Below are 57671 nucleotides of genomic sequence, written 5' to 3'. Positions count from 1 at the left end.
CAAAACCAAGGAACTTGAGGATGCTCTGGTTTACGGATGGATGGAAACGCAGGCCGCCCTTATATGGCCCGATGGCGCTGTTGAACTGTATCCTGTATCCCTTGTTCACCTGGACCGCTCCGTTGTCATCTACCCATGGAACCCTGAAAGAAACAACCCGTTCCGGCTCCGTAAAACGCTCAAGGACACCTTCCCTGCGGTACTTTTCTTCATTGGCATCGATGACCAGCTTTAAGGAATCCAATACTTCCTTGACAGCCTGATGAAACTCCGGCTCACCCGGGTTCTGTGCTACAACTCTCTCGTAAATCTCATCAACGTATGACATTTCAATCGACCTCCTGGATTTTTGTTTGTATAGTGTGGGGATGCTGCGCCGGTAGTGGGTCCGGCACAGACTTTAGAAAAAGTATAGCAAGTTAATATGCTAAAGTCAAGAAGTATGTAAACCGATTTTACCGCGGGTTTACTGGCTGTTTCCTCATTTTCCTCCTTAAAACCTGCCTGAAAAACCCTTGGACTCCCCGGGCCGGATACCGCTTGCTTCAGTTTAATCCTGTACACCTGCCAGCTCAGCCAGCTGCTCCAGCACACCTTTGCCGCCGTTAAGGGATATATTGCCTACCTTGTCGCAGATTCTCTCCAGATACTCCATTTCCTTTAACTTGAACAGGGTATGGTTCTCATCCATCAGCTTCGCGGTGTTCAAAAGACTTCTTGTGGAAGCCACCTCCTCCCTCCGCATGATGACATTGGCCTGGGCCTTTTTCTCTGCCAGCAGGACGGTATTCATAATTTCCCTTATCTCTCCCGGAAGTATAATGTCCTTGATGCCTGCTCCGGTTATCTCCACACAGTACTCCTCCTGATACTCCTTTAACTTATCCAGCACAAACCTTCCGATTTCCTCCTTTTGTTCCAGAAGTTCATCCAGTCTGTACCGTCCCACATATTCCCGCAGCTTCAGCTGGACATATGTATAAAGCTGGGAAGCCACTCCTTCCACGGTCTGGACCAGTTTCTCAGGATTGGTTATCCGGTAATTGCAGATGACATTTAACCGCACAGCCACCTTATCCGCGGTGAGAATTTCCTGACCGGAGATGTCAAGCTGCTGAATCTTCATATTGAAGATTTTGCAGGTAACTTCCCTTCCGTAATTCCAGAAGTAGTATGACCCGGTACCCAGTATCTTTTCATAGCGGTTGTCAAAATACAGAAGGCCTGTCTCACCGTCCTTTATAACTATTTTCTTATAATATTTGGCAGGCATCAGGTCCATGTACATCCTGGGAAGGGTATCCTCCATATATGGCTTGGTTATATCAATGAGCTGGAATTCATTTTTCTCAAATACATTCCAGTATAAAGTCTCAGGCTTTGTAATCACTTCCCTGTAGGCCCTGTTCACAAACCGCAGGGCAATGCACTCGTCCGGCAGTACTGCCTTTACTACCCTGGAGGCAAACTTCTCGTTCTTCATAAGGATTTCCTCGGGTATGCCGCAGGTCCTGACCTCCCCTGTCATAGGAACGGTCTGCACCTCATATCCCAACATGCCCAGGTAAGAATACTTTCCTGCTGTCAGCAGTTCCACGAACCGGCCATCCTTCATCAGATAGCCGCATTCCTGCTCTTTGATTATATATTTCTTTATCATCATATTTGAATCCCTCATAGTTTGAATCCGCGGAGCATTTATCTTACATTCTAGGCCCCGCTACAACGAATCACACAGTTACATTCATTTGTTGGAAAAGGCGGCTGCCTTGCTCCGTCCTGCTGCTGCGGGCTTCTGCTTAAGCACATTCCGGCAGGGCAGGGCATTCTGTCCCTTACCCGGAACAGGTCTGGAATACGCTGTTACACGTTCCTGGCCCGTTCCATCCGGACGGGAAACACGTTATAAGCTGATGTATCCGGTCCGGCCCGTTTTGTGCGGTATCCGCAGTTGCACTGGGCTGCAGAAGGACTGCCTTTCCCCGTAACCACAGGTTCGGCAGGAGCCAAGGCATCCCTTTCCCTTCCTGGAGACATTTGGTTATGTCATCATTTTCAATGATTGCTATACCAACTTAGCTACGTGTTCTCTTACACGGCGGGAGTCGAACCCGCGACACATCATCCTAAAAGGCTGCAGATTGCCGGCATACCACTGAACCAAAGGCCGGGCACCGGGGAGCCCCAGGAAGAAAGCTCCGCCTCTTAAGGCAAACTGCCAGTATTTATGTAGGGCAGGTGTCCCGTCCACCTGACGGGCCCTGCTTGTTTTTCTTTGACCCCATAGCGCCTATGGGGCCTTAACCCTTTACCACGCCTATGGTCTTAAGACGCTTCACAGGCACCACCAGGTCCTGCTGGTTATCCATAACTTCCTCAATATTCTTATAGGCAAACCGGCTCTCCTCCGCCACGTCAGCCTTTCCCTTCTTTCCAAGAATCACACCCTGTTTCTGTAAATCCAGAATGACCTCCTCACAGGAAAATGCTGCCATGGCTCCTTTTCTGGAATACTGCCTCCCGGCTCCATGGGATGAGGAGCAAAAGCTCTCAGGATTTCCTTTTCCCATAACCACATAGCTGTAAGAACCCATGGCCCCCGGAATCACGGCTAACTCGCCGCTCTGGGCGCTGACAGCGCCCTTTCTGTGGACCCATACATCCTTTCCGTAATGGTTTTCTAAGGAAGCGTAGTTGTGATGGCAGTTCAGGTCATGGGAAAATTCCAATGAAAATCCGGTATATTTGCCAATCCACTTCTCCAGAATGGCTTTTACAGCCAGCATCATCTTTTCCCTGTTTTCTTTGGCAAAATCCATGGACAGCTGCATCCAGCTCAGGTACTGTTTCCCCTCCCTGGTATCCACAGGCAGGAAGGCCAGCCTGTATTCATCCGGCACCGCGCTGAACCATGTCTGGTTTAACTGCCTTGCCTTATAGTGGAAGTAATCACAGACCGATTTTCCGAAATGCCGGCTTCCCGAGTGAATCATCACAGCCAGATAACCGGCGTCATCTTCCTGGAGTTCAATAAAATGATTTCCTCCCCCCAGTGTGCCGATTTGATAGTATCCCGCCTCCAGCTGTCCCAAGAGCTCCCCATCCTCCTCATACCGGTCCATTTCTTCAAACGCGCAGTCCATGGTATAGCTGGGCATCATGGTCTTATGGTGCGCAAATCCCACCGGCACATTGCGCATAATATCGCCTATGATGGCCTGGATAAGGGAGCCGTTGCCTGTGATAACCTCTTTGATATCAGCCACCTTGATATTTGTCTCCGTATAAGCCATGCCGCAGCCAATGTCCACGCCCACTGCATTGGGAATTACCACTCCCTCCGCTGCAATGACGCCGCCGATAGGCATTCCCTTGCCCGCGTGGGTATCCGGCATCAGACTGACCCATTTGTGAAGGAAAGGCAGCTGTGAAAGATGATATGCCTGTTCCAGGCAGCTGCCCTCCAAATCCTTACGGTCCTTCAGCCATACCCTTACCGGGACCTTCATATTTTCTTTCTCATACATCACAAACATATATCTCACATCCTTTCGTCTTCGTTTTGTACGTCTGTCTCACCGTTCATATATTTGCGTATGTATCTTAACTACATGCTTATGATACATGATTTTCAGGCGGGTATCATTTAAAAAAAGTTGCGAACTTCCATTATTTGCTATTTATAGAAATTTGGAGTATGCTGTAAGAACAGGGAAAACTGCGGTCAGGTTTCAGAAGGCAGAAATAAAGCGGACCAGCTGTTATAACCGGATTTTATATTAGAAATACATCAAACATTTACGGACAGGAGGCAACCGTCATGGCTGAATTCCAGGAATTAATCAAAAACTTTGACCGCATCCGTGACTATATGCGGCAATTTTACGTTTACGGGTTCAAGGTAAGAAATGATTTCAGTGAAAAGAGCTCCAGAACCTATGACAATGAACGCCGCCGCATTGAAAGCTGGCTCTCCCGGTATACAAAATCCGATTACACCTCCAAGGGAAAGCATGTTTACATCAATGTGGACAGCAAGACCATTCCCCAGAATCCCCTGTACGCTGCCTGGAAGTCCAAGAGCTTTACAGACAATGACCTGATGCTCCATTTCTTCATCATGGACCTATTATGCGGCTGTACAGAGGGCTTGTCAGCCAGCGCAGTGACCGACCTCATCTCCCGAAACTACGGGGTTGTATTTGACACCCAGACCGTGCGCCTGAAGCTGAAGGAATATGAATCCCTTGGCATACTGGTTTCCCATAAGGAAGGAAAAATTCTCTTCTATGCGCTGGCTCCCCTTATGTCCATGGAAACAGAATCCGGCAAAACAGTGTCTGACGGGACAGCGGACGAGAAACATGAATTATGGCAGCGCCTCATCACAGCAGTGAAATACTTCCAGGAGGCAGCCCCCTTTGGCTTCATAGGAAGCACCATCCTGGACCGTCAGGATGCATGCAATGACCTGTTTCAGTTCAAGCACCATTTCATCGTACACACACTGGAGGACGGCGTACTGGCCTGTATACTGACCGCCATACGGGAACAGCGTCTGATTTGTTTCGAAAACAAAAGCAGCCGCAGCGGACAGACCTCCACCATGTCAGGAGTGCCTCTGAAAATATATGTCAGCACCCAGACCGGCCGGAGGTATCTGTGCCTGTATCTGCCCCAGCGCCGCCGCTTCAGCAACTCCCGTCTGGACTCCATCACCAGTGTGACCCTTTTGGAGCCATGTACATTTTACGGGGAATTGCTCCGTGATTTGGAAAAAAACAAGGATAAATGCTGGGGCGTGTCGTTTGGAGGCGGCGCAAGCCGTATGGAGGAGGTCTGCATCAAGCTCTACATAGACGAGGAAAAAGAACCCTATATCTTAAACCGTCTTTACCGGGAAGGCCGCGGGGGAGAGGTTCTGAGGATTCGCGAAAACCAGTTTCTGTACACTGGTACATTTTTCGATACCAACGAAATGCTGTCCTGGGCCAAAACCTTTACAGGCCGTATCCTGGACATCCAGGGAACGAACCTCTTTGCCATAGCCAAGATAACCCGCGATTGGGAAAAGATGTATGAGATGTACTGCAGGAATGAGGAGTAGGAAACCATGGAATTATTTCACAAAATCTACAGCTGCTATTACAATGTAGTCCGCCACATACTGGACAGAGCCGGGCGTGACCCCATAACCAGGCAGGACATGGAGGATATCTGCCGTGTCTATGGTTTCCAGGAAAGCTCCCTGTCCATTATTCCCAAACTGACGGACGGCACATGGGCCCTTCTGGATGAGAAGGACAAACATACCTTTACGTCCCGGCTGGGCCATGCCGTCCCGGCTATCCCTCTTACGAATCTCCAAAAGGCATGGCTTAAATCCCTTATGCAGGACCCCCGTTTCCGGCTGTTTTTCACTGACCGGGAGATAGGACTTCTGGACCGTGAATTAGGCGCCTGCTCCTCTCTTTACCAGGAGGAAAACTTTTACTACTATGACCGCTACAGAGACGGGGATTCCTATGCTTCCGGCGACTACAGGAAACATTTCCAGGCCATTCTTAAGGCGCTCAGGGAGGAACGTATCCTTCTGGTGGCCTATGAGGGAAAGCACGGCCGTGTCCACTCCTTTGAAACTGCGCCTTACCAGCTTCAGTATTCCTCCAAGGATGACAAATTCCGTCTCTGCTGCCTCCAGCTCCACCGGGAAACCTTCAGCCGCAACACCATACTGAACTTAGGCCGTATAAAGGACTGCCACGTGACCTCCAGGCCATGCCCGCCGGACTTAAAAGCCCGTTCATTCCAACCGGTCCAGAAGGCTGCAAACCCAGTGGTACTGGAAATCAGCGGTGAGCGCAACTCACTGGAACGGTGCATGCTGCATTTTGCCAACTATGAGAAGCACACGGAGTATGATGAGGATAAGAAATGCTGGGTCTGCTCCATTTACTATGATTTGGCGGATGAGACAGAACTTCTCATTGATATCCTATCCTTTGGACCTGTGGTCCGCGTACTGGGTCCGCCCTCCTTTATAAGGCAGATTCAAAAACGGGTCAGGAGACAGCATGAGCTGCTCTACGGGGAAATCACGTAAAAACAGATACAATATAAGAAATAAAAAATGGATGCTGTCCTGGCAGCCCGGGTGTTGTTTTATACACCCGGACCGCCGGCAGCATCCGTTTCGTTTAAAGCTCCCTGTTTTCATTTAAAGCTCTTTACTTCCTCTAAAGCTCCCTGTTTTCCTCTAATCTTAAAATCAGATTCTTAATCAGTTCATCCTTACTCCTGAATTCCATTCTGACACCCGTAATATACCGGAAGGCTTCCTCCCATTCCCCCATGGAATAAGATGATATGCTGACCGTTCGAACGGCATATATAATATCGTCTATATAAAACGGACTGTGAAGGTCCGAAAGGTACTGGCAGCCTGATAGATTCTGCAATCTGGCCAACAGCCCCCCCTGGGATTTTTCTGGCATCATACGAAACTCCTATTCTACTTTCTGCATGTATATCTCCAATTTCTGCTGTGCAATCTATACATTGCAATTATATATGACATTTGTCGTAAAATCAAGGAAATGCAACCTATTTATTGCATATTCCGGAGGAAGCCATGGAACAAAAATTAAAGCAGGATTTAAGGATAGGGCCAAACATCCGAAAATACCGCCTGCAGTCACACCTTACCCAGGAGCAGGTCACTGCAAAGATGCAGCTGATGGGGCTCAATATTTCACGCAGCATATATTCCCAGATAGAAGGCGGCACTTACAATATTCGAATCTCCGAGCTGGTTGCCATGAGAGAAATCTTTAACATTAACTATGAATCATTTTTTGAGGGCATCACACTGAATCCCAAGGATATACAATAACCGGAATGACATGAACAGGCCGCCTGTCAAACGACAGACGGCCTGTTCCAAACACAAAGGATAAAGGTATTTACCCGCAATGGGTACGAATTATTTACCGTAGTATGCTTTTAAATACATTTCTTTAATCTCGCTCATAAGCGGATATCTTGGGTTAGCGCCGGTACACTGGTCATCAAATGCCTGCTCTACCATGTCGTCCAGCCTGTCTAAGAAGTCTTTCTCATCAATTCCGTAATCCTTGATGCAGGACTTAATGCCAACAGTCCTCTTAAGCTCCTCAATCTTGACAATCAGCTTCTGGACTGCCTCAGCATCATCCTTTGCCTGGATTCCGCAGAACCTTGCGCACTCTGCATACCTTTCCTGGGTATGAGGATACTGATACTGTGAGAATGTGCCCATCTTGCGCGGATTCTCAGCCGCATTAAAATCAACTACCAGGGAAATCAGCAGTGCATTTGCAACACCGTGTGGCAGGTGATGGAATGCGCCCAGCTTATGGGCCATGGAATGGCATACGCCCAGGAATGCATTGGCAAATGCCATACCGGCCATACAGGAAGCGTCCGCCATCTTCTGACGGGCCTCAACATTTGCAGGCTCATTGTAAGCGGTTGGGAGGTAATCAAATACATTCTTCATGGCCTTCAGTGCAAGGCCGTCTGTATAGTCGGTAGCCATGACGGATGCATATGCCTCCAGTGCATGGGTCAGTACGTCAACGCCGGATGCGCTGGTCAGGCCTCTTGGCTGGCTCATCATGTTGTCTGTATCAACGATTGCCATGTTCGGCAGCAGTGCGTAATCTGCCAGAGGATACTTGATGCCTGTCTCCTGGTCCGTGATAACCGCGAACGGGGTAACCTCGGAACCTGTACCGGAAGAAGTGGGAACAGCGATGAAATATGCTTTCTCACCCATCTTCGGGAAGGTGTATACACGTTTTCTGATATCAATGAAGCGCATGGCCATATCCATGAAATCCACTTCCGGATGCTCATACAGCACCCACATAATCTTGCCTGCGTCCATAGCGGAGCCGCCGCCCATGGCCAGGATTACATCCGGCTCAAATTCCCTCATAAGCTTGGCGCCTGCCTGTGCATTGGCCAGTGTGGGGTCAGGCTGTACATCGGAGAATACGGTATATGTGATGCCCATCTCGTTGAGACGGTCTGTGATGACATGGGTGTATCCGTTCTTATACAGGAAGGAGTCTGTTACGATGAACGCCCTCTTCTTACCTAAAACGTCCTTCAGCTCTTTTAATGCTACAGGCAGACAGCCCTTCTTAAAGTAAACCTTCTCAGGTGCACGGAACCACAGCATGTTCTCTCTCCTTTCAGCAACGGTCTTGATATTCAGTAAGTGCTTGACCCCAACGTTCTCAGATACGGAGTTGCCGCCCCAGGAACCGCAGCCCAGTGTTAAGGACGGAGCTAACTTGAAGTTGTACAGGTCACCAATGCCGCCGTGGGAAGAAGGAGTATTGATTACAATACGGCAGGTTTTCATCCTCGCTGCATGCTTTAATATCTTCTCTTCTTCATTTACATTCACATACAGGGATGAGGTGTGGCCGTAGCCGCCGTCTGCCACCAGACGCTCTGCCTTGTCCAGGGCCTCGTCAAATGTCTTGGCCTTATACATAGCCAGTACAGGAGACAGTTTCTCATGTGCGAACTCTTCGCTGATGTCAACAGACTCAACCTCGCCAATCAGAATCTTGGTATCCTCTGGAACCTCAACGCCTGCCAGCTTGGCAATGGTTGCTGCCTTCTGTCCCACAATCTTGGCATTCAGGGCGCCGTTTACGATAATGGTCTTGCGGACCTTATCAATTTCGCCCGGCTTTAAGAAATAGCAGCCTCTGTATTCAAATTCTTTTCTGACGTCGTTGTAGATGGATTCCAGAACCGTTACGGACTGCTCGGAAGCACAAATCATACCGTTGTCAAATGTCTTGGAATGAATGATGGAGTTAACTGCCATCTTAATATCTGCCGTGTCGTCGATGATAACCGGTGTATTGCCGGCGCCAACGCCCAGTGCAGGCTTTCCTGAAGAATAAGCAGCCTTAACCATGCCGGGGCCGCCTGTTGCAAGAATCAGGTCGGCATCCCTCATTACCTCGTTGGTCAGTTCCAGTGAAGGAACATCAATCCATCCAATGATACCTTCCGGTGCGCCGGCCTTAACAGCTGCATCCAGAACCACCTTGGCTGCCGCAATGGTGCAGTTCTTGGCACGCGGATGTGGGGAAATGATGATTGCGTTGCGTGTCTTTAAGGCAATCAGTGTCTTGAAGATAGCTGTGGAAGTAGGATTGGTGGTAGGAATAACAGCTGCAATCAGGCCGATTGGCTCGGCAATCTTTTTAATGCCGTATTCCTTATCTTCCTCAATTACACCAACTGTCTTGGTGTCTTTGTATGCATTGTAGATATACTCTGCTGCGTAGTTGTTCTTGATAACCTTATCCTCAACCACGCCCATGCCGGTCTCTTCAACTGCCATCTTTGCAAGTGGAAGACGCATTTTGTCAGCCGCGCTTGCTGCTGCAAAGAAGATTTTGTCTACCTGCTCCTGTGTAAAGGTAGAAAAAGCTTTCTGCGCTTCGCGCATTGCATTCATTTTTGCATTCAGTCCGTCTACGCTGTCAATGATTTCCGGAACAACCTGCTCGATTTTCTTTGCCATTTCCTTATCCTCCATTTTCCTTGTGTTTGTTTCAGTACATTTAGGCTGTACCTGCCTGTCAAGTCATTTTAAATTGCTGCTTAATTTGTATTGATAATTAATTAACAATCTCACTGTTTGCATTATATACCTTCGTTAAAAAAATGTCAATATATAAATGAAAGATTTTATAATTTTTTTAGGAGGAAAAAAAAAACAGCTATCCTCTGTTGGCTGTAGAGGATAGCTGCAACTAAAAACATAAAACTTATAGATAACTTTTTAACAATTCCACCTTATCCAGCCGCTCCCAGGGCAGGTCCAAATCATTGCGGCCAAAGTGACCATAAGCAGCTGTCTGCTTATAAATCGGACGGCGCAAATCCAGCATCCTTATGATTCCGGCCGGACGCAGGTCAAAGTTGGAACGGATGATGTCCACCAGCTTCTCATTGCTCAATTTACCGGTTCCGTAGGTATCCACCATGATGGAGGTAGGATGGGCCACCCCGATGGCATAGGACAGCTGGATTTCGCACTTATCAGCCAGGCCGGCCGCCACGATGTTTTTGGCAACATAGCGGGCTGCATATGCAGCAGAGCGGTCCACCTTGGTGCAGTCCTTTCCGGAGAATGCGCCGCCGCCGTGACGCGCATAACCGCCGTAGGTGTCAACGATGATTTTACGGCCGGTCAGCCCGCTGTCCCCCTGGGGTCCGCCGATTACAAAGCGTCCCGTAGGATTGATAAAGAACTTTGTGTTCTCGTCTATCATATTCTGGGGAAGCACCTGGTCAAAGATGTATTTTTTCACGTCCGCATGAATCTGTTCCTGGGTCACGCTCTCATCATGCTGTGTGGATAATACCACGGCATCCAGACGGACCGGCTTGTCGTTCTCATCATACTCCACCGTTACCTGGCTCTTGCCGTCCGGACGGAGATACTTAAGCGTGCCGTTCTTGCGGACATCCGTAAGGCGCTTTGCCAGCTTGTGGGCCAGGGAAATAGGATACGGCATGAATTCCTCTGTCTCATTGGTGGCAAAACCAAACATCATGCCCTGGTCTCCTGCTCCGATGGCGTCCAGCTCCTGGTCGGACATCTTGTTTTCCTTTGCCTCCAGCGCCTTATTCACTCCCATTGCAATGTCCTGGGACTGCTCGTCAATGGCCGTAATGACACCGCATGTATCACAGTCAAAACCATATTTGGCACGGTCATATCCAATCTCACGCACGGTCTCGCGCACCAGCTTCTGAATATCCACATAGGCGTTGGTGGTTATCTCTCCCATGACAAGAACCAGTCCTGTGGTGGTAGCTGTCTCGCATGCCACACGGCTCATTGGGTCCTGCTCCATCAATGCGTCCAAAATCGCATCGGATATGGCATCGCACATTTTATCCGGATGCCCTTCTGTTACGGATTCAGATGTAAAAAGTCTTCTCTCCATTTTTAATCTCTCCTTCTTGTTCAGATAAATGATTAACAGCAGCTGTAACATCAACCATTTACAAAAAACAAAGTCCGCAGCAATTGCGGACTTGAAAATATCTATAAATCTTCAAATCCTCTTATTGCTCGACCAAGCATGCTTTATCCTACCAGCATACTCCTCGCTCAGGCTGGCACCTTCCGGCCCTTTCGCATATCATGCCGATATACTCAACCGGGGTTGCCGTGACTTCACAGGTCCTTTGTACCTCCATCACTCTGAATAAGGGATATTTACGAACTCTTTAATTGTAAAATGTGTTACCTTCCATATCTTATAGCAATTATATATATATGTCAATACTAAAATTTATCATTGCCCGTTCTGCCATTGCCTTCCCATCCTGATTTTACCTTATGGTAATCCTCCCCTGGCCGGCCGGGTTCCCATACTCAGATGTCACAAAACCTCCCATCCGCCTTATATAGGAAGATAAGATATCCACATCCACCATGACCTCATCCCGGATTACATTACATCCCCGGAACATGGTCATGCCGTCACCGCCCTGTTTCAGCATATAGTTATGGGACGCCACGGTATATGTACCGGCCAAATCAATGGGCTCTCCCCCCACCTTGATGTCCGTTACCCTGTAAGCGCCTGACACACCGGTAAAATTCCCCTTGTCGTCTGTCCGGACACCTGATTTAACAGATGCGTCAATGGTGTAGGTCAGACCGGACACCTGAAGGAAACCGCCGCTCTCTTCCGGATAATTCCTGGACGCCATTTCCAGTGCATCCTTAATCTGCTGTCCCGTTGCCTCGATGACACATCCCATATTTCCATAAGGGAACACGGCCAGGGTGTCGTTATAGGTAATGTTACCCGGTTTAATAATGCTCCGGATTCCTCCTCCGTTGCTGAGTCCGATATCAGCCCCCAGCTCCGCACGGTAGGCATCCGCTGTCAAATCCCCCAGATTGGTTTCTGCATTTCTGATCCTGCGCTGCCCTGTGGCAGGGTCATTGACCGTCAGCTCGTAAGATGTGGTGCCCAGAACAGTCTTTAATGTCTCATTGTATTGGTTCTCAATGGACCGGATGAACCGGATGGTTCCATAATCCGCAGCCTTTCCGTCCTCATTGATAACGCTCTGGCCGGGAATCACAAGCTTAAGTCCCACAGGGATTACGTCAGCATCCTTTATCTTATCCAGGTTGCTGTTATAAATGTCAATCCAGCGGCTGTAGCTTCCCAGCTCCCTTTTTGCAATCCTGCTCAGGGAATCATGGTCCTTTACCGTATATTCACTGGCCAGGTCCGCGGCAGGCACCTTGGATACCAGCTCAGTCCGGATGGAACCGTCGGCAGATATGGTCAGCTTTCCAATATGATTCAGCTTGGTTCCTGTCTGGGTCAGGACCACATTCTGTCCATTCTTATTCTTTATGTTCTCAGACGGTACAGTCTCATGGGAATGGCCGTCAATACATGCGTCAATTCCCGTTGTATTGGCAATCACACTGACGGATGACCACTTCCGGGTAATACCGTTTTCCCCGAGATGGCCTGCCAAAACCACATAATCAGCTCCGGCTGCCCTGGCTGCATCCGCACTGGCCTGTACCTGACTGTACAGCCTCTGTCCGCTCTCATCCTCGCAAAAGGAATACAGATAATTTCCCTGGCTGTCCTGGAAATATGCAGGCGTGGATTTTGTAAAGCTTTCCGGCGTGGTTACTCCCACAAATGCCACCTGGGTATCCCCGTATACAAACATCTTGTATGGAGCAAACACAGGCGCTCCTGTGGCGGTATGTAAGAAATTGCAGGAATAATACCCGCAGTTTAATTTACCGGCCAGCTCCAGGAACCTGGACATTCCATAATCAAACTCATGATTGCCCGGAACCGCAAAATCATATCCCACGTAGTTCATAATATCAATCAGATAACCGCCGTCTGAAAGCGTGCCAATGGGCGCCCCCTGAATGGCATCCCCGGTATCAACCAGGGTCACATAAGGGGTCTGCTGCTGCATCTGCTTCTTGTACAGCGCCAGACCGGCATAGCCGATGTTGTCATCCACCCCGCAGTGGACATCATTGGTATACAGCACCACAATATCCCTGTCCGCTGCCAGGGCTGTCATTGGACTGCCTGTCAGAGGCAGGCCCGTCACGGCTGCTGCGGCCAGGACAATTGCAAGAAACAAACCCTGCAGCCATTTATAGCTCCTGTACTTCATGATTCTCCTCCTTTTCCCCTACTCCGTCAAACCTTACACAACGTATATCATACAGCCATCATATCACATTTCCAGTAAAAAACCATAAAAAACAGCAGGCACGCCGCATTCGTCTCCTGCTGTTTCCTTTCCTCTGATTCACCGGACTCTCATCCCCTGGCCATTTCCAGTATCTTCCGTACATCCCGGCGTGTCAGCGGTTCCAGTCCCCCGATTGTCTGGTTTCCATTCCTGAAATTCATATGGTCCAGCATGTCTTCCATATCGCAGTCCCCAATTCCGGCCTCTTTGAGGCTGACAGGCATCCTCATGGACCGGAAGAATGCCTCGGTGGCCTCAATCCCCTTATATGCAGCTTCCTCCGGGCCGTACTCCCTGGAGATTCCAAACACCTCATACCCGTATCTGGCAAACCGGTCCACATGGTTTTTATACACATACCTCATCCATGACCCCATGATTACGCTTAAGGTAACTCCATGGGGTGTGTCATACAGAGCGCTCAGCTCATTTCCTATCTCATGAGTGGCCCAGTCCTGTATCCGGCCGATTCCAACCGTATCATTGTGGGCAATGGTTCCTATCCACATGACCTCCGCCCTGTACCGGTAGCTGTCCGGTTCCTTCACCAGGGCAGGTCCTGCCTCTGCCAGCGTCTTAAGAATTCCCTCCGCCATACGGTCAATCACCCCGATTTCATTGTCCGGAGTAAAATACCGTTCACACACATGGGAAAACATATCCGTAACAGAACAGGCCGTAACAAACGGCGGCAGGCTGGTTGTCAGCAGGGGATTCATAAAGGCCATCACAGGCCGCAGGGCCTGGGAGCTGGTCAGCAGCTTTTGCCCTGTTCCCGTATTGTTAATCACACACACATCCCCTGACTCGCTGCCCGTGGCAGGGCATGTAAGCACGACTCCCACTAGCAGGGACCTGGCCACGCGTAATCCTTTGGAGAAGAAATCCCATACGTCACCTTCGTACTGCGCCCCTGCCCCGATGGCCTTGGATGAATCAATGACGCTTCCCCCTCCGATGGCCAGGATAAACTGGATTCCTTCCTGCCTGACCAGACGGATTCCCTGGTAAACCAGGTCCAGACGCGGATTTGGTTTGACGCCGGAGAGTTCCCATACCTGGATGCCGCATCGCTCCATATCCTCCTTAATATCCTTCAAAAGACCTGTATCATACAGATACGGTCCACCGTCATGGTGAATCAGCAGACGTTTTATCCCCAATTGCTTCAGTTTATCCCCAGCCCTGCGGTGTGCTTCCCGCCCAAATATAAATTCCGTATTCACACAAAAATCAAAATCCCTTATCATATTTCCACTGCACTCCCTTTCTCCCTTTTCCTTTCATACAGCACCTGTCCCAGAATCTCCCTGAGCTTCCATCCCGTATCCGCTGTACAGTCCGGATGTTCCGCCAGAAGCGCCTTTGTATTTCCATCCCCGTATAAAACAGCAATCACAGGCAAACCGCAGCTTCTGGCAGCCGTTATATCGGTCCAGGTATCGCCGACACAAACCGGTTGCCGGGATGCAAACATTCCCCCCATGAGATACCTGTACACAGACGCCTTATTATCAGCTCCCGGTATGGAATCCAGGGAATAGGAAACCGGAATCAGCTGTTCCCATCCCTTTACCTTAAGAAGGCGCCTTAATGCCTCCCGGGGCTTTGAAGTGACCACGGTCCATGGTATGCCATGCATTTCCAGGTCATGGAATATTTCCTCCAGCCCCGGATACAGCCTTGTCTTTTCAAAGGGATTCATGGTCCTGTAATGGATTCTGACAGCGCTGCAGAATGCTTCCAGTTTTTCTATTCCGGGATAGGGCCTTACATGCCTTAACAGCTCCTCTTCCGGGAGAGCCACATGGGACGTATCCTTCATAAAATCCCGGTCCATAATGCCCCCCACTATTTCCGAGGCATATTCCACCGACGCCCACACATCCTCTATGGTATCTGCTATGACACCGTCAAAATCAAAAATCACACTGTCCGCTCTCTTTGTTCTCATCTAAATTTCTCCTTTGCGGCAAAACACCATTTGCTCCAAAGCGTGCCGGCCACTACCAGTAATGCGCCAATAATGACAGGGAGCGTAATGCTGAGTCCCAGCATCCAGGCCGTTATGACCGTGGATATGATGGGAAGGAAATTGGAAGCCAGCACGACCACCAGCATATTTCCCTTTTTTATGGAAATGGTCCACAGCACATTGGCAATACAGGACACCGCAATGGCCTGGTACAGCATTTCCCATACCAGCCTGGGCGTAAAATTCCTTGGCTCAGGAAGGAATACGGAAATACCGCCCAGTATCAGGGCAGACATAATCATGTATATTCCCACGCCGTCCACCGGCTTTTGTCCCAGGTATTTCTTTGTGAGATTGGTGTAAAAGGCCCATGACAGGGACACAATGAACCCCATCAGATATGCCATCCAGTTTCCGCTGAGAATATCCCGTAAAAATGCCTGGGGATTGTGAATGCTTCCGCCCATTTTGGCTATGATGATACCGCACAGGCTGACCGCTACGCTGGCTGTCAGCCATGGGCTGGCTTTTTTATTCAGTATAGGAATGGTGAGAACCAGGGTGAACAGAGGCCATAAGAACCGAATCAGCACCATGGTCATGATTTCTGCCTCCGTATGAACCATCTCCATGGAGATATAGGAGGCAGCTGTGTAGATAACAAATAAACTTCCGCAGATAATCCAGTATTTAGGAGGCGCTCCCTTATACTGCGCGGTTCCTCCGTTGGCGAGGAGCTGCTGGGCGACCACCACAGCTCCTCCGATTAAATTAACCACTGCCGCTGCCGTATAAGGACCAAGGCCGGAACTCAGATTTTTTGTAAATGCAGCGCTGGTTCCCCATATAATGATGGTTATAATCCCTAGCAGTGTATATTTATTAGACTTCATCTGAACACCTCATTATCCTTTTCGCAATATTTTTATGTGCTTATTACGGATAACAGGCCAGTGTCCTGTTCAGAAGTTCTGTAAATCCCTGAAAATCCAATGTAAGACCAGCCTCTGCATTGGGCTGTTCCCCCCTGAAGTCCATGGTGGGTTCCCTGTGCAGGTCAATCTCAGGCTCCGGTCCCCGCAGATGCCGGTAATCGCAAACCGTCATTCCCCTTGTGAATTCCCCCTTTAACTCCACTGTTATATGCATGGGGGCACCTTTTATAAGGGTATCATCAATCAGCCACGCCACCGCGCACGCATCATGGATATTGGCTCCGGCCAGGCTGGCATTCTTCTCAGTTGCGTCCATAAAGTACTCTACCAGCTGTGCTGCAAACACAGCGCTTCTTGTTCCTATCCGGTAAAATTCATCCACATGCTTCTGTACCAGGAAACACTGGCGTGTCAGGTTGACACCGCACATCTTTACGTGCATTCCCGAATTAAACACCCTGTACGCTGCCTCCGGGTCCACGAATATATTAAACTCAGCTGCCGGCGTCCAGTTGCCGTATGTGACGGAACCGCCCATGATGCTTAATTCACGGACACGCTCCACGATTCCGGGCTCCCGGTTGATGGCTGCCGCTATATTGGTGAGGGGACCGGTGGCAATCAGGGTTACATCGTCTGTATTCATGATTGTCTCAATCATAAAATCAACTCCGTGTTTATCCTGGGCCTTAACAGACGGCTCAGGAAGCACCGGACCATCCATTCCCGTAGGTCCGTGAAACTGGGGCGCTGTCACCAAAGGCGCTACCAGAGGACAGGAATGGCCCGGATATACCTTGATATCCTCCCGTCCAATAACCTCCAGTACCTTCAGCGCATTTTTTGTGACATTCTCCAGGCTGCAGTTTCCGCCTATGGTGGTGATTCCCAGCAGGTCCAGATGGGCCGCCGCCAGCATGATGGCAAAGGCATCATCATGACCAGGGTCACAATCCAGTATTACTTTTCTCTTATCGCTCATATTACCTCCATCCAAAGCCGCCTTAACCTCTCTGTGGTTTTGGCCGCTTTTCAGCTATGAATAATTCCACATCTTCCCTGCAGGGACAGGACCTGGCGCCCTTCCGCTCCACGGTATAACCGGACACAGCGTTTCCGTATTCCAGACACTGTCCCAGGCTGCCGCCTGCCAGCCTTTTTGCTATGAATCCTGCATTATACACATCCCCTGCCCCTACGGTATCCTCCACCTCTACATGAAAGGCCGGGCACCCGGTCTCTCCTTCCGTGGAAAAAGCTTTGCTTCCATTTTCTCCCATACGCGCAATCATGACATGCCCTACGGATACCAGGCCCCGCACGCTGTCCTCCCAGTCATCCCTGGGATTCAAATAATAGAATTCCTCTTCCCCTGAGCCCAGGACATAGCTTGAATACTTCATAATTTCCATCACAGCATCCCGGTAGGACCTGTCCAGTTTACCGTCGTCCACTCTCAGGTTCAGGTCAAAGGAGGTGGGTATCCCCCTCTCGTACGCGGCCCGGAACATCTGTATAATGGAATGTCTGGCGGACGTGTCATCCACAATTGCCATGCCGGACGAGTGAAGCCATCTGGTATCGGAAAGCCAGCCGTCACCCATGCGCCTAAGGTCGATTTCCTTAAATGCCTGGTCTGTGCGCGGCCATCCCCACAGATACCGCTCCCCATACTCGTCTATGAAGGCAAACACACACACGGTATTCCTGTCCGGGTCTTCCATCATATACGTGGTATCCACGCCTTCCCTTTCAAAATCCCTGCGTATATACGCGCCGTACTGGTCACATCCAATGGTGCCTGCAAATCCTGTTTCGACCCCCAACCGGCTTAAGGCCACCGCCGTGTTGGCACAGGTTCCCCCTCCTGCCATGCAGGGAGAGGGGTATTCCACCAGGGTTCTCCGTTCATTGAGAAACCTGGGGAAGGGCACAATCAAATCCACATTGGCATCGCCTGCCACCAGGACTTTAGGCACTAAGGGACGCCTCAATGAAGGCCTTTACCTTTTCCGGGTCTTTGCAGGATTTTCCTTCCTCCGCATGGTCGAAGTTGGTGAGGCTGAAGGAATCCACCCCGTAAGGCCGCGTCTCCGCAATGGCCTTTGCCACATTGGAAGCGTCCAGTCCCCCCGCTATAATGCAGGGCACGGATGTGCTCTCAATGATAGCCCTGTCTATGCTTCTGTCGTGGGTCAGCCCTGTGGCGCCTATGTCATTGGCTGTATCTGCCTTTGTGTCGATGAGGAAGAAATCGGAAACAGCCTCATATTGCTTTACATATTCCAACGCCTTCTGCTCCTCTAAGGGCACATTCTGGAGCACCGGGATTGCCTGCATGATTTTAAGGCCGGGAAACCGGTTTTTCAGCTCCCGTACCTGTTCCGGGCTGATTCCCTCTATATTTCCGGAAAGATGAAGCACATCCGGCAGGACCTCCTTTAAATTCTCCGTAATCTCCTCAATGTCCTCAGCAATGGTCAAACCTATCTTAACAGCCTCAGGCTGCACTCCCTCAAAAATTTCCTTTGCCCTCTCAAGGGTCAGCTGTCCGGGGGTTCTCTTGATTTTACCGTAGGAAACCCCAATATGGTGGGCCCCCATCTCAATCACCATTCTCGCATCTTCCACGGTACGTATGCCGTAAATCTGAATCTTAACGTCTGCCATATTATTTTCTCCTTCTCCCAATCATTCTGCTGCCTGCGGGAATGCAATGCTTATATCCCGTCCCCGGCTCCCTTTATGGATGCTTCAAGGCATTTCATAAATGCATCCACCTTAAACACAGTTTCCTTAAGCCCTGCACCCTGGGCAACCCTGGTGATGGGCGGCGGGGATACAAAGCTCTGTTTTAAAAGCTCTGTCCTGGCAAATACCTCTGCAGCAGGACCGTCAACCAGCACCTTTCCTTTGCACATGACCACCACCCGTTCAAAATTTTCCACCACGAATTTCATGTCATGGGAAATTGTGATGCAGAGTTTTCCTCTTTCCTTTAAGGCTGTAACGATGTCCTTCAGCCGCTTGTTTCCGTCCACATCCTGGCCGCAGGTGGGCTCGTCAAATACCAGGGCCTGCGGGTCCATCATGATGATGGAAGCCACTGTACAGAATTTCTTTTCCGTAGCAGTCAGGTCAAAGGGATGCTCCTCCAGCTTATCCTCCAGACCGCACAGCCTGGCTGTCCAATCCAGCAGCTCCTTTATCCTGTCCTCGTCCATCCCAATCTGTCTGGGGCCAAATTCAAGCTCTTTCCTGACACTGTCCAAAAACAGCTGGTCGTCCGGGTTCTGGAACACATATCCCACTGTTTTGGACCATTGGGCCGTTGACCTGCTGTTGATATCCTCTCCATTGACCAGCACCTGGCCGGATGTGGGCCGGAGAATTCCGTTAAAATGCTTCACCAGCGTGGTTTTTCCGGCTCCGTTCTGTCCAATGATGGCCACGGGCTCATTTCCCTCTATCACCAGGTCGATTCCCTTTAAGGCTTCATCCCCAGTTGGATAGACGTGCTTCATTCCTTTTAATTCCAGCCTCATCCTGCCATCACCTCCTTAACCAGCTGAATGGTATCTTCCTCAATAACCTTTACCGGTCCATTGTACAATCCCCTGTCCTTAAGGGCCTGTGAGACAGCCACATAATCAGGCGCTCCAATGTGGTGGGACATGATATCCGGATTTCCAAATATAGCCTCCGGCGTATCCAGGGCAATCTGCTCTCCCTGGTCCAGCACCAGAATCCGGTCCGCGCATCTGGCCACCCGTTCCATATCATGGTCTACCATAATAACGGTTACGCCGTTTTTATTCAGTTCCTTTACAATATCAAATATCTCTTCACTTCCCAGGGGGTCTAACTGGGTGGTGCACTCGTCTAACACCAGAATGCTGGGTTCCATAATAAAGGTGGAACCAAAGGCAACTCTCTGTACCTGGCCGCCGGAAAGCTCCAGCGGATTTTTGTGTATGATATGGTCAATCCGCATGAGCTTGGCCACATACTCCACCTTCTTTAACATATCCTCCCTTGGTATCCCCTTATTGCCCAGCCCGTAGGCCAGTTCCTCTGCCACGCTTCCGGCCGTGTAGGAAAGCTGGTTAAAAGGATTCTGGAACACCAACCCGATTTTGGACGACAGCTCTGCAATGGAACTTTCCTGTGTATCCACTCCGTCCACAAAAATCTGCCCTTTCAGCTTACCTGTAAAATAGTAGGGAATCAGGCCCACCAGTGCATTGCACAGGGTGGACTTGCCTGAGCCGTTCTGCCCGATAATGCACAGGAACTCTCCTTTTTTTACCTGAAAATTAAGCCCGTTCAGCACTCTTCTTTTGGCGTCCCTGTATTTAAACTTCAGGTCTTTTACTTCCAATACTGCTTGTTCCATAGTGTCCTCCTAATACATACCTTAAATAACATGAAGCCTCATGAGAATGCTGGCTGCCAGAACCGCCATAAAAAAGAGAATCAGACAGGTCTTGCATATCCGGTCCGAGGGGGAAGTGGTCACCTCCACATAGGTGGTGGGCTTCACCCCTTTTATGCCGAATCCCCTGGTCTCCAGGGTCATGCCTCTTTCCTGGGCATCTGTAAGGGAAGACATAACCACCGGTCCCAGTAAAGGTATGTAGGCCTTCAGCCTGGCCATCATGGTGCCTTTGGTATCCACGCCCCTGGCATTCTGCGCTTCCTGGATTACGCTCATCCTGCGCTGCATCTGAGGAACCACATTCAGGCTTGCCAGAATCAGATACCCCACCTTGGGATTCATGCCTGATGCAGTGAGGGCAGCCACCAGCTTACCCGTGTATGTGGTGGTGGACATCAGATAAAAACTTCCCAGGAATGTAAGGAGCGTACCCACGATTTTAAGGGCATACAGGGTTCCCTCCAGTCCCAGCTTTGCAAATCCCAAATCAGCGATAATGGTCACGTTTTTCGGACTGTACAGGCCCTGTATAAACATCAGCATCACAAAAATAGGGACAAAAAACATAAAGATAAATTTAGAGAATTTCTTTAACAGCCCTGCCAGGGCGGCCACAACAAACAGACCGGCCACAATTATATATCCCAATATGAATCCCGGATAAATAAGGGCGCTTAATCCCAGGCAGAATATCGCATATATCTTTACCATTGGGTTCATCCTGTCAATGGGCGAATCCATTGGTATGTAATTAGATGTCTTTGCCATCTTTTTTTAACCCCCATAAGAGTATTTTCAGAATCATACCTTCCTGCCGCTGTCCGGATTAATCCTCATCGTCATCATCATCGTCCGCTGCATCCACTGCATACTGGCTTAAGAACCTCTTGGGAATCCTCTTTAACAATATGTAGGCAATGGCAAACGCAATGGCGCGGTCCGCCAGGTTCTCAACCATGGATGAGGCAAACACGGATTTAACAATATCCTTTGTAGCGGCAATCAGGCCGGCTGTCAGTACGGAGGTTCCTGTTGCTCCCGTTGCCCCGCCGAATACAAAGATGGTTATGCAGGAAGAAATCACAACAGATGAAAAGGTAACAACCAGCCATGTGACAACCACGCCCCAGGTCTTCTTAAACATGCCGCCCTTAATCATATAACCGGTAATCAGACCGGCCGCAATGCTTACAAGTGAGTATGGCACATAGATTGGATTGGACACCAGGGCCAGGAAGATATTGGTGAGGAATCCGACCAGGGCAGCTACCCAGGGACCTGCCAGGGCAGCAGACAGAATGGTGCCTATCATATCCAGGAACAGGGGAAGCTTCAGCGTGGAAGCAAGCGTTCCTCCAATCAGGTTGATTCCCACCGCAATCGGTATGAGAACCAGGGACTTGGTTGAGAACTGCGCCTTCAAACCTTGTACAAATGTCAGTTTCTGTTTCTTGTTGTTCATGTTACACCCTCCTAAAATAGTATGATTTTCATGCAGTACATCCTGTATGCCACGACCCCTTTTGCCTTAAAAAACATATCCTGTAACATATAAGATGTAATACAAGTTGATTATATAAAAAATACATTGGAAATAATTTTCCTAATGCATTTTTTATGTTCCATATACCCTGTCAGGCTTCGTCATGTACCATGTTCTCCCTGACCTCCAGCTCAATCTGGTCAAAGAGTTCATTGTTCAGTTTTTTTAATTTGGGGACATCCCCTGTTTTGATATATTCCAGCATCTTTGAATGGAAATCAATGCCCTCTTCTGCTCCCCGTTCCGTCACCGCTTCCTTCATGGCTGCGCTGAGTATATCGTAAATCAGATTGCTGATTTTTATGATGAAGGGATTGCCTGTCATCTCATACAGCTTCATATGGAATTCCAAATCATATTTGGTATACTTTTTAAGATTGGTCCTGTAGTACTGTTTCATCTTATCCAGTGTCCTGGATAAGAAGACAATATCCCGCTCCGTGGTATTCCTGGTATACAGGTCAATGATTCCCACTTCCAGAATTCTTCTGTATTCCACCACAAACAGTATATCCCCCGGGGTCATGAGAAGCATGGGCGTCAGGGACTTCAGATAATTATTGGTGGTAAACTCCTTGACAAATGTCCCTTTTCCCCTGTATGTCTCCACCAAATCCATGGCAGCTAACTTCTGTATAGCTTCCCGCACAGATATACGGCTGACGCCCATAATGCTAGTCAGCTCATTCTCTGAAGGTATCTTCTCTCCCGGTTTCCATTTGCCTGTGGTAATCTGTGAAAGAAGCTGGTCAAAAACCTGTTCCCTTATATCCTTTTTATCCAATGCATGCAAATCAAATTCTGCACTCATATCATCATCCATTCTCCGGGCCTTCTGCATGTCAGGCCGTTTATTTTTCCTATCTCTGATAACTTGTATTATAACTTACAAGTACTTTTCTGTCAAATACTTCTTATAATTACAGGTATTTTTCTCATATTTAATACATTTTTACTTGGGTTTTTCTTCCGCGGACGCACTTTTATTGTGTATATTGCACTAATACAATCCGATTTCCGGATTTCAGCGCGTCTTTATGACTCTCCCGACAGCTCCCCTTCATTGGCCTCTTCCCTGCATATCTCCTGCCCGGGCTGGTAATCCGTCACAGCCAGCTCCATCACGGCCTGGGGGTAATTCACGGACATCCTGACAAACCTTCCCTTTTCCCTGGCAGCCTCAGACGCAATTCCTGCAATCTGCTCCAGCACGTCCCTGGTCAGATACCCGCCCCGCCAATGGAATACATAATAGGGCTGTTTCTTCCTCAGCACTGTCTTAAAACGCCCGGCCACATCCTCCAGCCTGGTCAGGGACAGCCGGTTCTCCCTGTAATAAAACCTGCCTCCGTCCGTACATTCAGGCACTTTATACACCAAAGGCTGGTGGTCCCTGAATATCATCTTGTCATCCAGGTTAAAATAATCAAACCGCTTCTGTCCATACCGTCCCAGGGAATTGTCAAAGGTGGCATCCAGGTGGTACCATGTGTTTTTTAGCTTTACCAGATTCCAAGCATGGCGGTATTTAATTCCCCTGTCAGGGGCTGATTCGCTTATGGCTATGATGCATTCCAGTCCCAGCCTGCCGCACAGTATTTTCACGGTCTTGGCAATGCCTTCACAGACCCCGATTCCCTGCTGGAGAGGGCCTATGATTTCATGGGAATACTGCTTTTTCAGCTTGTCATAGGTAACATTGGAGCAGATAAAGTCATGTACATACTTCTCCTTATCCTCCGGCGTCATAGCCTCTGCCTGACGCACCAGGCGGCTGATTCTGGACTCCAGAGCTGTCCGCATTTCCTTTATCTTCTTTTTCTCAAACATATATTCCGGTATCATCTGTACATACTCTGAATTCTGGGCAAACCGGTAATGAAAGCCCTCCACAAAAAATATAGACGGATGGTCCAGGCGCAGCCTGAAGAAAATATCCGACAGCTCCTTTCCATCCAGGCGCAGGACCGGAAATTCCGGCGATAAGGCCTCAAATCCGTCCAGCATGGCCCTGTAGGCATTCTGCTGCGCTTTACTCATCTGCTGGTAATAAAATTCCTGTTTCATATTCGTTCCACATATCCTTCTTATGTCTGTTTGTCCGGGTTCTGTTCTGCCTCTGAAAGAAAAGGCAGGAACCATGCACCTTCCGGTACACCCTCCTGCCTTGTATTCTCTCCTGTTATCAACCAACCCTCAGTTTAAACTTCTGTACTTCCCGGTCAGAATCTACTTTTTCAATCATGGCTCCCAGTCCCTGGAGCTTTTCTTCAAAACACTCATATCCGCGCTGGATATATCCGATTTCATCCACCACCGTATAGCCGTCAGCCGCCAGTCCTGCTATTACAAGGGCTGCTCCCGCCCTCAAATCCGGTGCATTGACCTGGGCTCCTGTCAGGCGTTTCACGCCGTCTATGACAGCCACATTGCCCTCTACCTTTATATTGCTGCCCATGCGGGCCAGCTCGTCCACATATTTGAACCTGTTCTCAAAAATACTCTCCGTTACCATGCTGGTTCCATTGGCCAGAACCAGGGCAACCGACATCTGAGGCTGCATGTCCGTAGGAAAGCCGGGATAAGGAAGGGTCTTAATATCCGTATGTCTCTGGGAAGGTTTTCCCACCACCCGGACCGCATCGTCAAATTCAATAACCTCACAGCCAATCTCCGTCAGTTTGGCGGAAATGGCTTCCAGATGTTTGGGAATCACGTTTTTAATCATGATATCGCCTCTGGTAGCTGCAGCAGCGCACATAAACGTACCTGCCTCAATCTGGTCCGGAATAATGGAATACTCCGTGCCATGGAGCCGGTTCACGCCCCTGATACGGATGGTATCCGTACCCGCGCCCTTAATATTGGCGCCCATACTGTTAAGGAAGTTGGCAACGTCAACTATGTGGGGTTCCTTTGCAGCGTTCTCCAAAATGGTCTGGCCCTCTGCCAGAGCCGCAGCCATCATGATATTGATGGTGGCTCCCACAGAAACCACATCCAGATAAATATGGCTTGCCACCAGGTCGATGGCATGGGCTATAACAGCCCCGCGCTCAATGGTAACCTCGGCTCCCAAAGCCCTGAATCCCTTGATATGCTGGTCAATGGGCCTGCTGCCGATATTGCATCCTCCCGGAAGAGGAACCTGGGCGCTCTTATACTTGCCCAAAAGAGCTCCTATGAAATAGTAAGAAGCACGTATCCTTCTGATATACTCATCATCAACAGATACCTCGCTTATATTGCTTCCATTTATCTTTACAGTGTGTCGGTCAATCCTGTCAACCCTTGCACCAATTTCCTGAATTGCCTCTAACAGTACATTTATATCCCTTACATCCGGCAGATTATCAATCACCACATCCTCGTCTGTCATGATAGAAGCAGCCAGTATTCCCAGTGCGGCATTCTTGGCTCCGCTTATGGTCACATCTCCCACCAGTGGATTCCCGCCTTTGATAATATATTGTTCCATTCCACACCTCTGATTTTTATTTAAACAAACCCTATATATAAGGAAAATACTCCTAAAGAAATCTTTAAACATTTGTTCATAATTTATTTACATCTTCTTAGATTATACCATAAGAATCAGATTTGTAAAGTAAAACGAAAATGCACACCCTAAAGTACACTGTCTACTCCACTGCCAGAGCGCACAGGAAATCATTCTGCAGGTTCTTAAAATACTCTGTGGCATCATTGAGCCCCATCTTTTGTGTCTCCTGGGTCTGAGGGTCATAGAGTGTCACATTATACTGGTCATAGCCGGATAAAAGCACATACTGTCCTGATTCCACATAAGCTATCACAGGGATACCCTTGTCAATATAGTACAGAATCTGGTTCAGGCTGCATCCTCCTGCATCGATTAGTATAAGTCCGTCCTCATAGACACGGCTGCCGTCAAATGCGTCCAGATACTTTGTAACCTTCCTTGCCTCATCCACCGGAGCTTTTATATTGCGTATGGGCTGCCTGTTGATTCTGTCCCACACAATATGCTGGCTGCTGTCCGTCACATAGCCCATCTGTCCATAGGCCATCTCCACTGCCTGGCTGAAGGTTCTGGATGAGCCAATGTAATGCCCGCCTCCATATGCCCTGAATACCATGCCGTTCTCAGATGACGGGGATGCCGCCTTTCCTGTATCCAGAACGCTTGTATATTCATAGGAAAATGCCTTGGGCGCAGATGTACGGACCTTATCTCCGTTAATTTCCGAATCTGACTGGACAAAATAAACCTTTCCCTTATCCTGGGAGGCAAACCAGCCGATTCCCTCTAAGGGGTCCTTCTCAACTCTCTGGTTACACACAATGGTATCCTCATTCTGATACAGATACTGGTTCTCTCCCAACGGCACCAGACGCTTCAGATGAATTCTTCCGTCCTGGGCCACTACATCCGTTATATAAATGCCGTCCTTCCTGTATTCGCTCTCCACCTGCATCTGTGTATCCACAATGTACATTGCATACATAGGCATACCCTTCAGGCGGCCGTTGACAATCCACTTATCCTTGGAGTTGCTCAGTCCGTAAATCAAATCATTTCCAACAAACCCCAGTACCCTGACATAATCATTTACCTCTCCCACGATTTCCTGTTTCTGGGAAGTATTGAAATCCATAACATGGACCTTCTGGGACTCATACAGGTTCTGGCCTTCCTGCCATGCAAACCGGCTGGCGTCCCCGCTGACAGCATAGCTTCCCTCCGTCAGCCCCTGGGCCACCACAAGGGATTCATTGCTCTTAAGGTCAATACCGAATACAGTGCCCTGAAGCATAATGTACATCATATCATTTTCACTGAGATAGGACAATTTGTCCACATCTGCTTTCACCATCTCATAGGATTCGGATGCAGGCAGGAAAAACTTCTCCTGAACCGTATCCTGCTCCTTATCATAGCGGTAAAATACAACACCCATCCGGCCCTCATATTTGCCCCTGTTCATATATCCATACACCAGGAAATCCATGGAACCATCGTCCTGCACGGACAATATCTTTATATCATGTCTGTCGTAACCGCTTCTTACCCTGTCGTCTGAATTGCTTCTGAAGGAGAATACGCATACGGCCTGTTTATCATCATAATCATAACACCACAGGTCACCGCCTGTTTTAAACGCCACATAATTGGACTTTGGACTCTTCATGGTCCTTACCTTGTGGTCATTGGTGATTCCAAGAAGAATCTTTTTGCCTGAAAAAGACCGGGGTCCTCCGTCAAACTCTTCATTGGCATTTCGCTCATAGTTCATGAGGTAAATTCTCTGTTCATTCCACTTCATGGTGAAATTGTCCTCTGCATTCACCAGGGAACGTGTTCCGTCCTCCTCATTAATGGCAACCTGGTACCGAATCTGGATTTGTCCCATGATGCCGTCAAACTCCTGGAGAGTTACCAGGGGCTCACCCACCATCTCCACATCCAGGCCATCCCATGTCAGATGACTGAAGCTGGCCCTGATGGTAACATGGCCCAGGGAGCTGTTATCCTCTGTATCATTGGTTTCCAGATAGGATACCAGGTCCCTTGCCTGATTGTAATCCAGGCTTTTTCTGGTAAACTCCTCAGCCAGCCGGACCATATCTGATGCATAGGTGTTATCCGGCCACATGATTCTTGTGTAATAATGTATCTCCTTTTCCCCTGTGGTTACTGTAATTGACAGAAGATATGTTTCATTCCTGGCCAGCAGGTTTTGAATCGGCAGCACTGCGCTGACACTTCCGTCTCCGCTGTCCCACTCTTCCACCACAGTCCGCTCCACCAGCCTGTCCAGAGTAAGATTCCTCACCTCGTAGCTGATGCCTGTAATGGTGCTTCCATACTCCTGTATCCGGATATGAAGCCCACGGTCTTCAGGCAGCACAGAGATACTTTCCCTGGCTGCCTGATTCCCCATCTCCTGCATGTATCCATGCAGGCAATTGATTTCCTGACTGCCCAGTTGAGTATAAACCACTGGCAGCGACGGTTCTTCCATGGATGTATATACGGCTGATTCTTTTTCCATTGTGTTTCTGGCACTGATGAAATACACAACCAATGCCCCTATGAATATCAGGAACAAAATCCCTGCTTTTTGCAATATTTTCTTCATATGTGATTTTATCCTTTAAACTGGTTGCTCTGTATCATATCTATTTTATATAATATCCAGTAAAACTACAACTTAATCTTTTCGGAATTTTATTAATAATATATTTGTCATATCCTTACTGCTCCTATAAGGCGCACATGCCTCTGGCGCATCTCCTGTGGAACATTTCGTTGAGCAGAAGCACCTTAATCATGTCTCTTAACCAGGATGGTTTGTTTCCGTGATTGGGAGGCGGAGGAACCGGCCTGGGAGGTCTGGGCGGCCTGGGCATGGGCCTCGGAGGAGGTGTAGGCCTGGGCGGTGGCGGCGGCGTGGGCCTGGGCGGCTGCGGCGGCCTCGGTGGCTGTGGCGGTCTCGGCGGCGGCGTGGGCCTGGGTGGCTGCGGCGGCCTCGGCGGTGGTGGCGTGGGCCTCGGTGGCTGCGGCGGCCTCGGTGGCTGCGGCGGCCTCGGTGGTGGTGGCGTGGGCCTCGGTGGCTGCGGCGGCCTTGGTGGTGGCGGCGTGGGCCTCGGTGGCTGCGGCGGCCTTGGTGGTGGTGGCGTGGGCCTCGGTGGCTGCGGTGGCCTTGGTGGTGGTGGCGTGGGCCTCGGTGGCTGCGGCGGCCTCACCGGACCAGGTCCCATGGGTGGTCTGCCTTGACCAGGTCCCATAGGCGGTCTTTCCGGACCGGGGCCCATAGGCGGTCTGCTCGGGCCAGGGCCCATAGGCGGTCTTTCCGGGCCAGGTCCCATAGGCGGTCTTTCCGGGCCAGGTCCCATAGGTGGTCTGCTCTGGCCGGGTCCCATAGGTGGTCTGCTCTGGCCGGGGCCCATAGGCGGTCTTTCCGGGCCAGGTCCCATAGGCGGTCTTTCCGGGCCGGGGCCCATAGGCGGTCTGCTCGGGCCAGGTCCCATAGGCGGTCTTTCCGGGCCAGGGCCCATAGGTGGTCTTTCCGGGCCAGGTCCCATAGGTGGTCTGCTCTGGCCGGGGCCCATAGGCGGTCTTTCCGGGCCGGGGCCCATAGGTGGTCTGCCCGGACCAGGTCCCATGGGTGGTCTTCCTTGGCCGGAGCCCATAGGCGGTCTTTCCGGGCCGGGGCCCATAGACTGTCTTTCCGGGCCGGGGCCCATAGACTGTCTGCCTGAATTATTTCCCATGGGCAGCCTGCCTGAACCCTGCCCCATATTAGGTCGTCCACCCATTCTTTCATTTCCCGGAAAACCAGGTTCCATAGCTCTTATTTCCTGAGTCTCCATTATGATTCCGGATGGATTTACCACTGATTCCCTGTATCCCTGGAAATCATATTGGGTATTGGAAATGGCCTGCTCTTCCTGTAATTCCTCAGTGATTTCTACCTCCTCATTCTCACCAATGTCTTCCGCCTCACTTATGTCATCTGCCGGAACATTCACTAATTCCTGTTCCTGCTCTACTTCCAACTCATTATCCTCTGTAAACAAATCCTCATCCAGCCGGCTCATATCTTTTTTGAGTTCTGCCATTTCCATGACGGCTTTGTCATTCTCTGATATGTTCCACATGCTTTTGACTTTTTCCGCACCTTCAGATGCAATCACAGTATCACAGATTGTATCGCAAATCCGGTTAATCATCATATGGTCAGGATACTCATCATACATAGGGCTGTTTTTATAATCCAATCTGTCGCAAGCTTCTGCCACATACCCCTGCAAGATTCTTATTCCTGATGGATACATACTTTTCAGGTATTCAATGTCCTGCATCTACTCTCCCTTTTCCAATTTTCTCTTACCAATATCATATGCAGGCCAAATCCATTATGCGCCAACTTTCCAACCATTTCTCTAAAAAAATAAAAGACCGGATATTTTCCAGTCTTTTACAATTATTATGTGGTTAACTTTTTTTAATATAACCAAGAGCCTGTTCCAACGCCTCTTGTTCCTCATTGCCCAGAACAATATCGGTCTGTCCCATATCCACCACTTTAATATACAGATAACAACCTTCTCTGCTGTGAACGCAGTTTAATACAAATCCGCTGTTTGTGTAATCCAACATGGCAAATGCAAAACTGAGGTTCCCTCCCATTCCTTTAAAGGCATTATATTTGACAAGCCCATACTTTTGAAATGAGGCTCTCTGATTCCGGTTTAATGTTCGGATGGAATCCTTATTTGACCTGTCTTCGGCCCTTAAATCCCTGATTTCTTCAATCTGGTCCAGAATGACATCTTCCAGAGTCTCTGCATCTTTTCCTCTCATAAAATAGTCATATTGGCGATTTAGCCTTCTTACATTTGTCATTGTTGTAATCGTCAATATCAGCAGCAGAACCACTAATATCAATAACCCTGCTATGATATATGCAGGGTCAAAGGGAATTTGATTTAAGATGCTGTTCTCCATATAATATCCATCTCTCCTTTGTACCTAGCGAATTGATTCAATCATTTCCACAATCCGCTCTAATTCTGCTTCAGAATAATATTCAATTTCAATGCGTCCTTTATTTTTATCCTTGTTGTGGATGCTGACCTTTGTACCCATGACGCTCTTCATACGCTCTTCCAGGCTCTGATATATCAAGGCTAATGCCTCGTCCTTAGATTTGTCCTTCTTTTCTTCTCCTGTCTCTGCTTCCTTTGCCAGCCGTTTTACAAGACGCTCTGTTTCTCTGACGCTGAGTGATTCATCCAATATCATCTTTGCAGCCTTCAGCTGAAGTCCTTTATCTTCCAATGACAATAGCGCTCTGGCGTGACCGCTGGAAATAAGATTCTGAATCAGCATCTCCTGTATTTGGCCATCCAGTTTTAAAAGACGCATGGAATTGGTGATGGTGGCTCTGTTTTTCGATACCCTGGCCGCTATTTCCTCCTGGGTCAGCTTAAATTCAGATACAAGACGCTGATATGCCAAGGCCTCCTCAATAGGATTCAGGTCAGCTCTCTGCACATTCTCAATCAGTGCTATTTCCATGCTTTCCTGCTTGTTGTACTCCCGCAGAACAACCGGTATTTCCTTTAATCCAGCTATCTTGGCAGCACGCCATCTGCGTTCTCCGGCAATAATTTCATAAAATGTCCCCTTTTTCTGAACCAAAAGGGGCTGCAAAATACCATATCGTTTAATGGAATCAGCCAGCTCTGCCAGCTGTTCTTCGTTAAAATCCTTTCTGGGCTGTTCCCTATTGGGTTCAATCAAGGCCATTTTCACCAATAATTCCCCGCTGTTGCCATCTCCTTTATCAGTGGTAGCTGCCTTTGCCTTTGCAATCTCCTCTTCGCTTTCCTTTATGACATCTTCTCCAAAGATGGCTCCCAATCCTTTACCCAATCCTTTTTTAGCCATTACAACTCTTCTCCTCTGCTCATAACTTCTGCCGCAAGCATTCTATAGCTCTCAGCCCCCGTTGACCTTGAATCGTAAAGATTAATAGACATGCCATGACTGGGTGCCTCAGCCAGGCGTACATTTCTTGGTATAATGGTTTTATATATTGTTCTGTTTAAGCTGCTTTTAACACTTTCCACTACTTCCAGTGACAGATTTGTCCTTGCATCGTACATGGTAAATACCACGCCTTCTAATTCCAACTCCGGATTCAGTTTTCTCTTAACCAAATCCACAGTTTTTAACACCTGATTGAGTCCCTCCAAAGCATAATACTCACACTGTATAGGAACCAGTACGGTATCTGCGGCCGTCAGTGCATTTATAGTCAGTATATTTAGAGATGGGGGACAATCAATGATGATAAAATCGTATGTATCTCGAACTTGATTCAGATAGCTGCTCAGAAGCTTTTCCTTATTCTCGACTTCCTGAAATTCAATCTCTGCTCCTGCCAGATTCATATCGGAAGGAAGCACGTCCAGATTTGGCTGTATTTCCTTAATAATGCATTCATCCACAGATGCCTCTTCAATCAGCATGTCGTAAACAGTCCTATCAAAATCTTCCTGTTCCAGTCCCAGACCACTACTGGCATTTCCCTGGGGGTCAAAATCCACCAGCATAACATGTTGTCCTGCTTCAGCCAGACAGGCAGAAAGATTAATGGCTGTTGTCGTTTTACCAACCCCACCCTTCTGATTGGCTATTGTTATGATTCGTCCCATATGTATAAATTCCTTTCTCGAAAAAAACAAACTTTTCTTCGATTACTTTTACGATTATAACACAAGTCCTATGCTTTTCCTACGGGAAATTAGGAGAAAAAAAGAATTTTCATGTTTTATACAAAAAAATGTTTCACGTGAAACATTTTTAATGCAGAAAAGTGGCATCCTAATCCTACCCTGTCTTAATAATAATTTAATTCTCTAACCGTTGTAATAGCCCCCAGCTTGTATTATAATGGAGAAGAATCAAAAAACAGGCTATTTAATATGTAATTTCAGGAGACTATTGAATGAAAACCAGGAATAAATTACTGACCTTACTTATACTGTCATCCGGAGCTGCTGCTGCTACTGCTCTGATTAACAAAGCTATAAAACTTTCGGCCACGTCCCGGAATGTACTGGAAGAACCAGAGGCACTGTGTTATAAATGGCGCTTAGGAAATATACATTATACTAAGGTAGGAACTGGTAAACCTATTCTGCTGGTACACGACCTGGCTCCTGCCTCCAGCGGATATGAATGGAAGAATCTGGTTGGAAAATTAGCAGAGACATATACAGTATACACCATCGACCTCCTTGGTTTTGGCCGTTCAGAGAAGCCGAATCTCACCTACACCAATTATCTGTATGTCCAGCTTCTGTCTGATTTTATAAAATCAGAGATTGGACACAGGACAGATATGATAGCCAGTGGTTCCTCAACCGCATTAGGTGTCATGGCCTGCAGCAATAGTCCTGAGCTCTTTAACCAGCTATTCTTTATAAACCCTGAGAGTCTTCTCTCCTGCAGTCAGGTGCCTGGAAGGAATGCAAAACTTTATAAGATTATATTAGATTTACCCATTGTTGGTACCTTAATATATAATATTGCTTGCAGTAAGCAGTTTATAACAAAAGAATTTTTGACAAATTATTATTATAATCCCTATTCTGTAAAGGCAAGAATAATTGATGCTTATCATGAGTCGGCTCATTTAGGTGAATCTCCTAAATCTGTCTATGCCAGCTTAAAATGCAATTATGTTAAATGTAATATAGCGGGCGCTCTTAAGAAAATTGATAACAGCATATATTTATTAGGCGGAGGCGCCTTAGGTGATATCAGGGAATGTATGGAGGAATATAAAGAATACAATCCTGCCATTGAGTGTGCGGTTATACCAAACACAAAATTACTGCCTCATTTGGAAAAACCGGCAGAAGTTTTTGATATGATTCAAACTTATTTATCCTAAAGCAGGAAAATGTTTCACGTGAAACATACGGTTCGGATTGATATTTCCGGACCTTTTTTTACTATTACATCAATGCTGGAAAACTGATTACATAACAAAATATACCATAAAAAGAAAGGGACCTTTTATATGCTACGAATTGGATGCCATTTATCCTCATCAAAGGGATATCGGGCCATGGCAAGGGATGCCAAAAAAATAAACGCAAATACATTTCAATTTTTCACCCGTAATCCACGGGGCGGTAATGCCAAAGTTATAGATGAGCATGATGTGAAAGAATTTTTGGCGGAGGCCCAGTCACTTGACATCAGTCCAATATTAGCTCATGCTCCATACACGTTAAACGCCTGTTCTGCCGACCCAAAATTAAGAGAGTTTGCTAAACGTACCATGGAGGATGATTTAGTAAGAATGGAATATACGCCTGGTAATATGTATAACTTCCATCCGGGAAGTCACGTAAAGCAGGGAACTGATATAGGCATTCATTTTATTGCTGAAATGTTAAATGAAATACTTGCCCCGGAACAGACCACTACTGTCCTGCTTGAAACAATGGCAGGAAAAGGCAGTGAGGTTGGCAGTGGGTTTGATGAGTTAAGGCGGATACTGGATTTAATTGAGTTGAATACCCATATGGGGGTCTGCCTCGATACCTGCCATATATGGGATGGGGGCTATGATATAGTCAACCATTTAGATGATATTCTGACAGAGTTTGATAATAAAATTGGATTGAATCGCTTAAAAGCCATTCACTTAAACGATAGCCAAAACCCATTGGGCGCACACAAAGACAGACATGCAAAGCTAGGTGAGGGGTATATTGGACTGGACACTTTTAAACGGATTGTCACACATCCGGAGCTGAAACATCTTCCTTTTTATTTGGAGACACCCAATGATTTAGATGGCTATGCACATGAAATACAAATGATGCGTGAAGTGGCAGATTAATCTTAAAATTATAGCATAGTCTTTTAATCTGCCATTTTAAGGACCTGCATTACTATCTTTGTCAGATAAAATATTTCTATTTTATATTCTTTATTTATCTTGCATATGAGTAAAATAAGAAGGTATCACTGATATTGTACCTTCTTATTTTTATAACTATAAAAGTGTTACATTTATTATTTAATTATATAATTACAATGCTTTTATCTATAGTTTTATTATTTGCTTTCGTTAAATCATGATTAAACTCTTGTTTCATTATATATACAAACGCTTAATAATCTTGAATTAATTCTTCATATAACTTTTTATATTATTATATCTAAACCTATATTTATATCTTCAGCTTGTCCCATTCGTTATATATCTATATATACATCTATCTGACATCTAATTATTTCAACCTCAACTGTCAACAGCCTATATACATAGATTGACTTATATATTAATTGATATCCTAATTTCTATTTTCATTTCTAGTTCCATTTATTTCTATATATATCTATACTCCTATATACTTATTTTCTATTCGAGCATATTAAAATAGTTTATTGCTAAAATTTGAGTTTTTACCTCTCATCTTATCTCACTTCTTATCTTATTTCTTATCTCATTTCTTATCTCAGCTCTTATCTCAGTACCTATCTCAATTCTTATCTCAATCTTTTTCAGTCTATACCTAATCTTCCATTACATCCTTAGCTTATTCATATATTTATATATTCATTGCTTCTACCTGAAAATCTCCTTCCTCTCAATTTATTTCTTTTATTTATCTCTCAATTCCATCTATAAGTTTATTCCAATACAATCCGCAAAAAAAAGGAATGTTTCACGTGAAACATTCCCTCCTACAGTACCAATCTCTCTTTAACATACATTAATTAAACTCTACCCCAACGGCTCCTTAGTCGGCATACCTGCTTTTCTCGGATACTTCTTAGAAATCCCTTTTACCTTCTTAATGACTACCAAAGACCTGGAGGCATCTGTACCGGGCAGCATAAATTTATCTACAAATTCAAGCTCTCCCCCCAATATACCAATAGCTTTACCTGCGGATTTCAATTCCTCTTCTATCTCTCCGGACTTATAAGGAACAAAAAAACCACCAATTTTCACAAAAGGCATACAATACTCAGACAAGGAAGCCAAATTAGCAACAGCCCTGGACACGCACCAATCATATATTTCTCTGTGCTCTGTCTGCCTCCCAATATCCTCAGCTCTCCCATGAACAAATTCCACGTTCCTTAAGCCCAGTTGGTTACAGACTTCCTCTAAAAATTTGACCCTCTTATTCAGGGAATCAAGCAATGTAAGCTTTATTCCCGGAAATGCTATCTTAAGTGGTATTCCGGGAAAGCCAGCGCCTGTGCCCACATCTATAACAGATTTTCCATCCAGCATACCCTTATCATAGACAGGACCATCATTGCTGTTACAATCACTTAAGACACCGCTATCTCTGCCGCAACCAAATGCCCTGTCCATTTCCCCTATCTTCAGCACTCTAAACAGTGACAAGCTGTCACTAAAATGTTTGGACACCACATCCGGTTCATCTGTTATAGCTGTCAGGTTCATCACCTTATTTTTTTCCACCAGCATTTCATAATAAGTAAAAAACTGCTCGATCTGTTTCTCACTTAACCTTATGCCCAGGAGTCCTGACTCCCGGTCCATCCGCTGTCTAAATGTATCTGTCATATCGGATCCTCTCACTGCTTTCTCGTAAAATGCACCAGCAGGACAGATATGTCTGCCGGTGATACGCCGGATATACGGGACGCCTGTCCAATGGTGGCCGGCTGCACCTTATTCAGCTTCTGGACAGCCTCCCTGCGGAGACTGTTGACTTCCGAATAGTCAAAGTCCTCAGGCAGCTTCTTATTCTCCAGCTTTTTAAACTGAGCAACCTGCTGCATCTGGCGCTTTATATACCCCTCATATTTAATCTCAATATTAACCTGTTCCCTCACATCATCAGGAAGCAGCGGTCTGTCTTTATCCAGTTCCGCCAGTTTATCGTAATCCAATTCCGGTCTCTTCACCAACTCTGCCAGCGTAATTCCGGATTTCAATAACGTGCTTCCATACTTTTCCAAATACGCCTGAACCTGGTCATTCACACCTATCACAGTCTTTTCCAGCCGTTTTATCTCTGACTGTATATCATCCATCTTCTTTAAAAGATGTTCATACTCCTCATGGCTTACCAGACCAATGTCATAGCCTATTTTTCTGAGCCTGATATCCGCATTATCCTGGCGCAGCAAAAGTCTGTATTCTGCCCTGGAAGTCATCATTCGGTAGGGTTCGTGATTCTCCTTTGTAACCAGGTCATCAATAAGAACGCCTATATATGCCTGTGACCGGTCCAGTACAACGGCTTCACGCCCCTGTATCTTCCTCACCGCATTCACGCCGGCCATGAACCCCTGGACAGCAGCCTCCTCATACCCTGAGCTGCCATTAAACTGTCCGCCTGCAAACAAACCGGAAATCTTCTTAAACTCCAGGGTCGGCTTAAGCTGCAGGGCGTTGATGCAGTCATATTCAATGGCATAGGCATTCCGCACTATCTTTACTTTTTCAAGGCCGGGAACTGTACGGTACATTGCATACTGTACATCCTCAGGCAGAGAACTGCTCATACCTCCCAGATACATCTCATTGGTATAAAGTCCCTCCGGCTCCACAAAAACCTGATGTCGGTTCTTATCCGGAAATTTAACCACCTTATCCTCAATAGAAGGACAATACCTTGGCCCGGTTCCTTCGATAGCACCTGAGAACAGAGGCGAACGGTCCAGATTTTCCCTGATAATGCGGTGTGTGTCATCATTGGTATAGGTCAGCCAGCAAGAAACCTGCTCCTTCTGTATATCATCCGGATTCGTTGAAAAGGAAAATGGCACCACCCTGGAATCTCCCAGCTGCTCCTCCATCCTGGAAAAATCAATACTCTTCTTATCCACTCTGGCCGGGGTCCCTGTCTTAAACCGGAACATCTCAATCCCGTTTGCCTTCAGGGATTCCGTGAGATGATTAGCTGCCTGAAGGCCGTTAGGCCCTGTAGGATTGCTCACATCCCCATAAATACACCTGGCTTTCAGATATGTTCCTGTACACAGTATCACAGCCTTGGCATGATACACAGCGCCAGAAAACGTTTTTACACCGCTGACTGCTCCTTGCTCCACCATGATTTCGGACACTTCCGCCTGACGTATGGTAAGATGGTCTGTATTTTCCAGGGTCTTTCTCATATGCCTGCTGTAATCCTGCTTATCAGCCTGGGCGCGCAGGGAATGGACAGCCGGTCCCTTGGATTCATTGAGCATCTTGGACTGTATGAAGGTCCTGTCAATGTTCTTTCCCATCTCTCCCCCCAATGCATCCAGCTCCCTGACCAGATGGCCCTTGGAGCTTCCACCTATGTTGGGATTACAGGGCATCAGCGCTATGCTGTCCACGCTGACCGTAAACATAATGGTTTCCATGCCCAGTCTGGCACTGGCCAGAGCTGCCTCGCATCCTGCATGGCCCGCGCCCACAATCACCACATCGTATGTTTCTTCTAAATAAGGCATCATTCCACGTTCCTCTTCCATATCCATGAGTCAAATTTAATTGGTAACAAATTTCAGTCCCTGACACAAGCTCCCCTATTTACCCATACAGAATTTTGCAAATATCTCATTTACAACATCATCGTCCACTGCCTCCCCGATAATGAATCCCAGCTGTTCATAGGCATTCATCAGGTCAATGGAATAAAAATCCTCCGGCATGTTGTCCTCAACGCTTCCCTTTACCATGTTAAGGCTCTCAAGGCACTGCTCCAAAGCCTCCTTGTGGCGCGCATTGGTAATATAAACCTGGTCATTGAAAGACAGCTCACCGTGATAAAACAGCTTCTTGATTTCCTGCTCCAGAAGTTCGATACCCTGTTCTTCCTTTGCTGATACGGGAATCACCTTATGGCCGCAGAGCTGTTCCAGTTCCTCTGTGCCCACTTCCAAATCCAAATCCGATTTATTCAGCAGCACAATGGATTTCCTGCCCTGGATGAAATTCATGATTTCCCTGTCGCTTTCATCCAGGGGCCTGGAACCATCCACCACGTAAATAATCAAATCAGCATCCCTGGCTGCCTTTAACGCCCGGTCCACACCTATTTTCTCCACCACGTCCTCTGTATCCCTGATTCCGGCCGTATCCACCACATTAAGACTGATTCCCTGAAGATATATATGCTCCTCCAGAGTATCCCTGGTAGTACCTGCAATCTCCGTGACAATAGCCCTCTCCTCCCCTAAAAGCACATTCATGAGGGAGGATTTGCCTGCATTGGGCTTGCCCAGTATGACTGTCTTTATTCCCTCAGACATGACCCTGCCGTCATCCGCCGACAGAAGCAGCTTTCTCACTTCCCCTATCATGGGTTCCAGGGAATCCATCAGCTGTTTCCCATATCCGTCCAGGGATATATGTTCCGGGTCATCCAGGGCTGATTCGATAAACGCAATCTGATACAGAATCCGGCTGCGCAGCTCCTTAATCTTATTTGACACTGAACCGCTCAGCTGGCTCACAGAGCTTTTAAGCGCATATTCATTGGTTGCATGAATTACATCTGCAACTGCCTCGGCCTGGGACAAATCCAGCCTGCCGTTCAGGAAAGCCCTCTTGGTAAACTCTCCCGGATCAGCTGTCCTGGCGCCCGCATGAAGGACGGTTTCCAGAATCCTTCTGACCATCAGGACGCCCCCATGGCAGTCAATCTCCACCGTATCCTCAGCCGTATAGCTGTGGGGTCCCTTCATGATAATGACCAGGGCCTCATCCACCTTATCATCCCCGTCATATATATACCCGTAATGGACGGTATGGGACCGGGATAGGCTCAGCCTTACCCTCTCCCCTTTTTTGTTCCGGAAAATGGAATCAATAATAAAAAATGCTTCCTCACCGCTGATTCGCACAATTCCGATTCCTGAGTTGCTCATGCCTGTGGCTATGGCCGCAATCGTATCTGTCTTCATAGGCTCTCCTCACAATAGAGCAAAAAGGCCGTCGCTTCAGCAACAGCCTCTTAACCTGTTTCATTACCACCTGCATCCAATCATGGTTGGACAGGCTTATTCCTCTTCACCGGCAGCTGTCTCAGCAGACGCATCAACAGATGTCTGTGATGAACCATTTCCATTGTTCCGGCGGTTGCTCCTGTAACCTCCGGAACGGTCGGAACGCTCAGAGCGGTCATAACGTCCGCCCTTATTTCTGTCGTAACGTCCCTTTCTCTCACCGCCGGAAGCTTCCTTCTTAAGTGCAATCACCACATGGCGGAACGGTTCTTCCCCCTCGCTTCTGGTGGTCACATATTTATCATTCTGAAGGGCAGCATGAATGATTCTTCTCTCATAAGGATTCATAGGTTCAAGAGACACCGGCCTCTTGGTCCTCTTAACCTTATAAGCAATATTCTTAGCCAGGGTCTCCAGGGTTTCCTTCCTTCTCTCACGGTAATTCTCAGTGTCCAGTTTAACCCTGAGATATCCTTCCGTTCCCTTGTTCACAATAAGGCTTACCAGATACTGAAGAGAATCCAGGGTCTGGCCTCTCTTGCCAATAAGGATGCCCATGTCCTCGCCTTCCAGGTTTAAGGACAGTTCCTGCTCCTCCTGGTTATATGCAGCCGTAATGTTCACTTGCATATTCATTGCCCCAAAAATCTGGGACAGGAAATCCATTGCCTTATCCTCAACGGACTCTTTTTTCTTAGCACGAATAATGGCAGGTTTTGCGCCGATACCAAGGAATCCTGTACTTCCTTTATCAACTACCTCATATTCCAGTTTGTCGCTGGTGGTTTCAAGTTCGATTAACGCCTTTGTAACTGCTTCGTCCACTGTCTTGGCAGTAACTGTAATCATATCCATACAAAACCCTCCTACTTTTTACCCTTCTCATGCTTCTCATTATACTTGGAAACCATGTTAGCCTTAGCCGCCAGACTTCCGGGCTTGGCATTATCATTATAGTACTTGGTAGACTCCTCAACAATGGTCTTTGTCTTAGCAATCTTAGCCATCTGGGCCTGTTCTGCCTTTTCTTCCTTTGCCTCAATCTTCTTGAGCATCTCATCTACATTGCCCACTTTTGTAGGAGGAAGGCCTTTCTTTGCGCGCTTCTTGTTGGTTTTTTCAATGTTCTTCTGAACCAGGTCGTCAATATTAACCTTATTAAGGTAAGAATTGATTCCCACCTGCTGGATGATGGTGAACACACTCTGTGCAACCCAGTAAAGTCCGATACCGGATGCAAATGAGAAACAGAAGAATACGGACATCAAAGGCATGGTCACATTCATGCTCTTCATCATATTGGCGCCAGGAGCCTCTTCAGACTGCTGGGGCTGGTTGGCTGTCATCAGCTTGGTGCTGTACCACTGGCTTAAGCCGGCCAGCAGCGGAATACACAGTGCAGCGAATGCAGTCATCAGGGTGGTGTCGTCTACCTTATTAAAATAATTCATGATAACCTGCAGCGGCGTGTATGCAATATTCAGGCCAAAGAAATTCTGCATGTTCTCAATGGCATCCACCACTCTTACGCCTGTCTCCGTAACAGCCTGTCCCACGGAGGAAAAGGCATTGACCAGAGAATCCCACTGCTGCCCTGTAAGCTTATATAATAAATCAATGACTGTGTTTACATTGGTATAGTCAAATCTCTCACCCACCATTTTGTGGGCCTGTGCCAGGTCCGTAAATGCCTGAGCCGACTCATATCCGCTGGGAAGCTTGCTTACCACTGCTTCATAATATCCCCTTACGGACTGTACATATGCAGGAATATTGTAGATAACGCGGTACAATGCGAAAATAATAGGCATCTGAATCAGAAGAGGGAGGCACCCGCCTGTCATGGATGTGCCGTACTTCTCATAAACCGCCTTGATTTCAGTCTGCATCATCATGGCGTACTTCTGGTCATTTTCCTTGCCCTTGTACTTTTTCTGGATGGCCGTTATCTCAGGCTGCATAACCGCCATGAGTTTCGATGATTTCTGCTGCTTGATGGTAAGAGGTATCATCAGCACCTTGGTTACAAGGGTAAATAAAATGATACATAAACCAATATTTAATATCCCGAAGGTACTGGTAAAACGGAACAACAGGTCCATAATCCACCCCAGGATATCAGCTATTGGCCCAAGAATACCTCCTGTTTTTGTCAATACTACTGCGCCAGCTATACTGTTCAATACGCTACCTCCTTTGATTTACGGAACTGGATCATAACCGCCTTCTGCAAATGGGTGACACCGGAGTATCCTCTTGCAGGCCAACCATGTACCTTTTAACGCACCATACTTCTGTAATGCTTCAATGGCGTATTGAGAGCATGTAGGTGTGTAAATGCAGTGAGTTCTTACTTTAAGAGGCGACAGAAACTTCTGGTATCCTCTTACCAACAAAATCAGATATCTTGCCATAATCACTTCACTTCGATTCTTTTAAAATGTGATGCAGTCCGCACAGGTGCAGGTAAGCACCCTCCAAATGTTTGTAATCCGATTGTCCGGCAGCAACTCTTGCTACCAGGATGATGTTTAACCCAGTCTTTATCCTATTATTGTTTAAACGGAAAATCTCTCTTAAAAGCCTTGTTATATGATGGCGGACAACACTGTTGCCCACTTTTTTGCTCACAGAAATGCCAATGCGGTTTTCATCTTCCCCGTTTTCCATAATATACATCACCAGCAGTCTGTTTGCATAGGAAGTTCCATTCCTGTAAATCACCTGGAACTCACTGTTCTTCTTAACGGAAGGAAATCGTTTCATCCGAAACTCCTTACAATCAGGTTGTCAAAACACTTCCCGTTATCCGGGAAGGTAAGAAAAGAAAAGGCCACATGTTGCTGTGGCCCGTAGTTCTTTTGCTTTAAGCTTGAAACAATTAAGCAGATAATCTTGCTCTACCTTTAGCTCTTCTGGCAGCAATAACTTTTCTACCGCCTGTAGTCTTCATTCTTGCTCTAAAGCCATGAACTTTCGCTCTCTGTCTCTTCTTAGGCTGAAATGTCATCTTCATATCCGGGCACCTCCTATCAAAATTATGTGGCAATGTGAAAACACACATTTAGACTAGTATAATTAAACATCTTCTCAATTATATAGAAGAAATCCGCCTTCGTCAAGCGGATTTTCTCAAAAAATCAACAAAAAAACAGCAAAAAAGGACAGCCTCAGGGGCTGTCCCAACAAAATGTGTGCATTGCAAAACTACATTACTATATTTAGTGTGAATTCCTGCCGGCCACCAGCCTATGGCCTGCTGCCAGATGTTATCTTCAGCAGAATTCCGGCCACAGCCGTCACAATGATTCCGGCCACCAGGGCCTCAGGCACTCCCTGCATACCGATGATGCCCAGGATTACCCCGTATACCCACTTGGCTGTCCAGCTGGCTGCGGATGCATACTTATCCCCAAACAAAAGATAGATAAGATTCATAACAAGAAGGGTATTGGTCAGGGATCCGGCCACGCCTGCCGCAAACAATGCGGTCCCCTGCTTATTCCTCTTGTTCCCAAGCATCCGTATGAACATACGGTACACATAATAGGCCACGACCCCAATCAGTATTCTCGGGACCAGGCAGATGAACAGACTTCCCAAATTTCCGTGAAACTGCCCCATGGTAACAAAGGGCGAAAACACAAAGGATGTGGGATTTGGCATAAAGGTATTCTTCCACAAACTGGTCAGGCCGAATGTCAACCCCAGAAAGGCCCCATATTTCGGTCCCAGTATAATGGCTCCGATAATCACGGGGATATGAACGGTGGTCGCATTCATGAATCCAAGCGGAATATACCCTAAGAATGGCACAAAGGCCATGATTACGATAATGGCTGCAATAACTGCCGCCAATACCAGGTCACGGGTTTTGGTTAAAGTATTCATTTTTTCCTCCTGCTACTGTTCTTATGAAAAAGATACAATGCAATGCTACAACGTAATTATAAGTAAAAAAGACCTCAGCGTCAATGTTTCAGGTTCATGTTTCCCTTTCTATGCAAGGACATTTTCACATTAGCCCCCAGATTTACATAACATTATCCACAAAATGTGGATAAGTTGTGGATAAGTATGGGATACTCACTGTTTTTTCCCCAGGCCTATCTAAAAAAACCAGAATTTATTAGTATTTCCACCATGTGTAAAACTCCGGTTAGCTTTTTCACGATTTTTGTGGACAAATGGCCTGTCCACAGGGCTTACACAGATCTTCCACCCTCAATACACAAAGTTATCCACAATATTTTACACTTGTCATTGAAAAAATTTTTACTTTAGTATACAATAGATTTAGATTGGGCAATTCTGCAATACAGTTTTAGGAGACAAAAAATGATCGAAAAAATCAAAGAAAACTGGGACAAAATCTTACTTACTTTAAAAGAAGAACACGAAATATCCAATATCTCCTACAGTACCTGGCTGGAACCCTTAAAGCCGCACTCTTTTAAAGACAACAAAGTAACCATCATTGTTCCCGAACAGACCTTTTTACAATATGTAAACAAAAAATATGGATTTTTATTAAAGGTAACCATCTCGGAATTCCTTGAAAAGGAATGCGAGGTGGATTTCAAAGTTAAGGAGCAAATCGAGGAGGCGGAGGAACCGTCCTCACCCCAGCTGATTAAGAACAACAAGGCTTTAGTGAGTCCCGATGTCATACAGAGCGCGAACTTAAATCCCAAGTATACCTTTGATACCTTTGTTGTAGGCGGAAATAACAACCTGGCCCATGCTGCCGCCCTGGCTGTGGCTGAATCCCCAGGTGAGATTTACAACCCTCTTTTTATTTACGGAGGCGTGGGACTTGGCAAAACCCATCTGATGCATGCCATCGCCCACTTCATATTAAAGAACAACGCCAAATCCAAGATATTGTACGTCACCTCTGAGACCTTTACCAATGAGCTGATTGACGCCATCCGTAATAAGAACAACATAACCACCACGGAATTCAGGGAAAAATACAGGAACAACGATGTCCTGCTCATTGACGATATCCAGTTCATCATAGGTAAGGAAAGCACCCAGGAGGAATTTTTCCATACCTTCAACACATTATATGAATCAAAGAAGCAGATTATCATATCCTCAGATAAGCCGCCAAAAGAAATTGAGACACTGGAAGAACGGCTCCGCTCCCGTTTCGAATGGGGCCTGACCGTGGACATCCAATCTCCTGATTATGAGACAAGAATGGCAATCCTGCGCAAAAAGGAGGAGATGGAGGGATATAATATAGATAACGAGGTAATCAAATACATCGCTACCAATATTAAATCCAACATCCGTGAGCTGGAGGGAGCCCTGACAAAAATTGTTGCATTATCAAGGCTCAACAAATGCGACATCACCCTGGAGCTGGCCGAGGAAGCCTTAAAGGACATCATTTCCCCCAATGCCCAGAGGGAAGTGACACCTGACCTGATAATCCAGGTCGTTTCCGACCACTTTGGTCTGACCCCACTGGATATTTCATCCCAGAAACGCAATAAGGAAATCGTATACCCAAGGCAGATTGTCATGTACCTGTGCAGGGATATGACGGCCACCCCACTCCAGACCATTGGACGGTATCTTGGAGGAAGGGACCATACCACCATCATACACGGCGCTGAAAAGATTACCGGGGACATGGCAAAGGACGATACTTTAAGGAATACCATAGAGATATTGAAAAAGAAGATTAATCCACAATAGGAAGTGGAATCCATGTGGACGGGCTGTTGATAACTGATCGTTTCTGAAGGACCTGTGAATGACTTTTAACCATCTGTGGATAAACTTTAAGTTTTCCCTGAGAAAAGTGGATGGTTTCCACAGCCCGTTCCACAGGTACTTGTCCTTAATTATCAAGGGCTTCAGACAGTTTTGCACAAACCCACAGCCCCTACTACGGTTTCTACGAAAATTATCTATATCTTCACTCACAGATGACACACCGGGCACACAATTACTCTGAAAGGAAGTTATCAACATTATGAAGTTAAGATTTCAAAAAGACGCCATTGTTAATGGAATTAATATTGTAATGAAAGCAGTACCTTCCAAGACCACCATGTCCATTCTGGAATGCATACTCATTGACGCCAGTACAAACGAAATCAAGCTTACAGGCAATGATATGGAGCTGGGAATTGAGACAAGGGTTGAGGGAGACATACTGGAACACGGAAAGATTGCACTGGATGCAAAGCTTTTCTCTGAAATCACCAGAAGGCTTTCCAGTGAAAATGCATCCGTTACCATTGAATCAGATGATAAGTTCAACACCACCATACGCTGTGAGAACTCTGTATTTAATATCCAGGGACGCGACGGAGAAGAGTTTGCCTATCTTCCCTATATAGAAAAGGATAAATATATCTGCCTGTCCCAGTTTACCTTAAAGGAGGTCATCCAGCAGACCATATTCTCCATTTCACCTAACGACAGCAATAAGATGATGGCTGGAGAGCTGTTTGAGGTCAATGAAAACCAGCTGAAGGTGGTGTCCCTAGACGGACACAGAATCTCCATCCGTAAGGTCCGCTTAAAGGACCACTATGAGGACACCAAGGTTATTGTACCGGGTAAGACCTTAAGCGAGGTCAGCAAAATTTTGGGCGGCGACAATGAGAAAGAGGTTCTGATTTACTTCAGCACCAACCACATCCTTTTTGAATTTGACAATACAATCGTTGTGTCCCGTTTGATTGAAGGGGAATATTTCAGAATCAGCCAGATGCTTTCCAGTGATTATGAGACAAAGGTATCGGTAAACAAGAAGGAATTCCTGGACTGTATTGAGCGCGCCACAATCCTGATACGCGAAAACGACAAGAAACCGCTGATTATCAATATTGGCGATAATTCCATGGAACTGAAGCTGAACTCCAGTTTTGGATCCATGAACGCAGATTTGATGATTCACAAAACCGGTAAGGACATCATGATTGGATTCAATCCCAAGTTCCTCATCGATGCACTGCGTGTCATTGATGACGAGGAAATCAATATTTATATGATGAATCCAAAGTCCCCATGCTTTATCAAGGACGAGGAGGAAAATTATATTTATCTGATTCTTCCTGTTAATTTTAATGCTGCTACTGTCTAGCAGGATGTCTAAGAGAGGAAAAGTATGGAAATAATAAAACTGAGGGAAGACTATATCAAGCTGGGCCAGGCGCTGAAGGCGGCTGGCCTGGCGGAATCAGGCGTAGATGCCAAGTATGCTATTGAGGACGGCCTTGTATCGGTAAACGGCGAGACTGCTCATCAGCGCGGGAAAAAACTGGTGGACGGCGATGTGGTCACCTATAACGGTGAAACCATTAAAATCACTAAGTAACAGACTGGTAGGGAAATCCATGATTATTGAATCCATAGAACTGAAAAATTACCGCAACTACAATGAACTACATATGGAGTTTAATCAGGGAACCAATATACTCTATGGGGATAATGCCCAGGGAAAAACCAATATCCTGGAGGCAGTGTATGTGTGCTGCACGTCCAAATCACATAAAAGCGCCAAGGACAGGGATATCATCCGGTTCAATCAGGATGAATCCCATATTAAATTGCAGATAAGGAAAAACAATGTACCTTACCGCATTGACATGCATCTGAAAAAGAACAAGCCAAAGGGCATTGCCATCAATGGGGTTCCCATACGCAGGGCCAGCGAGCTGTTCGGCATTGCCAATGTGGTATTCTTCTCGCCGGAGGATTTGAATATTATAAAAAACGGGCCTTCTGAGAGGAGACGGTTCATTGACATGGAACTGTGCCAGCTGAATAAACTCTATGTCCATTCCCTTGTGCAGTACAACAAGGTCCTTCTTCAGCGGAACAAGCTGTTAAAGGAACTGTTTTTCAGGCCTGAATACGAGGAAACCCTGGATGTCTGGGATATGCAGCTGGTAAATTACGGGCGTGAGGTAATTAAGTTCCGAAGGGAATTTATTAAGCAGCTGAATGAAATCATGCACGCCATCCACCTGAGTCTGACAGGGGACAGGGAGGATATATCCATTTCCTATGAACCCTACACCCAGGAGGACCAGATGGAGGATGTCCTTAAGAGGAACCGTGCCCAGGACATGAAACAGAAGACCACATTGTCGGGACCTCACAGGGACGACATTAGCTTTATTGTTAATGGTATTGATATACGCAGGTTCGGATCCCAGGGTCAGCAGCGCACAGCAGCCCTGTCACTTAAGCTGTCAGAGCTTCAGCTGGTCAAGCAATTAAGCCATGACGACCCAATCCTGCTATTAGATGATGTGTTATCAGAGCTTGACAGCAGCAGGCAGAACCATCTGCTGTCGGCCATCAAACATATACAGACCATGATTACCTGCACGGGTCTGGACGATTTTGTCAACAACAGGTTCCAGATAGATAAGGTATTCAAGGTAATTGACGGGACTGTCATCAACGAGAATTAATGCCGTACTAGAAAGAAAGGATGATTATATAACATGGGAGAGCAATACGGAGCAGACCAGATTCAGATTTTGGAAGGACTGGAGGCGGTCAGAAAGCGGCCTGGTATGTATATAGGCAGCACATCAGCCAGAGGTCTCCATCATCTGGTGTATGAGATTGTAGATAATGCGGTAGATGAAGCATTGGCGGGATATTGTGATTCCATCGATGTGACCATCAACGAGGACAATTCCATCACAGTGGTGGACGACGGCCGCGGTATTCCGGTAGATATCCAGAAAAAGGCGGGACTTCCTGCCGTGGAAGTTGTATTCACCATCCTCCATGCAGGCGGTAAGTTCGGCAACGGCGGATATAAGGTGTCCGGCGGTCTTCATGGCGTTGGTGCTTCCGTTGTCAATGCTTTGTCTGAATGGCTGGAGGTGCAGGTATATAAAGATGGAAATATTTACCAGCAGCGTTACGAGAGGGGAAAGGTAACATACCCCTTAAAAATTGTGGGAAAATGCGGACCGGAACAGCATGGAACCAAGGTTACATTCCTGCCTGACAAGGAGATATTCGAGGAAACGGTCTATGATTACGACACGCTGAAAATCCGGCTCAGGGAAACTGCGTTCCTGACCAAGAACCTGAGGATTACCCTTAAGGACGACAGGGAAGAAAAGAAGGAAAAGACATTCCACTATGAGGGCGGTATCAAGGAATTCGTCACATACCTGAATAAGGGCAAGACACCTCTTTACGAGCAGGTTATTTACTGCGAGGGAACCAAGGAAGGCGTGTATGTGGAAGTATCCATGCAGCACAATGATTCCTATACAGAGAATATCTATACATTTGTTAACAACATCAATACGCCTGAGGGCGGCACCCATCTCACCGGTTTCAAGAACGCCCTGACCAAGACCTTCAACGATTATGCCAGGGAAAACAAGCTCCTAAAGGACAGCGAGGATAACCTGTCCGGTGAGGATATACGCGAGGGCCTGACAGCCATCATCAGTGTTAAAATCGAGGATCCCCAGTTTGAGGGGCAGACAAAACAGAAGCTGGGCAACAGCGAGGCCCGTGCGGCAGTGGACAATATTGTCAGTGAGCAGCTGACCTATTTCCTGGAGCAGAATCCGGCTGTGGCCAAGTCCATGTGCGAGAAATCCATACTGGCACAGAGGGCCAGGGCAGCTGCCAGGAAGGCCAGGGATTTGACTCGCCGTAAATCCGCTCTTGACGGCATGGCCCTTCCGGGAAAGCTGGCTGACTGTTCTGACAAAAATCCGGAAAACTGCGAGATTTACATTGTAGAGGGTGATTCCGCCGGCGGTTCTGCGAAGACAGCCCGTTCCCGTGCAACCCAGGCCATCCTTCCCCTGCGCGGTAAGATTCTTAACGTGGAGAAGGCCAGGATGGACCGTATCTACGGCAATGCTGAAATCAAGGCCATGATAACTGCATTTGGAACAGGTATCCATGATGATTTCGATATATCCAGGCTGCGCTACCACAAAATCATCATCATGACGGATGCCGATGTGGACGGCGCTCATATCAGCACCCTTCTTCTGACATTTATTTACAGATTCATGCCGGAACTGATTAAGCAGGGATATGTATACCTGGCCCAGCCGCCGCTTTATAAGGTGGAGAAGAACAAGAGGGTGTGGTATGCGTACAGCGATGAGGAGCTGAATTCCATCCTCATGGAGATTGGCCGGGACAACAGTAATAAAATCCAGCGTTACAAAGGTCTGGGAGAGATGGATGCGGAGCAGCTGTGGGAGACAACCATGGACCCGGAACGCAGGATTCTTCTGCGTGTCACCATGGACGAGGAAACCACGTCAGAAGTAGATTTGACCTTCACCACCCTTATGGGCGACCAGGTAGAGCCAAGAAGGGAATTCATTGAGGCCAATGCAAAAAAGGTGAAGAACTTAGATATCTGATTTTAGACTGCAAACATAAAGGAGATTGAATATGGAACCAAATGTATTTGACAAGGTTCATGAAGTAGACCTTAAAAAAACCATGGAACAGTCCTATATCGACTATGCCATGAGTGTTATCAGCGCCAGGGCCCTGCCTGATGTCAGGGACGGTCTTAAGCCCGTACAGAGGCGTGTGCTTTATTCCATGATTGAGCTGAATAACGGTCCGGATAAGCCTCATCGTAAGTGCGCCCGTATCGTCGGTGATACAATGGGTAAGTACCATCCCCATGGAGACAGCTCCATTTACGGCGCGCTGGTTAACATGGCGCAGGAGTGGTCCACCCGATATCCTCTGGTGGACGGACACGGAAACTTTGGTTCTGTGGACGGAGACGGCGCTGCAGCCATGCGTTACACAGAGGCCCGCTTAAGTAAGATTTCCATGGAAATGCTGGCAGATATCAATAAAGATACCGTGGACTTCGTACCCAACTTTGATGAGACAGAGAGAGAACCCCTTGTACTTCCTTCCAGATACCCCAACCTTCTGGTGAACGGTACATCCGGTATTGCCGTTGGTATGGCCACCAATATACCGCCCCACAACCTGAGGGAAATCATCGGAGCAGTGGTGAAGATGATTGATAACAGGGTGGAGGAGGACCGGGAAACCTCCCTGGAAGAAATCATGGAGATAGTGAAGGGGCCTGACTTCCCCACCGGAGCCACCATTCTGGGAAGAAGGGGAATTGAGGAAGCCTACCGAACAGGCCGCGCCAAAATAAAGGTGCGCGCAGTGACCAACATAGAAACCATGGCCAACGGAAAGTCCAGAATCATTGTGACGGAACTTCCCTACATGGTAAACAAGGCCCGTCTCATTGAGAAAATCGCAGATTTGGTCAAGGAAAAGAAAATTGACGGCATCACCTATATCGGAGATGAATCCAACCGTGAAGGCATGCGTATAAACATAGAGCTGCGCAGGGATGTAAATGCCAATGTAATCCTGAACCAGCTGCTAAAGCATACCCAGCTGCAGGATACCTTCGGCGTTATTATGCTGGCCTTGATTAACAACCAGCCAAGGGTGCTGAACCTGCACCAGATGCTGGAGGAGTACTTAAAGCATCAGGAAGAGGTCGTTACCAGAAGGACACAGTATGATTTAAACAAGGCGGAAGAAAGGGCCCACATATTAAAGGGTCTGCTAATTGCCCTGGACCATATTGATGAGGTTATCCGCATTATCCGCGGGTCAGCCAATGTGGCTGACGCCAAGAACCAGTTGATGGAGCGCTTCGGACTTTCCGATGTCCAGTCACAGGCTATTGTGGATATGAGGCTCCGCGCTCTTACGGGGTTGGAACGTGAGAAGCTGGAAAATGAATTCAGGGAACTGCAGGCAAAGATTGAGGAGTTAAAAGCTATTCTTGCAGATGAGAAGAAGCTGCTTACTGTTATCCGGGATGAAATTATGATTATCTCGGATAAATACGGCGATGACCGCCGCACAGCCATTGGATATGACGATGATATGTCCATGGAGGATTTGATTCCGGACGAGGACACCATCATTGCCATGACCCATCTGGGGTACATCAAGCGTATGGATGTGGATAATTTCAGAAGCCAGAACCGCGGAGGCAAGGGCATCAAGGGGATGCAGACCATTGAGGAGGATTATATCGAGGACCTGCTCATGACCACCAACCATCACTATATGATGTTCTTTACCAATACCGGCCGGGTATACCGTCTGAAGGCGTACGAGATACCTGAAGCAGGGCGCACGGCCAGGGGAACGGCTATCATAAACCTACTGCAGCTGATGCCGGAGGAGAAGATTACGGCCATCATTCCCATGCGTGAATTCAACGATGACAAATATCTGTTCATGGCTACCAGGAACGGCATGGTCAAGAAGACGCCTATGGTGGAGTATGAGCATGTGCGCAAAAACGGTCTGCAGGCCATTGTGCTCCGGGACGGCGATGAGCTGATAGAGGTAAAGGCAACGGATAATACCCAGGATATTCTTCTTGTCACACGAAAGGGCATGTGTATCCGCTTCAATGAGACAGATGTAAGGGTGACCGGCCGTGTGTCCATGGGCGTCATCGGAATGCGGTTTGAGGATGACGATGAGGTCATTGGAATGCAGATGCAGAGCCAGGGAGACAGCCTTCTGGTGGTTTCCGAGAACGGTATGGGCAAGCGCACCATGATTTCGGAATTCAGTGCCCAGAACAGGGGCGGAAAGGGTGTCATCTGCTATAAGTGTACGGATAAGACCGGCTATCTGGTAGGGGCCAAGCTGGTAAATGACGGCAGGGAAATCATGATAATAACAACAGAGGGCATCATTATCCGCATGACTGTTGATGATATATCCGTGATTGGGCGCAACACCTCCGGCGTCAAGCTTATGAGCATTGACCAGGAATCCGACATCAAGGTGGCAAGTATAGCCAAGGTAAGGGAAAGTGTTACCAAGGACAGCAATGTATACGATGAAGAGTATTACGAGGAAGAGAACGGGGATTCTGAGGAAGAAAGCGAAGCAGAAACAGATTCAGATGAAACGGTTTAAGATTCAGTTCCATGAAAAGGCTGTCAGTCACGACAGCCTTTTTATGAAATAGTTATTGCGTTTCTGTTCCCTTACCTGGTTACGGACAAAAGAGGAGAACCGAACAATATGGTTATGTGGTCATTGGCAGCAGAGTTATTAGGACTTATTATTCACATTATACTCATTTTATACCATTACGAACGGCGGCTGGTGTCCAGCAACAGGCGGAAAATCTATCAGGTATGCCTGTGGATTTCTGTTGCAACCATACTTTTGAATATTGTCTGCGTACATATGGTTACACATCCGTTTACGGTTTCCCGGGGGATGAATGTGCTGTTTAACAGCCTGTATTTTATTTTATGCGTACTAACCTGTTCGGTTATGGCAGTCTATATGTTCGCCCTCACATTGGAGCATGTATATAATAAGCATTGCCTGAGGATGGCAGGCGGCATTGTACTTATTCTAAATATTATATTTCTGGGAATCGTACTATGGAACCTTAAAAGCGGCGTGCTGTTTTACTTCGGTGAAAACCGGATATACAGAAGGGGCCCATTAAACAGGGTTGGCTATCTGGTTATGGCCATTGAGATGCTCATGCTGGTGGTGTGCTATATGCGCAACCGCCGCAGTGTCAGCAGGCCGGTGGTCCGCTTAATCCGCACCATGCCCGTGATTGCGGCTATCTGTATTGTGTTCCAGCATATATATAAGGACCTTCAGTTAAACGGCATGTTCATGGCCATTGTCAATATGGTTATATTTATCAGCTTCCAGACCAGGCGAAGCGAGGTGGACAGCCTTACCTTTATCGGAAACAGGAACTGCTTTTTTGAGGAGATATCCCTTAGAATGGCCAGCAGGCAGTATTTTCAGGTGGTGCTTGTATGCCTGAAGCAGTTCTCACTGATTAATGAGAAATTCAGCTATAAAAAGGGGGATGAGTTTTTATACCGCATTGCCGGGGAGCTGGACCATATTCTGCCGGGGGCAAAGGCATTCCGGTTTGGAAATGTGGAGTTTGCAGTGCTTCTTCCCTATGGCACGGAAGAAGAGACCCTTTGCAGCCTTAAAAGGATACAGGAACGTTTTGAGGACAAATGGGAGCTGGGAGAGCTGGGCAGTTATATCCAGGCGTATTTTACAGATGTGGTATACAACGGCCAGGAATGGAGCGCCACCCAAATCATGGAGTACCTGGAATCCGGCATCCATTATGCCAAAAGGGAGCCGGGAGGAATGAGGCGGTTTGATGCAGAACTGCTGGAGCAGTTAAACAGAAGAAAGCGGATTCTGGATATCATGGAGACATCCATCCGGCAAAGGCGATTTAAGGTATGGTACCAGCCTGTTTTTAACCTGAAAACAAACAGGTTCTCATCAGCCGAAGCTCTGCTGCGCCTCAGGGACTATGACGGCGAACCGGTATCTCCGGCTGAATTCATACCCCTGGCGGAAGAAACAGGTCTGATTGACGACCTGAGCTGGATTGTGCTGGAGGAAGTCTGTATGCTTCTTGGACATATGTCCGGCCAAATAGATTCCATTTCCATCAATCTCTCCATGCAGCAGTTTGAGGACCGCAATCTTTCCGGTAGAATCAATGCGTGTCTGAAACGGTCCGGTCTTAGCCCGGATAAACTGAAGATTGAGGTTACGGAACGGGTCCTGCTGCAGGATATGGATTATATGAGAATGATAATGGAGGAAATGACAGGGGAAGGCTTTGGTTTTTATCTGGATGATTTCGGCACCGGATACTCCAATATATCCTGCGCCCTGTCTCTTCCCTTTGAGTATATCAAACTGGACAGAAGTCTTTTGGTGCGTCTGCCTGGGGACACCAAGGTCCAGGTATTCGTGCGGAGCATGATAGAGACATTCCATGCAATGGGACAGAAAATCGTGGCAGAAGGCGTGGAAAAAGAGGAACAGATAGAAATATTAAGGCAGTTCGGTGTGGACTGTGTTCAGGGGTATTATTACGGAAGGCCCATGCCGGAAGATGAATTTAAGGATATTATAGCAAAAGGATGGGAGGAGCAAAGGAAATGAGGGAGATATCTGCAGCAGCCATAACAGAAGCAGTAAGAGATATGTGTATGGAGGCCAATTATGGACTGGCCCCGGACATGAGGAAGGTATTTGAAAAGGCAGTGGAGGAGGAGGAGTCCCCTCTGGGCCGTCAGGTTCTGGGACAGCTCAAGGAGAATCTGAGAATCGCGGGAGAGGACAGCATTCCCATCTGTCAGGATACCGGTATGGCCGTGGTGTTCATGAAAATAGGCCAGGATGTACATATAACAGGGGGAAGGCTGGCAGATGCTGTCAATGAGGGGGTGCGTCAGGGATATGAACAGGGATATCTGCGCAAATCCGTTGTTGGGGACCCCATAGAGCGGATGAATACAAAGGACAATACGCCGGCTGTGATTCATTATGAAATTGTGGACGGGGAACAGATGGATATCACAGTGGCTCCCAAGGGATTTGGAAGTGAGAATATGAGCCGGGTTTTTATGTTAAAACCGGCAGACGGCCTGGAAGGGGTAAAGGCATCCATTCTACAGGCTGTGAGAGACGCTGGTCCCAATGCCTGTCCGCCCATGGTGGTGGGAGTGGGCATAGGGGGGACCTTTGAAAAATGTGCAGAGATGGCAAAACACGCCCTGACCAGGAATATAGAGGATAAGCCCGCAAAGCAGTGGGTCAGGGAGCTGGAGGAAGATATGCTAAACAGAATCAACCAGTCAGGCATAGGACCGGGGGGACTGGGAGGGAGGATTACTGCCCTTGCCGTGAACGTTGAGACCTTTGCCACCCATATTGCCGGTCTTCCCCTTGCCGTGAACATATGCTGCCATGTAAACCGCCATGCCCGCCGAATACTGTAAATAGAGAAAGGAGTCCTGTTCTGATGAACCGACATATGAATGTACCAATGACAAAAGAGGAAGCTGCTTCCTTAAAAGCAGGAGATTATGTATATCTTACAGGGACCATTTACACGGCCAGGGATGCGGCCCATAAACGGATGGATGAGGCGCTTGACCGAGGGGAGACACTGCCGTTTGACATAGACGGAAATATCATATATTACATGGGTCCGTCCCCTGCCAGGGAGGGAAGGCCCATTGGCTCTGCCGGTCCTACCACGGCCAGCCGCATGGATAAGTATACGCCCCGGCTGCTGGATTTGGGCATGGGAGCCATGATAGGAAAGGGAAAGAGAAGTAAGGAGGTCATGGATGCCATTGTGCGCAGCGGTGCTGTTTATTTTGCCGCTGTGGGAGGTGCTGGAGCCATTCTGTCCAAATGTATCCTGTCTTCTGAATTGGTTGCATATGAGGATTTGGGCACAGAGGCAGTCCGCAGGCTGACTATCCGGGATTTTCCGGTGGTGGTGGTGGCGGATGCTTTTGGTAATAATCTATATGAAACAGCAGTAAAGGAATTTTGTACTCTGTAGTGAGGGGATATGAAGCGGATTATATATATGGTACTCATGAATCTTTTCCATGCTCCCGTGTGGTTCTTCACCATTGCCCGGATGGCCAGGGAGGAGGACACAAGGACAGCCGCTGAGAAGTATGGGTATATATCGGAGATGGTAAAAAGGATAAACAAAAGGGGAAGGGTTACGGTCACGGCTTCGGGAACAGAGCACATTCCGTCTCAGGATGGATTCATACTGTTTCCCAACCATCAGGGGCTGTTTGATATGCTTGCCCTGTTTTCAACATGCCCAAGGCCGCTGTCCGTTGTAATAAAGAAGGAGGCGTCCAACTGGGTTCTGGTAAAGCAGGTACTGGGGGCTACCAGAAGCCTTGCCATGGACAGGGATGATATAAAAGACCAGGTGCGCATCATAACTGAAGTTACCAGACTGGTAAAGGCAGGCCGCAACTTTGTCATATTTGCAGAAGGACACCGGAGCCGCAAGGGAAATGAGATACTGGATTTCAAAAGCGGTACATTTAAGAGTGCAGTAAAAGCAGGGTGCCCTATTGTGCCCGTAGCCCTGATTAATTCCTTCCGGCCCTTTGATATGAATTCATTAAAGAGGGAGGAAGTACAGGTTCGCTATATGGAGCCAATCCTGCCTGATCAATATATGGGAATGAAAACCTCAGAAATAGCACATCTTGTACATGACCGGATTCAGGAAGAAATAAATAAAAATCTCTCCCAAAATGGCTTGACAAGCTAAAGTCTATTTAGTATAATGGTCAATGCGTCTGAGGGCAAGCATGTCCAAAGAAGCAATCATATGGAAAATATCAATTCGGAGAAATACTCAAGAGGCCGAAGAGGCGCCCCTGCTAAGGGTGTAGGTCGGGAAACCGGCGCGAGGGTTCAAATCCCTCTTTCTCCGCTCCATTTTCCAAATGATTATTTTTTTCACTTTTGCTAAAAAGATGAAAAAAAGTTTTAAAAAGTTGTTGACAATAAATGACAGTCGTGGTATAGTTAATACCCGCTGGAGAAAAAAACAACAGCGGTTGATGATTGGAAAAGGCCTGCGGGCTGAAAACAAAAATCAAAAAAATAAAAAAAGTTGTTGACAAACACTTGCAACTGTGATAAGATATAAAAGTTGCTGCTGAACAAGCCGACAACAAAGAACCTTGATAATTGAAGATTAGACAGTATGTAAAACCCTGAAAATTCTAAAAACAAAAGGTCTGGTTTAGACCTTTGGATTTGAGAAAATTCAGAACAAAACCAAGTAATGAAGGTTAAAGATAACTAGCCAAGCTAAGTAGTCTGAAACCTGGAATCAACTTTTAAACATGAGAGTTTGATCCTGGCTCAGGATGAACGCTGGCGGCGTGCCTAACACATGCAAGTCGAACGAAGCAATTAAGAGGAAGTTTTCGGATGGAATCTTGATTGACTGAGTGGCGGACGGGTGAGTAACGCGTGGATAACCTGCCTCACACTGGGGGATAACAGTTAGAAATGAC

50 protein-coding genes, 1 tRNA gene, 1 rRNA gene, 1 pseudogene and 1 riboswitch (1 of these 54 running past the window's edge) are annotated in these 57671 nt (G+C 47.3%); of the genes and pseudogenes, 19 read left to right on the top strand and 34 right to left on the bottom strand.

Going from position 1 to position 57671, the window contains the following annotated elements; all coding sequences use genetic code 11:
• The 4 genes from gdhA to I2H39_RS19180 all read right to left on the bottom strand — a co-directional run.
• Positions 1-328: the beginning of an NADP-specific glutamate dehydrogenase gene (gene gdhA / locus I2H39_RS19190; protein ID WP_138310279.1), read on the bottom strand. The gene continues 1007 nt to the left of window position 1, outside the view; 328 of the gene's 1335 nt are visible here — the first part of the coding sequence; it begins with the start codon at positions 326-328; its stop codon lies off the left edge, out of view.
• 222 nt (positions 329-550) lie between these two features.
• Positions 551-1663 carry a slipin family protein gene (locus tag I2H39_RS19185; protein ID WP_195627313.1) on the bottom strand — a complete coding sequence of 371 codons (1113 nt, stop codon included), beginning with the start codon at positions 1661-1663 and terminating at the stop codon, positions 551-553.
• 200 nt (positions 1664-1863) lie between these two features.
• Positions 1864-1992, bottom strand: coding sequence for a hypothetical protein (locus tag I2H39_RS29515; RefSeq protein ID WP_279325478.1), 129 nt, complete (start codon positions 1990-1992; stop codon positions 1864-1866).
• Positions 1993-2300: 308 nt separating this feature from the next.
• On the bottom strand, positions 2301-3536 hold the full coding sequence (locus I2H39_RS19180) for an RtcB family protein (protein WP_195627312.1): 1236 nt from the start codon (positions 3534-3536) through the stop codon (positions 2301-2303).
• A gap of 284 nt (positions 3537-3820) precedes the next feature.
• Here I2H39_RS19180 and I2H39_RS19175 point away from each other — a divergent pair, with 284 nt between their 5' ends.
• Positions 3821-5107, top strand: coding sequence for a WYL domain-containing protein (locus I2H39_RS19175; RefSeq protein WP_195627311.1), 1287 nt, complete (start codon positions 3821-3823; stop codon positions 5105-5107).
• 6 nt (positions 5108-5113) lie between these two features.
• Positions 5114-6103, top strand: coding sequence for a WYL domain-containing protein (locus I2H39_RS19170; protein ID WP_138310283.1), 990 nt, complete (start codon positions 5114-5116; stop codon positions 6101-6103).
• Between the two features lie 133 nt (positions 6104-6236).
• On the opposite strand, the gene I2H39_RS19165 is transcribed toward I2H39_RS19170, so the two are convergent.
• A complete protein-coding gene (locus tag I2H39_RS19165; protein ID WP_138310284.1) occupies positions 6237-6497 on the bottom strand; it encodes a hypothetical protein in 261 nt (86 codons plus the stop codon).
• Positions 6498-6631: 134 nt separating this feature from the next.
• Between I2H39_RS19165 and I2H39_RS19160 the strand changes: the two genes are divergently transcribed.
• Positions 6632-6892 (top strand): helix-turn-helix transcriptional regulator, encoded by a 261-nt coding sequence (locus I2H39_RS19160; protein WP_138310285.1) that lies wholly within the window; start codon positions 6632-6634, stop codon positions 6890-6892.
• 90 nt (positions 6893-6982) lie between these two features.
• Here I2H39_RS19160 and adhE read toward each other — a convergent pair whose 3' ends face one another.
• The 17 genes from adhE to I2H39_RS19075 form a co-directional block, all read right to left on the bottom strand.
• Positions 6983-9595, bottom strand: a complete 2613-nt coding sequence (gene adhE, locus I2H39_RS19155; RefSeq protein WP_138310286.1) for a bifunctional acetaldehyde-CoA/alcohol dehydrogenase — start codon at positions 9593-9595, stop codon at positions 6983-6985.
• 247 nt (positions 9596-9842) lie between these two features.
• Positions 9843-11030, bottom strand: coding sequence for a methionine adenosyltransferase (metK, locus tag I2H39_RS19150; protein ID WP_195627310.1), 1188 nt, complete (start codon positions 11028-11030; stop codon positions 9843-9845).
• Positions 11031-11170: 140 nt separating this feature from the next.
• Positions 11171-11301, bottom strand: a riboswitch (SAM riboswitch).
• Positions 11302-11421: 120 nt separating this feature from the next.
• A complete protein-coding gene (locus tag I2H39_RS19145) occupies positions 11422-13266 on the bottom strand; it encodes a 5'-nucleotidase C-terminal domain-containing protein (protein WP_195627309.1) in 1845 nt (614 codons plus the stop codon).
• Positions 13267-13415: 149 nt separating this feature from the next.
• Positions 13416-14597 (bottom strand): iron-containing alcohol dehydrogenase, encoded by a 1182-nt coding sequence (locus I2H39_RS19140; RefSeq protein ID WP_195627308.1) that lies wholly within the window; start codon positions 14595-14597, stop codon positions 13416-13418.
• The gene (locus I2H39_RS19135) at positions 14594-15301 is read right to left on the bottom strand and encodes an HAD family hydrolase (RefSeq protein ID WP_195627307.1); all 708 of its coding nucleotides are present in this window, start codon (positions 15299-15301) and stop codon (positions 14594-14596) included. The genes I2H39_RS19140 and I2H39_RS19135 overlap by 4 nt, the downstream gene beginning before the upstream one ends.
• Positions 15298-16215, bottom strand: a complete 918-nt coding sequence (locus I2H39_RS19130; protein ID WP_138310291.1) for an EamA family transporter — start codon at positions 16213-16215, stop codon at positions 15298-15300. The genes I2H39_RS19135 and I2H39_RS19130 overlap by 4 nt, the downstream gene beginning before the upstream one ends.
• A gap of 43 nt (positions 16216-16258) precedes the next feature.
• Complete coding sequence (locus I2H39_RS19125) at positions 16259-17239, bottom strand: nucleoside hydrolase (protein ID WP_138310292.1); 981 nt, start codon at positions 17237-17239, stop codon at positions 16259-16261.
• Between the two features lie 22 nt (positions 17240-17261).
• Complete coding sequence (locus tag I2H39_RS19120; protein WP_138310293.1) at positions 17262-18236, bottom strand: carbohydrate kinase family protein; 975 nt, start codon at positions 18234-18236, stop codon at positions 17262-17264.
• Positions 18229-18927 carry a phosphoribosylanthranilate isomerase gene (locus I2H39_RS19115; protein WP_195627306.1) on the bottom strand — a complete coding sequence of 233 codons (699 nt, stop codon included), beginning with the start codon at positions 18925-18927 and terminating at the stop codon, positions 18229-18231. Before I2H39_RS19115 ends, I2H39_RS19120 begins: the two co-directional genes overlap by 8 nt.
• Before the next feature lie 50 nt (positions 18928-18977).
• Positions 18978-19802, bottom strand: a complete 825-nt coding sequence (locus I2H39_RS19110; protein WP_138310295.1) for an energy-coupling factor ABC transporter ATP-binding protein — start codon at positions 19800-19802, stop codon at positions 18978-18980.
• Positions 19799-20653, bottom strand: a complete 855-nt coding sequence (locus tag I2H39_RS19105; RefSeq protein WP_138310296.1) for an ABC transporter ATP-binding protein — start codon at positions 20651-20653, stop codon at positions 19799-19801. The genes I2H39_RS19110 and I2H39_RS19105 overlap by 4 nt, the downstream gene beginning before the upstream one ends.
• Before the next feature lie 21 nt (positions 20654-20674).
• The gene (locus tag I2H39_RS19100; RefSeq protein WP_195627305.1) at positions 20675-21463 is read right to left on the bottom strand and encodes an energy-coupling factor transporter transmembrane component T; all 789 of its coding nucleotides are present in this window, start codon (positions 21461-21463) and stop codon (positions 20675-20677) included.
• Between the two features lie 58 nt (positions 21464-21521).
• Complete coding sequence (locus I2H39_RS19095; RefSeq protein WP_138310298.1) at positions 21522-22157, bottom strand: ECF transporter S component; 636 nt, start codon at positions 22155-22157, stop codon at positions 21522-21524.
• A gap of 172 nt (positions 22158-22329) precedes the next feature.
• Entirely contained in the window at positions 22330-23061 is a 732-nt protein-coding gene (locus I2H39_RS19090; protein ID WP_171042685.1) for a FadR/GntR family transcriptional regulator, read from the bottom strand.
• A 212-nt stretch (positions 23062-23273) separates the two neighbouring features.
• On the bottom strand, positions 23274-24305 hold the full coding sequence (locus I2H39_RS19085) for a transglutaminase domain-containing protein (RefSeq protein ID WP_138310300.1): 1032 nt from the start codon (positions 24303-24305) through the stop codon (positions 23274-23276).
• Positions 24306-24423: 118 nt separating this feature from the next.
• Complete coding sequence (locus tag I2H39_RS19080) at positions 24424-25716, bottom strand: UDP-N-acetylglucosamine 1-carboxyvinyltransferase (protein ID WP_138310301.1); 1293 nt, start codon at positions 25714-25716, stop codon at positions 24424-24426.
• Between the two features lie 163 nt (positions 25717-25879).
• Positions 25880-28360 carry a hypothetical protein gene (locus I2H39_RS19075; RefSeq protein WP_195627304.1) on the bottom strand — a complete coding sequence of 827 codons (2481 nt, stop codon included), beginning with the start codon at positions 28358-28360 and terminating at the stop codon, positions 25880-25882.
• A 300-nt stretch (positions 28361-28660) separates the two neighbouring features.
• Here I2H39_RS19075 and I2H39_RS19070 point away from each other — a divergent pair, with 300 nt between their 5' ends.
• Positions 28661-29011 (top strand): hypothetical protein, encoded by a 351-nt coding sequence (locus I2H39_RS19070; protein ID WP_195627303.1) that lies wholly within the window; start codon positions 28661-28663, stop codon positions 29009-29011.
• Positions 29012-30219: 1208 nt separating this feature from the next.
• Here the strand turns inward: I2H39_RS19070 and I2H39_RS19065 are convergent.
• The 3 genes from I2H39_RS19065 to I2H39_RS19055 are packed head-to-tail and all read right to left on the bottom strand — an operon-like array spanning position 30220 to position 32447.
• Positions 30220-30732 carry a DUF4446 family protein gene (locus tag I2H39_RS19065; RefSeq protein WP_138310304.1) on the bottom strand — a complete coding sequence of 171 codons (513 nt, stop codon included), beginning with the start codon at positions 30730-30732 and terminating at the stop codon, positions 30220-30222.
• 24 nt (positions 30733-30756) lie between these two features.
• Positions 30757-31677, bottom strand: coding sequence for a ParB/RepB/Spo0J family partition protein (locus tag I2H39_RS19060; protein WP_138310305.1), 921 nt, complete (start codon positions 31675-31677; stop codon positions 30757-30759).
• Positions 31677-32447, bottom strand: coding sequence for an AAA family ATPase (locus I2H39_RS19055; protein WP_138310306.1), 771 nt, complete (start codon positions 32445-32447; stop codon positions 31677-31679). The genes I2H39_RS19060 and I2H39_RS19055 overlap by 1 nt, the downstream gene beginning before the upstream one ends.
• A 293-nt stretch (positions 32448-32740) precedes the next feature.
• Here I2H39_RS19055 and I2H39_RS19050 point away from each other — a divergent pair, with 293 nt between their 5' ends.
• Both I2H39_RS19050 and I2H39_RS19045 read left to right on the top strand, forming a co-directional pair.
• A complete protein-coding gene (locus I2H39_RS19050; protein WP_195627302.1) occupies positions 32741-33691 on the top strand; it encodes an alpha/beta fold hydrolase in 951 nt (316 codons plus the stop codon).
• A 129-nt stretch (positions 33692-33820) separates the two neighbouring features.
• Complete coding sequence (locus I2H39_RS19045) at positions 33821-34651, top strand: deoxyribonuclease IV (RefSeq protein ID WP_195627301.1); 831 nt, start codon at positions 33821-33823, stop codon at positions 34649-34651.
• An 891-nt stretch (positions 34652-35542) separates the two neighbouring features.
• Here the strand turns inward: I2H39_RS19045 and rsmG are convergent.
• The 9 genes and pseudogenes from rsmG to I2H39_RS19000 all read right to left on the bottom strand — a co-directional run bounded on the left by rsmG (position 35543) and on the right by I2H39_RS19000 (position 43635).
• Positions 35543-36361: a 16S rRNA (guanine(527)-N(7))-methyltransferase RsmG gene (gene rsmG / locus I2H39_RS19040; RefSeq protein WP_195627300.1), complete on the bottom strand. Its 819-nt coding sequence runs from the start codon at positions 36359-36361 to the stop codon at positions 35543-35545.
• 11 nt (positions 36362-36372) lie between these two features.
• On the bottom strand, positions 36373-38247 hold the full coding sequence (gene mnmG, locus I2H39_RS19035) for a tRNA uridine-5-carboxymethylaminomethyl(34) synthesis enzyme MnmG (RefSeq protein ID WP_347563862.1): 1875 nt from the start codon (positions 38245-38247) through the stop codon (positions 36373-36375).
• Between the two features lie 75 nt (positions 38248-38322).
• Positions 38323-39702: a tRNA uridine-5-carboxymethylaminomethyl(34) synthesis GTPase MnmE gene (gene mnmE, locus I2H39_RS19030; RefSeq protein WP_195627299.1), complete on the bottom strand. Its 1380-nt coding sequence runs from the start codon at positions 39700-39702 to the stop codon at positions 38323-38325.
• A 273-nt stretch (positions 39703-39975) separates the two neighbouring features.
• Positions 39976-40599 (bottom strand): annotated as a pseudogene (gene jag, locus I2H39_RS19025) (RNA-binding cell elongation regulator Jag/EloR); the annotation flags it as partial.
• An 11-nt stretch (positions 40600-40610) separates the two neighbouring features.
• On the bottom strand, positions 40611-41927 hold the full coding sequence (locus I2H39_RS19020; protein WP_138310313.1) for a YidC/Oxa1 family membrane protein insertase: 1317 nt from the start codon (positions 41925-41927) through the stop codon (positions 40611-40613).
• Between the two features lie 18 nt (positions 41928-41945).
• Entirely contained in the window at positions 41946-42158 is a 213-nt protein-coding gene (gene yidD / locus I2H39_RS19015) for a membrane protein insertion efficiency factor YidD (RefSeq protein ID WP_138310314.1), read from the bottom strand.
• 7 nt (positions 42159-42165) lie between these two features.
• On the bottom strand, positions 42166-42510 hold the full coding sequence (gene rnpA, locus I2H39_RS19010; protein WP_138310315.1) for a ribonuclease P protein component: 345 nt from the start codon (positions 42508-42510) through the stop codon (positions 42166-42168).
• A 115-nt stretch (positions 42511-42625) separates the two neighbouring features.
• A complete protein-coding gene (gene rpmH / locus I2H39_RS19005; protein WP_138310316.1) occupies positions 42626-42760 on the bottom strand; it encodes a 50S ribosomal protein L34 in 135 nt (44 codons plus the stop codon).
• Positions 42761-42993: 233 nt separating this feature from the next.
• A complete protein-coding gene (locus tag I2H39_RS19000; RefSeq protein ID WP_195627298.1) occupies positions 42994-43635 on the bottom strand; it encodes an ECF transporter S component in 642 nt (213 codons plus the stop codon).
• 447 nt (positions 43636-44082) lie between these two features.
• Between I2H39_RS19000 and dnaA the strand changes: the two genes are divergently transcribed.
• The 13 genes from dnaA to I2H39_RS18940 form a co-directional block, all read left to right on the top strand.
• Complete coding sequence (gene dnaA, locus I2H39_RS18995; RefSeq protein ID WP_138310318.1) at positions 44083-45453, top strand: chromosomal replication initiator protein DnaA; 1371 nt, start codon at positions 44083-44085, stop codon at positions 45451-45453.
• A gap of 280 nt (positions 45454-45733) precedes the next feature.
• Positions 45734-46852 carry a DNA polymerase III subunit beta gene (gene dnaN / locus I2H39_RS18990; RefSeq protein ID WP_138310319.1) on the top strand — a complete coding sequence of 373 codons (1119 nt, stop codon included), beginning with the start codon at positions 45734-45736 and terminating at the stop codon, positions 46850-46852.
• Positions 46853-46876: 24 nt separating this feature from the next.
• A complete protein-coding gene (locus I2H39_RS18985; protein ID WP_138310320.1) occupies positions 46877-47086 on the top strand; it encodes an RNA-binding S4 domain-containing protein in 210 nt (69 codons plus the stop codon).
• 19 nt (positions 47087-47105) lie between these two features.
• On the top strand, positions 47106-48191 hold the full coding sequence (recF, locus tag I2H39_RS18980) for a DNA replication/repair protein RecF (protein WP_138310321.1): 1086 nt from the start codon (positions 47106-47108) through the stop codon (positions 48189-48191).
• Between the two features lie 33 nt (positions 48192-48224).
• On the top strand, positions 48225-50138 hold the full coding sequence (gene gyrB, locus I2H39_RS18975; protein WP_195627297.1) for a DNA topoisomerase (ATP-hydrolyzing) subunit B: 1914 nt from the start codon (positions 48225-48227) through the stop codon (positions 50136-50138).
• A 31-nt stretch (positions 50139-50169) separates the two neighbouring features.
• The gene (gene gyrA, locus I2H39_RS18970; protein WP_138310323.1) at positions 50170-52716 is read left to right on the top strand and encodes a DNA gyrase subunit A; all 2547 of its coding nucleotides are present in this window, start codon (positions 50170-50172) and stop codon (positions 52714-52716) included.
• 108 nt (positions 52717-52824) lie between these two features.
• Positions 52825-54759 carry a GGDEF domain-containing phosphodiesterase gene (locus tag I2H39_RS18965; protein WP_195627296.1) on the top strand — a complete coding sequence of 645 codons (1935 nt, stop codon included), beginning with the start codon at positions 52825-52827 and terminating at the stop codon, positions 54757-54759.
• Complete coding sequence (locus tag I2H39_RS18960; RefSeq protein ID WP_138310325.1) at positions 54756-55598, top strand: fumarate hydratase; 843 nt, start codon at positions 54756-54758, stop codon at positions 55596-55598. Before I2H39_RS18965 ends, I2H39_RS18960 begins: the two co-directional genes overlap by 4 nt.
• A gap of 23 nt (positions 55599-55621) precedes the next feature.
• On the top strand, positions 55622-56173 hold the full coding sequence (locus I2H39_RS18955; protein WP_171042687.1) for a Fe-S-containing hydro-lyase: 552 nt from the start codon (positions 55622-55624) through the stop codon (positions 56171-56173).
• A gap of 9 nt (positions 56174-56182) precedes the next feature.
• Positions 56183-56914: a lysophospholipid acyltransferase family protein gene (locus I2H39_RS18950; RefSeq protein WP_138310327.1), complete on the top strand. Its 732-nt coding sequence runs from the start codon at positions 56183-56185 to the stop codon at positions 56912-56914.
• A 77-nt stretch (positions 56915-56991) separates the two neighbouring features.
• Positions 56992-57079: transfer RNA gene (locus tag I2H39_RS18945), tRNA-Ser, on the top strand.
• A 13-nt stretch (positions 57080-57092) separates the two neighbouring features.
• On the top strand, positions 57093-57269 hold the full coding sequence (locus I2H39_RS28900; RefSeq protein WP_207746892.1) for a hypothetical protein: 177 nt from the start codon (positions 57093-57095) through the stop codon (positions 57267-57269).
• A gap of 224 nt (positions 57270-57493) precedes the next feature.
• Positions 57494-57671, top strand: a 16S ribosomal RNA gene (locus I2H39_RS18940); the annotation flags it as partial.

It is taken from the genome of Clostridium sp. 1001283B150225_161107_B6 (genome assembly GCF_015556325.1).
In the GTDB taxonomy this organism is placed as follows: Bacteria; Bacillota; Clostridia; order Lachnospirales; family Lachnospiraceae; genus Enterocloster.
Note: the sequence above shows the minus strand (reverse complement) of the source record. Positions and strands in the feature narration are given on the sequence as shown.

Excerpts from the sequence above, each read along its gene's own strand:
- I2H39_RS19185 (WP_195627313.1), bottom strand. The coding sequence starts at position 1,663 with ATGATGATAAAGAAATATATAATCAAAGAGCAGGAATGCGGCTATCTG.
- I2H39_RS19180 (WP_195627312.1), bottom strand. The coding sequence starts at position 3,536 with ATGTTTGTGATGTATGAGAAAGAAAATATGAAGGTCCCGGTAAGGGTA.
- I2H39_RS19175 (WP_195627311.1), top strand. The coding sequence starts at position 3,821 with ATGGCTGAATTCCAGGAATTAATCAAAAACTTTGACCGCATCCGTGAC.
- I2H39_RS19170 (WP_138310283.1), top strand. The coding sequence starts at position 5,114 with ATGGAATTATTTCACAAAATCTACAGCTGCTATTACAATGTAGTCCGC.
- I2H39_RS19165 (WP_138310284.1), bottom strand. The coding sequence starts at position 6,497 with ATGATGCCAGAAAAATCCCAGGGGGGGCTGTTGGCCAGATTGCAGAAT.
- I2H39_RS19160 (WP_138310285.1), top strand. The coding sequence starts at position 6,632 with ATGGAACAAAAATTAAAGCAGGATTTAAGGATAGGGCCAAACATCCGA.
- adhE (WP_138310286.1), bottom strand. The coding sequence starts at position 9,595 with ATGGCAAAGAAAATCGAGCAGGTTGTTCCGGAAATCATTGACAGCGTA.
- metK (WP_195627310.1), bottom strand. The coding sequence starts at position 11,030 with ATGGAGAGAAGACTTTTTACATCTGAATCCGTAACAGAAGGGCATCCG.
- I2H39_RS19145 (WP_195627309.1), bottom strand. The coding sequence starts at position 13,266 with ATGAAGTACAGGAGCTATAAATGGCTGCAGGGTTTGTTTCTTGCAATT.
- I2H39_RS19140 (WP_195627308.1), bottom strand. The coding sequence starts at position 14,597 with ATGATAAGGGATTTTGATTTTTGTGTGAATACGGAATTTATATTTGGG.
- I2H39_RS19135 (WP_195627307.1), bottom strand. The coding sequence starts at position 15,301 with ATGAGAACAAAGAGAGCGGACAGTGTGATTTTTGATTTTGACGGTGTC.
- I2H39_RS19130 (WP_138310291.1), bottom strand. The coding sequence starts at position 16,215 with ATGAAGTCTAATAAATATACACTGCTAGGGATTATAACCATCATTATA.
- I2H39_RS19125 (WP_138310292.1), bottom strand. The coding sequence starts at position 17,239 with ATGAGCGATAAGAGAAAAGTAATACTGGATTGTGACCCTGGTCATGAT.
- I2H39_RS19115 (WP_195627306.1), bottom strand. The coding sequence starts at position 18,927 with ATGGCAGACGTTAAGATTCAGATTTACGGCATACGTACCGTGGAAGAT.
- I2H39_RS19110 (WP_138310295.1), bottom strand. The coding sequence starts at position 19,802 with ATGAGGCTGGAATTAAAAGGAATGAAGCACGTCTATCCAACTGGGGAT.
- I2H39_RS19105 (WP_138310296.1), bottom strand. The coding sequence starts at position 20,653 with ATGGAACAAGCAGTATTGGAAGTAAAAGACCTGAAGTTTAAATACAGG.
- I2H39_RS19100 (WP_195627305.1), bottom strand. The coding sequence starts at position 21,463 with ATGGCAAAGACATCTAATTACATACCAATGGATTCGCCCATTGACAGG.
- I2H39_RS19095 (WP_138310298.1), bottom strand. The coding sequence starts at position 22,157 with ATGAACAACAAGAAACAGAAACTGACATTTGTACAAGGTTTGAAGGCG.
- I2H39_RS19090 (WP_171042685.1), bottom strand. The coding sequence starts at position 23,061 with ATGGATGATGATATGAGTGCAGAATTTGATTTGCATGCATTGGATAAA.
- I2H39_RS19085 (WP_138310300.1), bottom strand. The coding sequence starts at position 24,305 with ATGAAACAGGAATTTTATTACCAGCAGATGAGTAAAGCGCAGCAGAAT.
- I2H39_RS19080 (WP_138310301.1), bottom strand. The coding sequence starts at position 25,716 with ATGGAACAATATATTATCAAAGGCGGGAATCCACTGGTGGGAGATGTG.
- I2H39_RS19075 (WP_195627304.1), bottom strand. The coding sequence starts at position 28,360 with ATGAAGAAAATATTGCAAAAAGCAGGGATTTTGTTCCTGATATTCATA.
- I2H39_RS19065 (WP_138310304.1), bottom strand. The coding sequence starts at position 30,732 with ATGGAGAACAGCATCTTAAATCAAATTCCCTTTGACCCTGCATATATC.
- I2H39_RS19060 (WP_138310305.1), bottom strand. The coding sequence starts at position 31,677 with ATGGCTAAAAAAGGATTGGGTAAAGGATTGGGAGCCATCTTTGGAGAA.
- I2H39_RS19055 (WP_138310306.1), bottom strand. The coding sequence starts at position 32,447 with ATGGGACGAATCATAACAATAGCCAATCAGAAGGGTGGGGTTGGTAAA.
- I2H39_RS19050 (WP_195627302.1), top strand. The coding sequence starts at position 32,741 with ATGAAAACCAGGAATAAATTACTGACCTTACTTATACTGTCATCCGGA.
- I2H39_RS19045 (WP_195627301.1), top strand. The coding sequence starts at position 33,821 with ATGCTACGAATTGGATGCCATTTATCCTCATCAAAGGGATATCGGGCC.
- rsmG (WP_195627300.1), bottom strand. The coding sequence starts at position 36,361 with ATGACAGATACATTTAGACAGCGGATGGACCGGGAGTCAGGACTCCTG.
- mnmG (WP_347563862.1), bottom strand. The coding sequence starts at position 38,247 with ATGCCTTATTTAGAAGAAACATACGATGTGGTGATTGTGGGCGCGGGC.
- mnmE (WP_195627299.1), bottom strand. The coding sequence starts at position 39,702 with ATGAAGACAGATACGATTGCGGCCATAGCCACAGGCATGAGCAACTCA.
- yidD (WP_138310314.1), bottom strand. The coding sequence starts at position 42,158 with ATGGCAAGATATCTGATTTTGTTGGTAAGAGGATACCAGAAGTTTCTG.
- rnpA (WP_138310315.1), bottom strand. The coding sequence starts at position 42,510 with ATGAAACGATTTCCTTCCGTTAAGAAGAACAGTGAGTTCCAGGTGATT.
- rpmH (WP_138310316.1), bottom strand. The coding sequence starts at position 42,760 with ATGAAGATGACATTTCAGCCTAAGAAGAGACAGAGAGCGAAAGTTCAT.
- I2H39_RS19000 (WP_195627298.1), bottom strand. The coding sequence starts at position 43,635 with ATGAATACTTTAACCAAAACCCGTGACCTGGTATTGGCGGCAGTTATT.
- dnaA (WP_138310318.1), top strand. The coding sequence starts at position 44,083 with ATGATCGAAAAAATCAAAGAAAACTGGGACAAAATCTTACTTACTTTA.
- dnaN (WP_138310319.1), top strand. The coding sequence starts at position 45,734 with ATGAAGTTAAGATTTCAAAAAGACGCCATTGTTAATGGAATTAATATT.
- I2H39_RS18985 (WP_138310320.1), top strand. The coding sequence starts at position 46,877 with ATGGAAATAATAAAACTGAGGGAAGACTATATCAAGCTGGGCCAGGCG.
- recF (WP_138310321.1), top strand. The coding sequence starts at position 47,106 with ATGATTATTGAATCCATAGAACTGAAAAATTACCGCAACTACAATGAA.
- gyrB (WP_195627297.1), top strand. The coding sequence starts at position 48,225 with ATGGGAGAGCAATACGGAGCAGACCAGATTCAGATTTTGGAAGGACTG.
- gyrA (WP_138310323.1), top strand. The coding sequence starts at position 50,170 with ATGGAACCAAATGTATTTGACAAGGTTCATGAAGTAGACCTTAAAAAA.
- I2H39_RS18965 (WP_195627296.1), top strand. The coding sequence starts at position 52,825 with ATGGTTATGTGGTCATTGGCAGCAGAGTTATTAGGACTTATTATTCAC.
- I2H39_RS18960 (WP_138310325.1), top strand. The coding sequence starts at position 54,756 with ATGAGGGAGATATCTGCAGCAGCCATAACAGAAGCAGTAAGAGATATG.
- I2H39_RS18955 (WP_171042687.1), top strand. The coding sequence starts at position 55,622 with ATGAACCGACATATGAATGTACCAATGACAAAAGAGGAAGCTGCTTCC.
- I2H39_RS18950 (WP_138310327.1), top strand. The coding sequence starts at position 56,183 with ATGAAGCGGATTATATATATGGTACTCATGAATCTTTTCCATGCTCCC.
- I2H39_RS28900 (WP_207746892.1), top strand. The coding sequence starts at position 57,093 with ATGATTATTTTTTTCACTTTTGCTAAAAAGATGAAAAAAAGTTTTAAA.